Genomic DNA, 57,671 nt, shown 5'->3' with positions numbered 1-57,671 from the left:
AAGTCGTGGGCAATCAAAAGGTACGGCCGACATGAGATATTAGGAGGCTTACACTATATCAAAGCCTAAAGGCCTGCTCGCTGATGCTATCCCGAAAAAATTCTTGGTGTAGGGCACAGGCAAGGAAGTTGAACGCGCTAGCAGGGAATAACACGGCGGGCGGCTAAGAAAAGCTAACCCCGAGGCAGCTGCTATAAGTACACGGACGAGCGTATGGACGTTTTCTGAAGGCTATAAGCCTCAAGCCGATACTGCTTGCCGGGCATGGAGACTGCACTAGCCATGCCGGCATTCACCAAGCCTTACGGCCGGGGCGGCTCGGACTGAAGCAACAGCTCGAGTTGGATGTCGCTGCGCTCATAGGGCGAAGGAGGAGCCGAGGTAGTGGGGCGAAAGCCCAGCTGCTGGTACAGGTGCAGGGCAGGTACCAGCTTAGTATTGCTTTCCAGATATAGACGTCGAGCCCCCAAGGCCCGGGCTTTGGCAATGGCTGCCTCCGCCAATTTCCGCCCGATGCCGCGACCTTGCATCGTGGGAGCCACAGCCATCTTGCCCAGCTCATAAGTAAACTCATCCATCTTGTAGAGGGCACATGTCCCTACAATCTGCCCGCTACAGTCGGCCAGCAGAATATGCCCCCCACGCTGTAGAACGTACTCCTCAGGGTGGTCAAGTACGCGAAAGTCAGCATCTTCGAGGCGGAAATACTGCTCAATCCATTCCGTGTTGAGGCGCTTGAAATCAGCTTGATACCGTGGTTCAAAATCCAACAACTGTATCTCCACTGCTCCTGCCTGTTCTTGGCTCTGCATAGCCAGAAGGTACGCATATATAGATAATTATAGGACTGATTCTGTCAATTAACCTTGGAAGTTATAGCTCTTAAGCAGTTCTTCAGCTCCACGCCGGGCAGCAATAATGTTGTTGCGTTCAAATTCAATCTGGATATTAATGAGTTCCTAGCTGCTAATCAAAGCCCTATCACGGATGAAACACGGCGAGCGGTGCGTCTGACGACCAATAAAGCTACACAAACCCAACTTCTGCTTAAAATAAGGCAATAGCCGAGACGAATGTATGCAGCAACGAAAAGGCTGGCGACCAGAATTGTTGGCTTTTTGGTGCTGCTAGCCTGCCGCTTTGAGTCCGGCTAAGATTGCTCCAGCCTTACTTTAGGTCGAGAGCCGGTGCCAACCTTTGAAAACGAATGGTATTCAGGCGTGGTAACTGTTTAGCTCCATGGGTGATGGTTGATCAAAGAAAGATGCTACCTTATAGACATTACTCACTCCTAACCTAGCGCAACCATGCTATTCAAACCCTTACAAAATGGTGCAGATTTGCCCATCACCATAAACTTGGATCAGGTCGTTGCGTTCCGCCAAACAGAGTCCACACCGGGCCTGATTGACGTAGCCATCATCATGACGCGCCCCGAAGCAGATATTACCCTGAAAGGCATTCCGCAGGAAAAGGTGGAAGATCTGATCAGAGACATTCTAACCCGCGAGGGAGAAATCATACCCAAGCATAAGCACTTAAATTCTACTTTCTATAAAACCGACGAGCGTTGGGAGCCGGGCGAACAATATAACTAAGCGCTGGCCTAAGCCTCTTACTGAAATCAACTAAAAAAGCCCCCCAGGTATCCTCTGGGGGGCTTTTTTAGTGGGCTATGCAACACCTTAGCTTACCTCGCCACGTAGCACTTCCAGCGGCGGGCGCGTCAGCACGTCGCGGCTATTGAGCAGACCGATAAGCGCGGTGAGAGCGGTGGTGAGTAAAGCCAGCAAGAGCAACGGACCGATTTGGGGCGCGAAAGGCACCTCAAATACAAACGCGCCCAAGGCCCAGGCCGCCATTACCGCCAGCCCCAGCCCCGCTACCGCCGCGAGCAGGCCCAGCAGCGAGTATTCGACCAGAGTGATGCGCAGAATCTGGGCCCGGCTGGCACCTAAAGTGCGCAGCAGCACACTTTCGCGCACCCGTTGGTAGCGGCTTACTACCACCGAGCTCACCAGCACCAGCAGGCCCGTGGCCATACTAAATAAGGCCATAAAGCGGATGACAAAGGAGATCTTAGTGAGAATTTCGTCCAGCGTTTGCAGAATCAATCCCAGATCAATGGCCGATACGTTGGGGTAAGTGGCGACTAGCTCACGCTGCACGGTGGCCAGAGTGGCATTGTCGGGCACGCGGGTGAGTAGTACGTGAAACTGCGGGGCCGGCTCCAGCACGCCTTTAGGAAATACCACCAGAAAGTTGGTTTGCACCCGGCTCCAATCGACGGTGCGGGTGCCGCCTACGATGGTGATGAGCGGGGCACCCTGCACATTGAAGGTTAGCGTATCGCCAATTTTGATTTTTAACCGCTCCGTAAATCCATCATCAAAGGACACGCGCGGAATGCCGTCGGAGCCGAGAAAAGGAGCCTTGCCAGCGGCCAGGGTTTCGGAACTGATGAGGGAATCGCGGTAGGTGACGCGGTATTCCCGGCCCAAAGCACCTTTGGAAACGCCGCTGGCCGTGTCTTTTTTCAGTTCCGTCGCCGAGCGCCCGTTGATAGCGGACAAGCGCATCGTCACGACGGGAACCTGCTGCAACACAGGTAGTTTATTACGCTTTACGAGTTGGGTGACGCCTTCCCGCTGGGCCGACTGGATATCAAACAACACTAAGTTCGGCTGGCCATTGGTAGACGATATTTCTACCTGGCTCAGGAGCAGACCTTGCAACAAATACAGCGTGGCCAATAGAAATACGCCCAAGCCAATAGAAACGGTTAGCAGCAATGTCTGATTATTAGGCCGATACAAGTTAGCCAAGCCCTGTCGCCACACATAGCTCCAGGAGCTAGGAAAGTACCGCCGGACTAGCCGGCGCAGGCCTTCGCCCAACCCTGCCAGCACGCCGAACGTGAGCAATAAGCCCCCCGCGAAGCCCAAAGCCAGCTTCCAGTCGCGGGTTTGGAGGTAGGCGAAGCCGGTAATGAACAGGATAATCAGCCCGTACACCAGGCCCCGCAGCGGATCAGGGCCCGCAGTGTCTTCTTCCAGCGAAGCCCGCAACGTGCGCAGCGGCGACACCCGCCGAATGCTCAACAGAGGTAATAAGGCAAACAACACGGCTACGAAAACGCCCGTCAGAATACCTTCTGCCACCGCCGACCAAGAAATGCCCACGCTCACCGTGACGGGCAGAAAACCCTCCACCACTTTAGGAAGCAGCAACTGCACGCCTGTACCCAGGGCAGCTCCCAAAATGGCCCCCAGCAAACCCATAAGCGCCGTTTGGAGCAAATAAATCAAGACGGCCTGCCAGCCGCTGGCGCCCAGGCAGCGCAGCACGGCCACGGCGGCCACCTTCTCGCGCACGTACAAACTCACGGCGCTGGCCACGCCCACGCAGCCCAGCAACAGCGCCACGAAGGCCACCAGATTTAGAAAACGGGTGACGTTAGTAAAGGAACTGCCCGTTTGGCGCTTGCGCTCGGCCACGGTGTCGCTGTCGATATTGGCCTGGTCGAGGCGGGCTTCCAGGGGCTTGATAATCTGGTCGACATTAGTGCCGGGCGCAAACTGGTAGTAGGTGCGGTACTGCACCCGGCTGCCGCGCTGTAACAAACCCGTTTGCTCCACCAATTCGCGGGGAATAAATACCGTGGGCGCCACGGAGGCGCTAAATCCAGATTGGCCCGGTGTCTTGCGCACCCGCCCCGCAATGCGGAAAATCAACTCGCCCACTTTGATAGAGTCGCCGGGCCGCGCAGCAAATTGGGCCAGCAGCGCATCATCGACCAAGGCCACGCGCTGGCCAGTGGCACCAGCTTCGCGGAACGCAGCTACCGCAGCGGCTGGCTCCGTGAGCCATTCGCCGTAGTAAGGAAAGCCCCCGTGAGGGCCCGAACCTGGGCCAGGCGCACGCCCTGACCCTTGGGAAACTGTACCAGCGACGCAAACGCTACTTCGTCGCTGCGGCGACGGCCGAGTTGGCGTAGGGTAGTTTGGAGCGTGGAATCAAAGGGCTGACTGGCGGAGAGCACCAAATCGGCCCCCACCAGCTCGCGCGCCTGCTCGTCGATGCTGCGGGCCAGGTTGTCGCCGAAGCCGTTGATGCCCACCAGCGCCGCAATGCCCAGCACGATAGCCGAGGTAAACAGCAGCAAGCGGGAGCGGCTGCGGCGGCTGTCGCGCCACGCCATGCGCCAGAGCCAGGGAAGATTAGACATGAGATAAAAAGCTCAGATTAGCATTAAAAGTGAAATAGACGCTCTCATAGTAGACCGTCATGCAGAGCGCAGCGAAGCATCTCGCTCGCGGTAGTGGGATTACTACTTCATCATCAGCACGCGAGATGCTTCGCTGCGCTCTGCATGACAACCTTGAGGGATTGGTCTTTGTGTACTCCCTACAATCCTACCTGTATGCTTTCCTGATTAACCGTATCCGACACCACCGCTCCACCTTTGAGGCGCACGATGCGCTGGGTGCGGGCGGCCAGCTCCAGGTCGTGGGTGACGAGCACGAGCGTGGTGCCGGCTTCGCGGTTTAGCTCAAACAGCAGCTCTACTACCGTGGCGCTGGTATCGGCGTCGAGGTTGCCGGTGGGCTCGTCGGCAAAGAGGATTTTGGGACGATTAGCGAAGGCGCGGGCCAGGGATACGCGTTGCTGCTCGCCGCCCGAAAGCTGGGTGGGGTAGTGGTGGCCACGCCCGCCCAGGCCCACGCGCTCCAGCAGTTCCTGGGCGGTTTTGGTGCCACCACGCACGCCGCGCAGTTCCAACGGCACCAGCACGTTTTCGAGGGCGGTGAGCGAAGGCAGCAGCTGGAAATTTTGGAAAATGAAGCCTACATGCTCGTTGCGCACAGCGGCGCGCTGGTCTTCGCTGAGGTTGTCCAGCTGAATGCCATTCAGCCAGACGCTGCCCGCGCTGGCCCGGTCGAGGCCGGCGCACAAACCCAGCAAAGTGGTCTTGCCGCTACCCGACGGACCTACAATAGCAAATGTGTCTTGAGCCTGTAATTCAAAACTAACGGCTTCCAGCACCGTAAGGTCGCGGCCACCGCTGGCGTATGATTTGGTGAGATTTTCTACTTTAAGCACGAAGAAAGGTCGTATAGATTGTTAAAAGGGACAGTAAAATAGGCGGTCATGCAGAGCAACGCGAAGCATCTCGCGTGCTGATGCTAGGTTACTAATCCTAGCTACCGCGAGCGAGATGCTTTGCTGCCGCTCTGCATGACGTTCCATTACTATCTAACATTCTAAACGACGGTTTAACCTTTATAATACTTTCTGTCGTTACGCATATACTTCAAAAAGGCCCCCACGCATGAAAACCTTATTGTCTGCATTTAGTTGCTGCTTGCTGCTCACGCTGGCCAGTTGCGGCTCCGATTCGCAAACTTCCACGTCCGCCGTCCGCCCGCCCACCCCCGATACAAAGGCTTCTACATCGCAGTCCCAAACCATTCTTTTCTTTGGTAATAGCCTAACGGCAGGCCTGGGCGTAGAGCCGGAAGAAGCCTTTCCAGCGCTTGTCGGTCAGAAAATTGACTCGGCGGGCCTAGGCTATACCATAGTGAATGCCGGTCTGAGTGGCGAAACAACGGCCGGCGGACGCAGCCGCGTGGGTTGGGTATTGCGCCAGCCCGTCGATGTGTTTGTATTGGAGCTGGGGGGCAATGATGGCCTGCGCGGCCTGCCTATCGCCGACACGCGCCGCAACCTGCAAGCCATTATTGACACCGTGCGTCGCATTAGTCCCCAAGCTCAAATCGTGCTGGCGGGCATGCAGATTCCGCCCAACTTAGGCGCAGACTACGCCACCCAGTTCAAGCAAACCTACATCGATCTGGCCCGCGAGAACAAGCTGGTGCTCATTCCTTTCCTACTCGAAGGCGTGGGCGGAGTAGCTAAGCTCAACCAGCCCGACGGCATTCATCCTACGCCCGCTGGCCACCGCCTTATTGCTCGCACCGTATGGGATATTCTGCAGCCACTGCTACGGCAGCCTGTGGCAGCTGAGGCGGCAGCGGGCTAACCAGAATTAGGTGTTAAACAAATTCAGCAGCACGCTAAGATTCATTGCCGGAAACGGCTTGAGCCTGCACCAATTTTTCGGCTCTAAATAAGTCGTCGCTGGCCTGTAGAATCTTAGCCCGTAGTTTCGGATTATACTTTGGGTGCTCCGTTATGAATGCGCGAACCGTGCGGGCCGCCGTTGGGGTTTGATAAGCGCCGAATGTGGCCTGTAGCCAAGAATAAGGAAAGAAAATATCACCCGTCTGCTGAATTTCGGCCAACAGATTCAAACTTTCTGGCAAGTATTTTTCGGATGATTCGGCGCGTAGCGGATGGTGCAAACAGGCCAGCGCTGCTACTACCCAAGCTTCTTTGCTACGGTTCTTTTCTTCCTTTAAAGAAGCAAAAAATGCGTCTCTGGTTTTTACGTTAGACGACAGCGCCGGCATCATAAATTCCATGCGCTTTTTGCGGTCGTCGTTCTTAATTCTGACCAGTTGCTTCTGCAAAATTTCGCCGGCGGCGGCATAGTCGCGGACCGCTAGCGCTAATGCCAAAGCGGTATAGTCATCTTCCGTTAACTTGACCCCAGCCGGGGCTTTTTCTGTTGCCCAAACCTCGTGTAATTTCGCTTGTGCCGCTGGGGTTAGTGCTACCGATTGGTACGCTTTAAATAGTTGCTTTTTAGCATTGCTATTTGGGTTCTGCTGCATGGCCTGCCAGATCTCATTTTCCAGGGCAGGAGCCAGTTCAGGACGTTTTGCGGGGGGCAAAAATTTCCAAAAAATATCGCTTAGCTGACTAGTCAGCAGCTTTAAATTCAGCTCCTCTTTTTCCTGAGTAAGACCCTGCCGATTTAGCGCTAATAGCTCCAACGGCGTTACTACGCGGCCATCGAGCATATTCTCGTACAAGTTCACGCAAGCCGCTGCCCGCGCCACCGGATTCTTGAGTGCAAACACATTGGGGGGCATTTTCTTATCCACCGGAAACAGGCCGTAGCCCAAGCCTGTCGAATTGAAAAGAATATACGTGGGCGCTGGTTCACCTTCCACGGCTTTTAGCGCCACTTCGCGCTGGTCCATCGTCACTGTAAACTCCTTTGTAGTAGTTGGGTATACCAGCGTTATTTCAAATAGCTGCGGCCAGATACGGTCCGACTTGTCTTCTGCATTTTGCGTCAGGGTTAGCTTCGATATTTTGCCCCCCAGCGTCTGCAAATCATACTCAAATACGGGGCGGCCTGGTTCATTTACCCACACCTGATTCCATGCCTGCAAATCGGCTGGCGTACGAGCATCAAGTAAGCTGATTAGGTCGGGCCAGGTGGCGTTGCTGAAAGCATATTTGCGCAAATATTCCTGCAAGCCTTGCTGAAATTGTTCAGGGCCCATCAGGCGCTCCAGTTGCCGCATCATAATGGGCGCTTTGTGGTAAATAATGTTGCCATAAAGTGAGCCCGCATCCTGTAAATTCTCCAGCGGCTGACGAATCGGGTTTGCGCCTTCGGTGCGGTCGATGCCGTACGCGGCGGGAAAATGATCCAGCACGAATTTGAGGTCGTAGTTGGAATTTTTGACGGCTATTTGGGTGATTTTATCGGCCATGAAGTTGGCAAATACCTCCTTCATCCACACGTCGTTAAACCACTGCATGGTCACCAAGTCGCCAAACCACATATGAGCGGTTTCGTGGGCAATAAGGCTGGAACGGGCTAATTTCTGATCTTGGGTAGCGCCTTCATCCAGAAACAAAGTAGACGCCTTATAATCAATAGCTCCTACGTGCTCCATACCGCCATATTGAAAATCGGGAATGGCCACGAAATCAAACTTTTGGAACGGGTAGGGGATGCCCGTATAAGTCTGCATAAAAGCCAATGCATCGCCATGAATCTGGAATATCGGGTCCAAACTTTGGCGCAGTTTGCTGGGGTCGGTTTCGCGGTGCAGAAACTGCATGGCATACCCTTTTTCTTTGCGCGAAATTCGCTTGAAATCGCCGGCCGCAAACGAAAATAAATAGGTGCTTATCGTATCGGAGGGCGCGAAACGATACGTCTTATTTGTCGCGGTTATTGTCGAATCCTGCAGCGGCCCATTGGCCATAGCCTGCCACCATTTTGGTAAGGTCAGTGTGAGTTGAAAATTAGCCTTCAAGCTAGGCTGATCGAAAACCGGAAATACTGTGCGGGCGCGGTCAGGCACGAGCAGCGTATAGAGGAAATCGTCACTCCTATTAAGCGATAAATTACCAGCGATAAACTCAATCTCAACCTGGTTTTTACCGCTTTTTAAATTCGCCGTTGGGATGATGATGTGCTCATTGCGGTGGTCAATGGCAACCGGCTTTTTATTGACAACAAGACGCTTCAGTTGGTCGGTATTTTCCTTAAAATCGAGTTGTAGGGGGCTTTTATTTTCACTCAGAACAAAAGACACGGATTCGGTAGCTAGAATAGGTTGTTCCTTAGTCGCCGGAATAATAAAGTGCAGCGTGTACGCCAACTCCGACACTACTTGGCTGCGGTAGGCAGCGAGTTGTTGCGAAACGCCTTTTTCTACGGCTATATCTTTTGTTTCCATAGCTTGGCTGCAACAAACCAGCACGGCCACAATGAAGGGAAATAAACCGAACCGGATGTACTTACTGAACCTGTTTTTCATAAAAGGAAAGCAGCAGAAGGAAGCCACAAGATCAAACTAAATCGCGGATCAATGACCAAAATACTTCGTTCATCCATCGCCCACTTAGCTGGTGGTTGACAAAACAAAAGGTCCTATTGGAATGACAACGCGTGCCATTCCAATAGGACCTTAAATTATACTTGCTTGCGCCTAGCTTTGCTTTTCAACCAGTCGCTTCAGCTTGTCGTACGTTTGCTGCGACTGCGTGTGCTGACGCTCTACTTCCTGGCGTAAAGTACCAGTCAGAGTACGGTCGCTGAGGGCTTCTTTGTAGGCTTTCAACGCCCACATTTCACCATGAATGTTGGTAGCCAAAATCGTTTTTTCGCTGTGGCCGGTTACGGCAGCCGACGCTTCCATGAAGCGACGATAGATCTTGCCTTTAATTGTGGTGCCTTCTTCGCGCTCACCGCCCAGCAGACGCAGGTGGTTGTTTAGCTCGCTCGCAAAGCGCTGGCTCTGACTAACTAGCTGCTTGTAGTAGCCAGTAAGCTCCGTGTCCTGGCTTTCCTCTACGGCCTTTTTGTAGCCCTCGATCCGGTCATTGACGAAAAGCAGCAGTTCGTGTAGGGTGTCGGCTTTTTTGTCGGTGCTCTTGCTTTTACCTTTGCCTTTGGTTAGCAGAAGGCCTACACCCAGAGCTAGAGCAGCCCCGCCCACTACTTTCTGAGTGGTGCTGAGCTTGTTGTAGCTGGTGGTAGCTTTAGTACCCAAATCCTTTACCGACTTGGGCAGCTGGCCGAGCAAATCGGGTACGCTACCTTGATTAAGCCAGTTCTTGGCCTGGTCGAGCAGCTGGTCGGAGCCTTGCGACTGCTTTGACTTGTTATTTTGCTGAGATGATTGCTGTGATTGGTCCATGATGCAATTAGTGATATAGTAATGACAGGGCTTACGTCAGTTTGGGAAAACTGGTTAAGTTGAGCTTGCTTAATTAGCGAGTTGCTTTGACAACGAGCCCACTATTTTTGTCGATTTTCATCAGCAATTCCTGGGTTTTAAAACTCCAATAGACGCTTGCCAGCCAGTAAAGACTACTATGCGACAAGCCAGACGAAATTTTGAAATTGCCAGGAAAAGAACCTAAACCACTCAATTTAGCAGATGCAAAACCGGCGTGGGGGGCAAATTCAAAGGCCACAGCCCCAAATTTATCCTTTGGGCGACTCGGGTATCGTGCTGCAATTCAGCCGCCTTTACGACACCGTGGCTCAGCAACATATTCGGGCCTGCTGCGCCTACCTCGACCAGCTGAACGTGGCGGGCTTGCTGGAGTACGTGCCGGCCTACACTACGCTCACGCTCTATTATAACCCGTGGCTGGTGAGTGAGGAAGGCCGCTTCGACCCTTACGCCCGCATGACGGAAACGGTGCAGCAAATGCTGGCGCAAGCGCAAACTCTTCAACTGGAAGCCGTCCCTGCCTTAGTTGAAGTACCGGTGTGCTACGGCGGTAAAGTGGGACCAGATATGGAGGAAGTGGTTCGCCACACGGGGTTGTCGGAAGCAGAAGTTATTCGGCTTCACTCCCAGGCCGAGTATGTGGTAGCAATGGTCGGGTTCGCCCCCGGATTTCCGTATTTAGCGGGCATGCACGAGCAAATAGCAACTCCACGTAAGGCGCAGCCCCGAGCCCTGGTGCCGGCCGGCTCGGTGGGCATTGCCGGCCAGCAAACCGGGGTGTACTCTATCCCCACGCCGGGCGGATGGCAGCTAATCGGGCGCACACCCAGGCGGCTTTTTCGCCCTCGCCACGAGAATCCTAGTTTGCTGCGGGCGGGCAATCAGGTGCGCTTCGTGCCCATTACGGCCGCGGAATTTGAGCAGCAGAACAAGCATGAGTCTTAGCATTCTCAGCCCCGGCCTCCTGACCACCATTCAGGATTTAGGTAGAATCGGCTACCAGAAAGAGGGAATTATCGTGAGCGGGGCCATGGATGCGCTGGCCCTGCGCGTAGCCAACTTACTGGTAGGCAACCAGGAGGATGAGGCCGGCCTGGAAGTCACGCTGCTCGGCCCTAGAATCCGGTTTGATGAAGATCAGCTCATTGCGCTTACCGGCGCCAGTCTGGCTCCCACCATCAACGGGCAGCCTGTAAAAATGAACCGGCCCATCTTCGTGCGCCAGGGCAGCGTGCTACAATTTGCCCCCCAGGGCTCTGGCTGCCGTAGTTATATAGCGGTGGCGGGAGGCTTAACTGTGCCGCTAGTACTAGGGTCTCGCTCTACGTACCTGCAAGCCGGTATTGGCGGTCGGCAGGGGCGGGCCTTAAAAACCGGCGACGTAATAGCCTGCCCAGGACCACTAGGTTCTGTACGGCAGTTTTGGTATGAAAAGCTGGCTGCTACACCTGGTAAGGCGTGGGTGCAAGCCGCCTGGACGCCCAGCCCCGAATTGTATCAGGGGCCGCAGACCAACCCCAGCATCCGGGCCGTGCCGGGGCCGGAGTATAGCTTGTTCTCAACCACTTGTCAGCAGGATTTCTGGAATCAAGAGTACATTGTAACATTGGCCTCCAACCGCATGGGTTACCGCCTACGTAGCGACGGCGCGGCCCTGGCCCTGATGCAGCCCGAGGAAATGCTCTCCAGCGCCGTACCCTTCGGCACCGTACAAGTACCCACCGATGGCCACCCGATTGTCTTGCTGGCCGACCACCAAACCACGGGCGGCTATCCGCGCATCGCTCAAGTAGTCACGGCAGACTTTTCGCTGCTGGCGCAAGCGCCGCCGGGGGGCAAAATTCGCTTTCAGGAGGTGTCGCTGGCCGAAGCCCAGCGCTTGTATTGCCAGCAAGAGTTGAACGTACAGCAGTTTCGGCGGGCTTTAGCCCTCAAAAATATGCAAAGTAAATAGCCAAAAGAGGCGCTCAGCATGACCGCCTCTTTATTAGTAGTTAGTACCACAACGACCGCGCGCAAGATGCTTCGCTACCGCTCTGCATGACGTTTTAGAGTCATAATCATAAAGAAATATACATGAAACAACCGTTTACTGTTGACTTAAATTGTGACATGGGGGAGAGCTTCGGGGCCTATCAGTTGGGCAACGACGCGGCCATTTTGCCTTATGTCTCCTCCGCCAATATTGCCTGCGGCTTTCACGCCGGCGACCCGGCGGTGATGCGCAAAACCGTGCGCCTCGCCCTCCAGCACCATGTCGCCATCGGTGCTCACCCCGGCCTGCCCGATCTGGTAGGCTTTGGCCGTCGCGAAATGGCTGTTTCCCCCGAAGAAGCCTTTGACATGGTTGTATATCAAATAGGCGCGCTGGGGGGCTTTTTGGCGGCTGAAGGGGGTAAGCTGCACCACGTAAAGCCGCATGGCGCCTTATACAATATGGCCGCCAGTAGCGCCCCACTGGCCGAAGCCATTGCCGAAGCCGTGTACCGCATCAATCCGGAGCTGGTGCTCTACGGCCTGGCGGGCAGCGAGCTAACCAAAGCCGGCGCCAAGCTCGGCCTGCAAGTGGCCCACGAGGTATTCGCCGACCGCACCTACCAGCCCGACGGCACCCTTACCTCGCGCCGCCTGCCCAACGCCCTGCTCACCACGCCCCAAGAGGCTGCCCGGCAAGTAGTTCGCATGGTAAAAGAAGGCAAAGTCCGCGCCCAGGATGGCACTAATGTCGCCATCAGGGCCGACACCATCTGCATTCACGGCGACGGCGCCCACGCCCTGGAATTTGCCCGCCACATCAACCAAACACTGCAGGAAGAAAGCGTCAGTCTGCAAGCCGACTTCAGAAAGCCAACCCAATGAAGCAGCCCAAAAACTGGAGTGTGCTGCTGGGCGCCGCTTTTTTGATGGCGACTTCGGCCGTTGGGCCGGGCTTTCTCACCCAAACCACTGTCTTTACCCAAACGCTGGGGGCCAATTTTGGCTTTGTCATTCTGACCTCTATCCTCATTGATCTGGGGGTGCAGCTTACTATCTGGCGGGTGATTGCGGTGTCCGAAATGCGGGCGCCGGATATTGCCAATACTGTGCTGCCGGGCCTGGGAACGTTCATTTCCGCCCTTATCGTGCTGGGCGGACTGGCCTTCAACATTGGCAACGTGGGCGGCGCCGGACTGGGCTTACAGGTCTTATTCGGAATCCCCGTAGAGGTCGGGGCCGCAATAGCGGCTGCCCTCACCATCGGTATTTTCCTGGTGAAAGAAGCCGGCAAGGCCATGGACCGTTTTGCCCAGCTTATGGGCCTGGTGCTGATCTTAATTGTTGTGTACGTGGCCTTTACCTCCGCGCCGCCGGTAGGTGAGGCCCTGGCCCGCACCATTATGCCCGAGAAGTTGGACGTTATGGCCATCGTCACGCTGGTGGGCGGCACGGTGGGCGGCTACATCACCTTCGCCGGCGGCCACCGTCTGCTCGATGCCGGCATAAAAGGGCACGCCGCCTTGCCCCAGGTCATGTCGAGCGCCGTATCGGGTATCACGGTGGCGTCGGTTATTCGGGTGTTTCTGTTTCTGGCGGCCCTGGGCGTGGTTAGCCAGGGCCTGACGCTTGATGCCGAAAATCCGCCGGCTTCGGTGTTCCGGCTGGCGGCTGGAAACTTCGGCTACAAGCTGTTTGGCGTGGTGATGTTCGCGGCGGCCGTCACCTCCATTATTGGGTCGGCTTATACGTCGGTTTCGTTTATCAAATCCCTGCATCCCAGCATCAGCCGCCACGAAAACCGCCTGATTATCGGCTTCATCTTCGTTTCTACGCTCATTTTTATCACCATCGGCAAGCCCGTCAGTCTGCTCATCCTGGCTGGCGCCTTGAACGGGTTTATTCTGCCCATCACGCTGAGCACGATGCTGGTAGCCGCCTACCGCAAAAAGATAGTAGGCGACTACCGCCACCCACTGTGGCTGGCCGTGGTGGGGGTGCTGGTAGTGTTGGTAATGACGTGGCTGAGCGCGCAGGTATTTGCCCAGCAGATTGGGAGTTTGGTGGGCTAATACCAGTTGCAGACCAACAAACCAAAGCTAGAACGAAGTTCCCCTCCTCAGATGAGGAGGGGATGTCGAAGCGAAGCTGAGACGGGGGTGGTTGAGGTCGTTGTTAAGTTGTTTAATGTGTCATGCTGACGACAGGAAGCATCTCGCGTGTTTAGTAAGATTAGTAACCCATCGTCAGCATGCGAGATGCTTCGCTGCGCTCTGCATGACGTTCTTTAGGATCGTTCTCCCAAACAACATCAGCAACGCCCTCAACCACCCCAGCGTCGGCTGCGCCGCCGCGTCCCCTCCTCATCTGAGGAGGGGAGCTTCGTTCTGGCTGCTTCTAACTCTAGTTTCGTAATCCACAGCCTGAATCAGCTAAAGCATGGGGCTACCAGAATTCAATCGGTGCTGAAAAGCCTCCAGAAACAGCCCCACATGGTAGCCATCGGCTAAGCCGTGGTGTACGTGTACCGATACGGGCAGCAGGCGGGTGGCGCCTTCGAGGTACATCTGACCATACGAAATCTTGGGGCAGCTGTCGGCGTGGCGGAAGCTGCGGGCGTGCGACAGCGCCGTGAAGCGCACCCACGGCAGGGCCGAGCAGTGCAGCACGTCGGGGCGGGCGGTGGTGTCGGAGAGGCGCAGGCCGGTGCTTTGCTGTACTGCTTCTATTTCGCGGTTCGCGGCAGCCACGAAATCGGGTAGCGAGTCGTGCAGCTCAATGAAGGAAAAGCCGAACGTATGATCGGGGCGGCCGATGGTGGCCGAGGCGTGCACCCGGTCGTAGCAGTACACCTGGCCGTCCTCAATGCGGTAGCGAAATTCTTCTACTTCCTGCACGGCTTGTAGGGCGTGGTAGAGGTAATACAGAAAGAACGACACGCCCTGGCGCTTGGCTTCGGCGTAGGCATGGGTACAGTCGAGGTGGGTGGTCAGGCCGAAAAAGGGCTCATCGAAGGAGGAAAAAAACGCGAAATGCTCCCGACGGGGCCACTGGGCGAGGTCTAACAACTGCTTCATACGCCGCAAGTTCGGTAACTTCGCCCAACTCGGTGCAGGCGTTCCTATGCATTATACCACGCTTTCTTGTTACCAGCAAGTACCTGCCGAGCAGTTGGCAGCCTCGCGTTTCATGAAGCGGCGCCGATAGTTGACGTCCTAACTAATTCGATTAGAAGAAAACCTCATTCATTTACCTTGAACGAAAGCTTACCTTGCTACTTGTTCTCTAAAGCTTATTCATGCTTCCTGCAACGTGGTACGATTTGATCGGCGTGCGCGCGACCGAGGTCAAAACGGTATGGCTATTCTTTCTGCATAACTTTCTGTTGGGCATCGGCACCGTTCTGGTGTACGTGTCGGCCAACGTTATCCTGCTCGAAAACAACCCCGAGCGCAACCTGCCGCTGGCCTACGGCCTGGCCGCGCTGGCCATGATGGCGGCGGGGAAGGCCTACACTTATTTCGAGCATCATTTGCCTTTGCAGCGACTGACCGTGCGGGCATTGCTGGCCGTAGTGGCGTTTACGGGCGTGATAAGCGTGCTGGTAGCCGTGGGCAACTCGGTAGCGGCGGCCGTAGCCATCATGGCGGGTTACCGGGTTATTTACCTGCTTACCAATCTGGAGTTTTGGGGCGTGTCAGCGGTGGTGTTCGATGTGCGCCAGAGCAAGCGCCTGTTTGGCCTCATTGGCTCCGGCGACATGCCCGCCAAGGCGCTGGGGGCCATTTTGGCTTTGCTGGTACACGCTCATACCGAGTTGCTGTTTCTGCTGTTGCTGGCTTTTGGCTCTTATTTAGGCGCTTTATACACCTTGCGCGCCACGCTTAGCTCGCACGCCGTGGAGACCCGACCAGCACCCCGGCCCCAGCGCCTCATCGGCCTGGCGCCCGGACTGCAACGCTGGTTCGGCGACAGTCAGCTAGTGCTATCTACGTGCCTGAGTATCACGGCTATTGCGGCGGTTACGGCGGGCGTGGAGTACTCGTTCTTCGTTAACGTCAAGCATAAGTTTCACGATCAGGCCACGGTGATGCGCTATGTAAGTAGCGTGCTGGTAATCACGTATTTGCTGGCGATGATTTTCAAAATGCTGCTCACCCAAAAGGCCCTGGAGCGGGTAGGCATTCGTCGGATGCTGGTGGCGCTGCCTGCGGCTTTGCTGGCGGGGCTGCTGGTGTTTGGGGGCTTATGGCAGCTTGGGGTTAATGATTCGGTGCTGCTGCTCTACTTCTGCGGCTTGTATCTGGGGCTGGAAGTATTGCGCCGCGCCGTGTTCGATCCGGTGTTTCTGGTGCTGTTCCAGCCGCTTTCGCCGCCTGAGCGCCTGCGGGCGCATACGCGGGCCAAAGGCTTTTACGAACCGCTGGGAATGGCGCTGGGGGGCTTTTTATTGTTCGCTCTTCACGATTTGCCGGGCCTGAATGAGTGGGCGCCGTTCGTCTGGATGGGTATGTTTGCCGCTGGTGCTTTATTCTTCCTGCACCGCACTTACGGCCATTATATGGCTGAGCTGCAACACGCCCTCGGACGCCGTTTTGGTGGCTCAGCGGAAGCTGCAGCTATAGCGAGCGAATTCCTCGCGGAAGATCAGCTGCCCGCCAGTCCGGCCGAGGTGCAGGCATTGATTGAAGCGCTTGAGGATAAAAATCAACGCCGGGCGGCTACGGCGCAGCTGCTACTGCTCGGCGCTACGGCCTTGCCTGAGCTGATCCAAACGCTGGAATCACCCGGGGCCAGCACTGTGCTGGTGCGACGGGTGGCACAGCTGTGCGCCCGCTTACCTGTGCCCGTCAGCCGGGAAGCACTGGTAGCGCTGGCCCAACGACCCAATCTGCACCAGCGCGAAGCAGCGCTACGGGCGTTGCGCCACATGGAGCAAGTGGAGACCGAGGCGCCTATGTTCCAGGCGTTGGTGCAGGATGAAATGCGGCTGGCACATCAGCTTTTGCACGGCATAGCTGCCTTTAGCCACGACGAGTTGCGCCGCTGCCTTCATTACGAGCTGGCTAAAGTTCAGCAACGGATTTTTGGCCTGTTGTTGCGGCTTTATCCACCCCAACTCATTGCCGATGCGCAACGCGGCGTAGCCCATGCGGCCCGCGAGCGACAGGCTAACGCGCTGGAAATTCTGGACAACATCATTCCGCGCGCCCTCTACCAGGGCTTGCAAGCCTTGCTCGACGTGGCGCCGGTGGCGGAAAAGGTGCGCATATTTGATCAGTTGCTGGGGCCGCTGAGGCAGCCCGCGCGCGTGGTGCCGTTACTTATTGAGCAGGGCGAAGCGGCTTTTTCCGACTGGACTATCAGCGTAGCTCTGCGCCACTGGCATGCCGAACCCCGCACACTCAAGCAGGTGTTGCCGTATATACATAGCTCCAGCTTATTTATTCAGGAAAGCGCCTTCTTTGTACTAAGAAAGCTAGCGGAGCGCCAACCTGAACTCTATGAACAGCTTACGGATGCCGAGCCTGCCTTACCTGCCTTGCTTATGAGCCACACCCACGCTATCACCGCCACCATCTCGGCCCGCGACCGGGTGCACATTCTTCAGCAAACGGCCTTGTTTGCCGAAACGCCCGAAAACGTGCTGAGTAGCATCGTGCCCATTATGCGGGAAGTGAGCTTTCACGATGGGCAGCAGATTTTTGCCAAAGGCGACCTGGGCACTTCGCTCTTTATCGTGTATGGGGGCGAAGTAGGGATTTTCAACGGTGCTCAGCACCTCACTACATTCCGCAAAGGTGACTTCTTTGGCGAATTAGCCCTGCTCGATGCCGAGCCCCGCTCAGCCTCCGCCGTGGCTCAGGGCGAAGTAGTTGCCTTCCGCCTCGACCAGGAAGATTTCTACGATGTGATGGAGGAGCGCGGCGAGGTGCTGCGCAACATTATGAAAGTGCTATGCCAGCGCCTGCGCCGGCAGAACGAGAAGATGCAAACCCAGGCACCGCTCAGCAATCCAGCCTAGCGCTGGGGGGCAAATCTTTTTGAATGCGAAGCTATATTGTGATTAGTCCGTCATGCTGAGCCTGTCGAAGCATCTCTACTGCTTCGTTGCTGCATCATTGATTACTAACCAGTAGAGATGCTTCGACAGGCTCAGCATGACGTTCAGTAGGGTTTCGAACGACTTTCTGAACAGCTTCTGTTCCCATTCGAATGCCTTCAGATCTTTACTGAAGGCATTTGTATTTCTGAAGAAGCAGTCGTGCGCACTCGACGATCAAACCGCTCGAGCACAATGGGGAAGATAACCAGCTCGCCGTAGAGGGCCCCGACAATGGAAATAGCCGTGAGCATGCCGAAAAGCTGCACGGTTTTCAGCGAGGCCAGTAGCATCACCGAATAGCCCAAAAACAGGATAACGCTGGTCAGGACGATGGTGGGGCCGATGTGGGCGACGGTGGCCAGCCGGGCCTGAGCCGGCGCGAAGCCGCGTTGGCGGTTTTGCTGGTAAGCATGAATAAAGTGAATGCTGTCATCGGTGCAGAAGCTGAGCACGATGGCGGCAATGCTGGCCGTGGCCGTGTCGAGGGGAATGCCCCACCAGCCCATCAGGCCGAGCAGCACGAGCACCGGAAACAGATTGGGAACCACAGCAATAAGGGCCAGGCGGAAGCTGCGAATAAAGCCCCAGGTAAGCAAAAACACGAGCCCGAAGGACGTAAGCAAACTATTGGTTTGCGAGGTGGTAACGTAGTCCGTGATGCGAGCATACATGGGCTGGTAGCCGGCCGGCGTTACCGTGGCTACCGCCCCCAGCGTAGCCTTCGCGATGCGCATGACCGTGTCCATCTTGGCCGTAAGCTGCTGGGCCGACAGCATGCGCCCCGATACCGTGATACGCCCGGTGCGGCTGGCCTCGTGCACAAACTGTTGAGTGAGAGCCGGATAATCGGTGTGCAGCTGCTCATGCACCGCTCGCAGCGCCCCCTGACTGCCGAGCGCCCGCCGGGCGTTGCCCCGAAACTGCGCTTCCAGTCCCGCCTGGTAAAGCGACTGAAACCCAAACACCCGCCCCACTCCCGGTACCGTTTGCACCGAGTCGGCAAACGCGGCGGCCGCCCGTAGTACCCGGCCGCTGTCCAGCCCCAGGCCTGGTTTGGGCACAACCAAAAGCTCCAGGGGCATGTACGGTCCCCAGGCAGCTTCCATCGCCCGGTGGTCGGTGACAGTTGCGTAGTTATCAGGCAGGTAACCCAGCGTGTAGGTGTCGTTGCGGAGCTGGGGCGTGCCGGCCAGCAGCCCCAGCGTGAGCACCAGCGAGCCAGTAGCAAAGAGCCGGCGCTTGGCCAGAACAAACGAATAGAAGCGAAACAAGCCTTGGCTCGTAGTGCGCGTGGGGCGGGGCACAGGGCGGGTGAGGGGCAAAATCAGCACGCCCAGCACGAAGGTGAACACAAAGCACAGCGCAATGCCCAGGGCCGCGAACAAGCCGAAGTTTTTCAGAATGGCCATGGGGCTGGTGAGCAGCGCCAGGAAGCCGGCAATGGTGATAAACATCGTGAACAGGCAGGGCTGCAGCACGTTGCGCAGAGCTTGCAAAGCACTTTCACGGGGCGAAGTGGTGGCGGCCGTGGGCAGCAGGTTGCGCTCATTCACCACGTGCATGGAATCCATGAAGCCCAGCAGAATGATAATGATGGGCAGCAGCACGGTCAGCAGATTGATGCGGTGGCCGAGCGCCCCATAGATGCCAAACGTGAGATAAGTAGCCAGCCCGACGATGCCCAGAGTGTAGAGCAGCAGGTAGAAATTGCGATAAATGACCAGGAAAATGGTAAACATCAGCAAGTAGCCCAGCCCCAGAAACAAGCCGAAATCGTGCTGGGACAAGGCATTCAGGCCGGCATAAATAACGCCCACGCCGCCCAGAAAGGCCTGCTCATGCGTGAAATGCCGGTACACTACCGCCTGCACCTTCTCCAGAATTGCCCCCCGCCGATTGTCAAAATCGGGGAGCTGGCGCAGCACCACCAGAAAGCGGGCCGCGCGGTAATCGTTGCTGAACAGCTGCTGGCGCAGCGTCGGTAGTTGCTGCAGCGACTCCTGCACGAGGCTGGCAGTTGCCTCCGGGGGCAGCACCGGGCGCGGGGCCGTGCCCAGCAAGCTGGCGCGGGCGGGCAGCGTAGCGTTGCCCGCGCCCACGACGCTGGCTACTTCCGGCAGTTTTTCCAGTTCCGCCGTAAGCGCCCGAAACTTCTGGAAGTAGGGCGGCGCCAGCACAGAATGGGCATCTTTCACCACCAGAATCACTACTTCGTCGTTGCCGAAGCGGTCCTGAAAGTCGTGGTACGCTACCAGCGCCGGGTCTTTTTCCAGAAACCAGGCCGACAGGTCGTTGTCTACTACCGCGGCGGCTTTTGCTCCCGGCCACAGGGCCACGCAGGCTACCGCAGTTAAGAGAAGCAACAGGTAGCGAATCTTGTGGAGGAAGCTCATCTTTACACCGGAAGAGGTGCCTAAAATAGCGCTTCCCGCGTCATGAACCTGAAAAACCTGGCCGCCTACCTGCACGAGCGTTTTCCCCTCGTCAACATGGCGTTGTTTGCTATCCTGTTTGCCACGGTATTCACGGTAGCGGGCCGGGCCGCTGCTGGCTCAACCGGCCCGCTGCCGGGCTTCGGGCTAAGTGAGCTGGGGGGCATTTTGGTTTCTATATCGTTCTTTTTCCGGCTGCGGGTATTCGATGAAATCAAGGATTTTGCCTCCGATGCTGTGCTATATCCGCAGCGGGTGCTGCAATCAGGGCGGGTGAGCCTGAAGCAGCTGCAAGTGCTGGCCTGGGCGGGGGCCGCGCTGGAGCTGGCTTGGTCGGTGCACCGCGGCTGGCCCGCCACGCTGGGCTGGGGGGCATTGCTCAGCTACAGCCTGCTGATGCGCTACGAGTTTGGCGTGGCCGAGTGGCTGCGCGCCCGACTCCTGCTCTACGCCATTTCCCACATGGTCATTATGCCGCTGGTTATCAGCTGGCTGTGGCTGGCGTACGCCCCGCTGGCTTTATTCTGGCAAGAAGGCGGACTTCTGCTGGCGCTGCTCAGCTTGCTGGGCGGCTTTGCCTTCGAGCTGGCCCGCAAAATCCGGACGAGCGCCGCCGAGCGGGAAGGCGTCGATTCTTACTCTAAAACCCTGGGCTACGGCGGCGCTATCGGGGCGGTGGTGCTGGTGGTGCTGGGTAGCGCCGGGGTACAAGCCCGCCTGTTTTGGCAGCTGAGCGCCGGCTGGGGGGCTTTTTTGCTCCTGGGCGGGCTGCTGGTGCTGACCGTAGCAGTGTACGGCACGGCCCTCGTCCGCCCCCGCGAAAAGCTGGTGCGGCTAGCGGAGCTGCTGGTGTCGCTGGCTATGCTGGTGAGCTATGTAGCGGTAATCGTGAGCTTGCGGTGGTAAGCTTATCAAAAGTAATTTTCAAACAAGAACGTCATGCAGAGCGCAGCGAAGCATCTCGCGTGTTTGGTTGCCACAGTAACTCACCTCATCAGGCGGTCATGCTGAGCTTGTCGAAGCATCTTTACCGCTTTGTTGCAATGCTGTTGATTAGTAGCCAGTGGAGATGCTTCCTGTCGTCAGCATGACAGTTAGCTTGGCAACGACCGCGAGCGAGATGCTTCGCTTCGCTCTGCATGACGTTCTCTTGGAGTTAGTAACCAGTTATTGAACCATCGCTAAGCAAGCTGCTTCGTCGTGGCTGAGGGCGCAGAATGCTCGGATTGACAAACGATCTTTATTTCGAATAGACGCATACTACTTCCCTCTCTTATGATTTTATTCGGCTCTCAGCTTACCGCTGACCGGGCGCTGGGCGGCAAGGCGCACGGCCTGCGCCGCCTGCGGGCAGCCGGCGTGCCCGTCCCCGATTTTCTGGTTATTCCGGCTGATACGTTTGATGCGGAGCTGCAAGGGCTACCAACCGACTCCGACGGCCTCGTGCAGCGGCGCGAGCGGCTGTTACAGTTTTCGCTTGCCGCCGCTGATCACCAACAGCTTGTGCGCCTGCTCGCTAGCTGGGGCTTTCCGCAGCAACCCGTCGTTGTGCGCTCCTCCGTAACCGATGAAGATGGGGCGCATACGGCCTTCGCCGGCCTCATGGATTCCTTCGTAAACCTAACCACGCCCGATCAGGTAGCAGCCGCGGTAGCCCGTTGCGCGGCCAGCGCCTACTCCGAACGGGCCACCAGCTACCGGCAACTCAAGGGCTTGGCGGCGGCTCGGCCGGCCGTTATTGTGCAGCGGCAGGTGACGCCCGTGGCCAGTGGCGTGCTTTTTACCACGCTGCCCGAATATCCGCAGGAGCTGGCCGTGCATGCCGTTTGGGGCTTCGGTGAGGGACTGGTGGGGGGCGTTTTTGAGCCCGATGAATTCTATTTCGTCAAAAAAACGGGTCAGCTGCACCGCCACAAAATTGCCCATAAGCCCCAGCAGCTACTCGCCCATCCCGACCCCAGTCAACCCGGCCTCCGGCAGGCCGACGTTCCCACTCCCGACCAAGACCAGCCTTGCCTGACACCCGCTCAGCTCACCGAGCTTTTCGCTATCGGTAGCCGGCTGGAGCGCGAACTGGGCGGCCCCCAGGACGTGGAGTTTGTCGCCACCGCCACCGACTTATGGATTGTGCAGGCGCGGCCCATCACCCAGCCCATTCCGGAGGTGGTGGTGTATGATAACTCCAACATCCAGGAAAGCTACTGCGGGGTCACGACGCCGCTCACGTTCAGCTTTGCCCAGCGCGCTTATGCCACCGTGTACACGCAAACCATGCGGGTGCTCGGGTTGCCACCGGCCCGAATTGCAGCGCAAAGCGAGGTGGTTGCGCAGCTACTTGGACTGGTGAAGGGCCGGATTTACTACAACATCAACAACTGGTACCGCGGCCTGCAACTGCTGCCTTCCTTCCGGCAAAACAAAGCCGACATGGAGCGCATGATGGGCCTGGAGGAGCCCGTAGACTTTGTGCAGGATCAGGAAAAAACCTGGGGCGACAAGCTCTGGCTCCTGCCCGGCCTGGCCATAAATATGCTGCGGCTAGTGCGGGCCTTCTCACGGCTGAAAACCGCAATTCCGGCTTTCCATGCCCACTTCCAGCAGCACTACCAACACTTCTACGCCCAACCCCTGACGACGCTCGATGGCGCGGCGCTGCTGCGCGTAAAAGCAGAGCTGGATACGCAGCTGCTCGGCAACTGGACCACGCCCATCATCAACGATTTCTATGTAATGATGAATAACGGCAAAGTGGCCCGCGGCCTGAAAAAGGCGGGCATCACGGCCCCGGATGAGTTTTTGAGCCGCTACCTGTCCGGCGACGACCAGATTGCCAGCACCCAGCCCACGCACCAGATGCAGGCTCTGGCCCGCCAGGCCTGGCCCCAGGAAACCCTGCGCCAGCTGATCCTGGATTTGCCCCCCAGTGTGCACGAGCAAGTCCGGCAGACGGCGCCCGAGTTTCACCGCGCCGTGGAAGACTTCATCGGGCAGTACGGCGACCGCACCGTAGGCGAGCTGAAGCTGGAAACCACAACGATGCGGGTGGAGCCGGCCGTTTTTTACAAGTACCTGCGCAACTTCCTGCTGACGGAGCCCGCCCCGCTGCCCGCCACCACACCCGTGGCCCACCTCCACGAGCAGGCCCGCGAGGAGCTGCTTGCGCTACTGAGTAAGCGCTCCATCTGGTTTCGAAAACGCCTGTGGGAGAACCTGGGCAAGCTGCAACACGCCATCCGCTACCGCGAGTCGTTGCGGCTGGAGCGCACGCGCCTGTTTGGCATGTACCGGGCGTTGTATCTGGCCATGGGCGATAAGCTGCTGGCTGCAAATAAATTGGAGGACGCCCGCGACATCTTCTGGCTGACTGAGCAAGAAATCACCGTCGCATTTGCCCCCCAGCCGAGCCCGGAGCTGCAACCGCTGGTGCAGCAGCGGCGCGAGCAATTTGCGCAGTACGCCCGCGAAGACGTGCCCTCCCGCTTCACCATTCCCAGTCCGCCCACCGGCCCCGATTTGCCCCCCAGCCGGCCCGATACGCTGGTGGGCACGGGCTGCTTTCCCGGCATCGCCGAGGGCGAGGTCATCGTCATAACCGACCCTGGCGGCGACCTGAACGTGACGGGCAAAATCGTGTGTGCCCTACGCACCGACCCCGGCTGGGCGGCCCTGTTTCCGATGTGCCGAGGCGTTATTATTGAAAAAGGCTCCTCGCTTTCGCACTCAGTTATTCTGCTGCGGGAGCTAGGTATTCCAACCATTATCAACGTGTCGGCCGTGACCAAGCATCTGCAAACCGGGCAGCGCATCCGCGTGAGCGGCGAAACCGGCGAAATTGAGTTGGTGCCGACACCGGAAATAGCTAGCGCTTCTGAGTGCTGAGTGGTACCACTCAGTTTACCTTGATCAATAACGCAAGGTGTGGACTATAAATTAGAATTAGAAAACTAGCTCCCCTCCTCAGATGAGGAGGGGTTGGGGGTGGTTGACCGCGCGTTGAACAACCTCTAGAAGCTAGTTCTAGTCTTTCAACCACCCCCAGCCCCTCCTCATCTGAGGAGGGGAGCTAGCTCTAGTAGCGCTCCGCAACTTGGGCTAAATTATTACTAAACAATGCCTTCTCTTAGTCAACTGCCTTTCGCTGATACGCTCAGCGTTTCCTTTTTTGAGATTCCATCTCGTATCTACAAAAATGCCCCCCACCAGCCTTACGAAGACAGAAACGCCCTGACGCAGCTGTTTCGGGCCGAGGCGGAGCGCAACGACATCGTGGTGTTCTCGGACCACCAAAACCTCCGGCTGGTGGGCATTTACCCGCACGTCAGCGCCGAGGCTTACTTCGGCTTCTGGGAAACCACCGATGATCTGGCCCTGAACCAGGCTGCGTTCGAGCTGCTCGGCGCGGAGGCCCGCCGCCGGGGGCACACCCAGCTCATCGGACCGCTGAATTTCAACACGTTTTACGCGTACCGGCTGCGGTTGACGCCCGCGCCATCCTGGGGGCATTTGACCGGGAGCCTGCCAACCCGGCCTACTATCCAACCTTGCTGGCCCAGCTCGGCTTCGCCCCAACGCTCACGTTTGAGAGCCGCCTTATTCGCCCCGATGCGGTGCCTGCGGTGTATCTGGATAAAGCCAGTTTGCTGGCGGCCCTGGAGCAGATTCCCTACGAATTTATTCCACTAAACCTCGATACCTGGCAGGAGCACGAAACGGAGCTGTTTGAGCTGGTAAATCAAGTGTTTAGCGCCAATCCGGCTTACCGGAGCATTCCGTTGGCGCAGTTTCGGCGGCTGTACAATGCGACGTATGCGGCCAAGCTCTGCCCGCATACGTCCGTGCTGTTTCGGGCGAAAGCCTTGGGCCAGCTGGTGGCCCTGAGCTTTTGTCATCCCAATTATGCCCCTTTACGCCTCGGTGCGAAAGCTCCCGTCTTTGTCCGCGACTACCCGCTATTGCCGGAGAAAACTCTGTTAGCCAAAACGGTCGGCGTGCACCCCGATTTTCGTAATCAGCAGCTAATGAACTATATGGGCGCCTACGGCATGATGGGATTTCGGGAGCTGTACGACCAGGTGATTTTCTGCCTGATGCGCTCCGACAACTTTTCCCGGCACTTCACCGATGGTTTGCCCGCCGAAGTCGCTCAGTATGCTTTATTCGGTAAGCACCTGCTGGGATAGAGGCTGAAGCTGCGCCAGCGTGTCGAAATAGCTGTCCACCACCCGCGGCAGGAAAGGGTAGGGGCTGACCGTGTGCGCCATCATGTACATGCCCAAGCGGTGCAGCCCAAAGTCCAGGGCAGCGTAGCCCGCGCCTTCCCGAAATTCGGCGGCATCGGCGTAGCGGCCCGTGAGGCGGTGCAGAGCTTGGCGGTAATGCTCAAAGTAGGTGCTGCGCAGGTGGTAGCGGTCCTCGTCCAGCACGAAGCAGAGGAGTTCCACCACGTCGTATTGGGGCACGTGGTAGGTGGCCAGCTCCCAGTCGTACGCGCACAGGCGCAGCTCGTGATCTACCAGCTTAAAGCAGGTGTTGCGCGGATTTAAATCATTATGAATAAGCGTCTTATCCATAGTATTTAATGCCCCCCAGTAGGCCGGAATCAGCTCGATGGCCGTGCGCAGCTCCCGTACCCGGCTCTCGGGGTACAGCTCGGGGAAGCGGCTGGCCGCGTTCAGCAGCAATGCTTCCCAGAGCGGCGTAAGCTGGTGCATGTAGGCGGGCGAGTGCAGATCATCCCAGAGGCCAACGGGCTGGGGCGGCTGCGCTACCAGATGGCGGGCATGCCACTCGGCCAGCTGCTCCAGCGCCGCGCGAACATGCGCGTCGGTCCAGGCCTCGGGCGTCAGGGCGGAGTTCAGCAGGGTCACGTCTTCCAGGTATTCCAGCAGGACGCAGTAGGCTTCCTGCTCATCGTTGGCATAGAGCCCCCACACTTTAGGCATGAGGCTGGAGGCGTGTTGTTGGTACATTTCTACCTCGCGGCAATGGGTATGCTCGAAGCCAGTCAGGGCGGCAAAATCGGGGTAAATTTCGGCCAAAGGACCCCAGCAGGCTTGAGCCAGATGGGTGAGCATGGTCGAGATTTCGCGACCGGGGGGCTTTACTTTCAGCACCATGCGCTGCACCTGCACCTCGCCATCGATTTCAAGGGTAACGGCCAGGCCAAAATGCCCAATCGTCTTGTCCGTCAGCCCGGCCGTGAGCGTGACCAGAATGCTGGCCGAGTTATCGATGGGCAGAGGCTCCACTGCCCGCACTCGGATTGCTTTATCGGGGGCGTGGGCCTGAATTATTTGCTCCAAAAACGCAACGCTGAAATAGTCGGGCGCAGTCGTCTGCCTGATGGCCGGATAAGCGAGGGAAGTAGAGGCGAAATTAGCCGGCGCCAGGCCCGAGTCCAGCACCCGCACGTTGCGGAAATAAAAGCAGGCATCCTGCGCCGACAACTGCTCCGACAACGCGGCATTCAGCGGCAGCCAGGCCGAGGCCAGGTCGCCCTGATTTTGCAGCAGGTTCCAGTAGACCAGGCGCAGGGGGCGGTCGGCGGTCGGAAACAGGCTTTGGCTTACCTGCTGAAACTCTTCCGGGCTGGTGTACTCAAAAATGTTGGACAAGCTGGCCTTCGTGACGGTGCGGCCCGCCGCCGTATGCAGGTAGCTCACGGCCTCGTCCGTCACGACGGTCAGCTTGCCCAGCTGCTGCCGCAGCCGCTGATGATTGCCGCGCTGGTAGCAGGGGGCAAAATAGCTTCCGGCAAGCCTTCCGGCCCGAAGAAGAAAAACCGGAAAAAGAAGTTGTCCCGCACCAGCTTGGTGCTGATTGTTTCTTTCAGGCGAGCGTAAAAAGCCTGCCCACCCGATTCCAGGGCGTATTTAAACAAAGCCGCGTCGCGGCCTTTGCTGAGGTTGGCCTCGTCGAAATAAGCGGTGAAACGCGTTTGAAAGGAAGTGCCGTCCAGCTCGGCCGCGAAAAAATCGCGCTGCTTTTCTACCGAGTTGAAGGTAATGAGCTGGCGCACTTTCGCTTGCTCTGCCTCGTCGAGGCTCGGCAGGAAGCCGGTAATGTAGCTTTCCAGCTTGCCCGCTGTCAGAATGCCCCCCGGATGGCTCTCGAAAAAGCTGGCCCAGTACTGCCGCAGCTCTGCCGGGAGCGTGTCGGCAATCTTTGCCCAGGTTTGGGCTACGCTCGGGACGCCGTCGAAGCCCATGAGGGCGCGCAGCACCCGCGGCTCGTGGCGCAGAATCAGGTGGCACTTGAGCAGCAACAGCTTATTCTGCACCGGGTTCAAGTCGATGGCCGTCACGTAGCGCGGGTTTTGCAGCAGCGCGTTCAGCACGTTGCACCCCGCTGAGGTGATGACCAGCACATGGTCGGTGGGCGCGATGGCCAGCGCCTGGCAGAGCGTGCGGCTGTCTTCCCACACCAGGGAGTAGCGAATCTGATCCAGGGCGACACTGTAGAATTCTGAGTTCATAGCTAGGTAAGTTGGGCGTACAGAATTTTGGAATGGTGGCGAGAATCTACGGGCAACGTTGAGCGAAAATGAATAGTACAGTGGAGGGCTCCGTGAAAGGTTTTGGTCAATAGCTCTTCCACATCTTGCCGGCTTACTGCGGGGCCTTGAATGAATATTGTAAATCCCGCCGCGTCGGCGCGGGCGGCCACGCGTTCTACGCCCGGCAGGTGGTAGAGCAGGTGCTCCAGCTGATAATGCTGCACGCCGCCATGCAGGCGCTCATTGCCCTGGCGGCCAGTTAGAAATAGTTGACCGTCAGCAAGGTAGCCATAGTCGCCGGTAGCTAGCCACTGTCCGGGCCGGGCGGTGGCTACGTGCGGTCCTCTCACCTGAATCTCGCCCACTATTAGGCCGGCCTCCTGTCCGCTATTTAGCTGCCCCAGGGGGCAAATCTGCACTTCCAAAGCCGGATGAACGGTGCCCACGCAGTAGCCCGCCAACGGATTAGCTACCGGCGCGCTGACCTGGCGAACGGCAATAGGCTCGGCCTCGGAAGAGCCATAAATAATGTGAACAGCGGCGTTAGGAAAGAACTGCCGCAGCTCCTGCACCAGCGGCTCGGGCACCGGCGACCCCCCGATGCCGATGCCCACTACTGCCGGCAGCTGCCTGGGATGCTGGCGCAGGTAGCTTAGCAGCGCCTGGAAATAAAAAACATTGCCCGTCATCGTCTCGACCCGCTCCCGCACCAGCTGGTCCAGCACGCGAGCCGGCGCTAGCTGCTGGGTAGCGCACCAGGGCACATCAGGCAGAATACTGACCACGCCCGCTGCCATGTTGTGCAGCAGAATATTCGGAAACAGCGGAAAATCGCGCTGCCCGGCCCAGGGCGGAAACACGGCCTTAATGGCCTCATGCTGAGCCAGCAACACCCGATGACTACGCCGAACTGCTTTGGGCAATCCCGTGGAGCCAGAGCTGTGCGAAACAAGCGCCAGCTGCTCATCACCTACCGGTTCGGCGGGCGCTGGCTTCCCGGCCACTGACAGGTGAGCCACGGCCGTCACCTTTAGCCGGAAAAGCCAGGCCAGCAGGCGCGACGTCGGGCGGAGGGGCCGCTGGGTGAGGACCGCGCGAATATTGGCTTGACGCAGGAGCCGCAGAATAGCGCTGGGCGAGGCGGCAGCCGACGGCAGCACCGGAATGCCCCCCAGCGCCATTACGGCCAATAGCCCGCAAATAAGATCGAAGCTAACGGGCATGACGAGCAGCACCGGCTCGCCCGCCCGTACGGGCGTAGCTTGCAGGGCCTCCCGAATAGCCTGGGTGCGGCTGAGAATGGCCCGACCAGTGTAAGAAATCGGTGCATGGTGCTCACCGGCGGGCCACACCAGAAAGACCTGCTCAGGGTGTTGGAGAAGCGTGCGGCGAATGGTCTCAAAGAAGTTGCTATTCACGGCTCGCTTGCTATAAGTTGTTGGATTGTAGGATTCTAGTTGAGTTTCTGCGGAACCGTGCGCAAAAGTCATGTCAGCTTTTTGCCGAGTAAAGGCTGAGCCCGACTAGGCTCTGGCGTATATCAATATCTAAAGGTGCTAATAAACCAGAGTTTACAACAACGAAAAGTGAGCTTAATCAGACCTTTTTTTGGCTTGTTTAATGGGTGTAACTTTATGATAATAAGTACTTTGTGCGTGCTTGTTTTAGACTTTTGAGAACGGGTTCAGAAGGTCGCCACGGTTTGTTAAAGTGCATCTGCGTGCTGGTGGCGCGTAGTAAGGAACTTAAGGGAAACCCCATTCAACACGTCAGCCGGATGCTGGGGGGCAAATTTGCCCCCAGCATCCGGCTGACGTGTACTAATTCAGTCTAAAATGATTATTCCAGCTTAAACGCGGCTTCCTGCACATCCCGGGAGTTGCCACCAACAAACACCTGAAAGTCGCCGGGCTCTGAGACGAACTTCAGGTCGTTGTTGTAGAACTTCAAATCGTCGGGAGTAAGGCGGAAGGTGAGCGTTTTGCTTTCGCCCTTTTTCAGCGCGACTTTCTGGAAGCCTTTCAATTCCTTCACGGGCCGGGAGATGGAGCCGACCATGTCGCGGATGTAGAGCTGGGCAGTTTCCTCACCGTCGTAGTTACCGGTGTTGCGAACGGTTACGCGCACTTCCAGCGGCTCGTTTTGCTTGATGGTGGTCTTGCTTAACTCAGGTTTGCTGTAGCTGAACGTGGTGTAGCTCAGGCCGTAGCCAAATGGGTAAAGCGGATCGTTGCTCACGTCCAGGTAGCGCGACTTATACTTATCCAGCTTGTCGGTGCCGTTGAAGGGCCGGCCGGTACTTTTGTGGTTGTAGTAGATAGGCACCTGGCCTACTACCTGCGGAAAAGTAGCCGTGATTTTGCCTGATGGGTTGTAGTCGCCAAACAGCACATCAGCAATAGCGTTGCCGCCCTGCGTACCCGAAAACCAGGTTTCCAGGATAGCATCGGCGTTCTGGTTTTCCCAGCTCAGCGCCATGGGCCGGCCGTTCATGAGTACCAGTACCAGCGGCTTGCCGGTCTTTTTTAGAGCTTTCAGCAACTCCAGCTGTTGGCCGGGCAAGGTAATATCGGCGCGGCTGGCCGCTTCGCCCGTCATGCCCTGCGACTCGCCTATGGCGGCCACAATTACGTCGGCGCTTTGGGCGGCTTGCACTGCCTCCTGAATCAGGGCTTCGGGAGTGCGTTTGTCAATGTTCAGGTCGCCGCCGTGGGCGTTCAGGCGCTCAATCATCTGCGCATCATTGGTGACGTTAGCACCTTGGGCGTACACTATTTTGACGCCGTTGCCCGCCACGTTTTTGATGCCCTGCTCCAGCGAAACGGCCTGTTTCCAGTCGCCGGCGCCGCTCCAGCTGCCTATCATGTCCCGCTGCCGGTTGGCCAGCGGGCCTATGAGCGCAATCGTACCGGTCTTTTTGAGCGGAAGTGTGTTTTTGTCGTTTTTGAGCAACACCAGACTTTTGCGGCTGATGCTGCGGGCGTCGGCAATGAACTCTTTCTTCATCATCGTCGCCTTGGCGCGCTTTTCCGTTACGCCGCGGTACGGGTCCTGAAACAGGCCGAGCTTGTATTTGGCTTCCAGCACGCGGCGGCAGGCCAGGTCAATCTGCTCCTGCTTCACGGTGCCGGCTTTCAGATTTTGCGCCAGGTTTTTCAGGAAAATCTCGCCCACCATATCCTGATCTGTACCCGCGTTCAGCGCCAGCGCCGACACTTGCGCGTCGTTGCCCATGCCGTGCGCTACCATCTCGTTGATGGCGGTGTAGTCGGTGGCTACAAAGCCGTTGAAGCCCCACTGCGTGCGCAGCAAGTCCGTCATTAGCCACTTGTTGCCGGTGGCCGGTATGCCGTTGATGTCGTTGAAAGACGTCATGACGGAGCCTACGCCGGCCTCGATGGCAGCTTTGTAGGGGGGCAGATACTCGTTGTACATGCGCACCAGGCTCATGTCGGTGGTATTGTAGTCGCGGCCGGCTTCGGCGGCACCGTAGAGGGCAAAGTGCTTGAGGCAAGCCATGACGTTGGTGGGCTTGCTCATGTCGTTGTCGGGGCCCTGGTAGCCGCGCACCATGGCGCGGGCAATCTGAGAACCCAAATACGGATCTTCGCCGGCACCTTCGGCAATGCGGCCCCAGCGCGGGTCGCGGGCAATATCGACCATGGGCGAGTATACCCAGTTGATACCGTCGGCAGCCGCCTCTTCGGCCGCGATACGGGCGCTGCGCTCCATAGCGGGCAAATCCCAGGAGGCGGCCATACCTAGCGGAATCGGGAAGATGGTGCGGTGCCCGTGAATAACGTCGTAGCCTAGAATCAGGGGGATCTTCAGGCGCGAGTCCTTCACGGCCAGCTCCTGCAGCTTACGCGCCGCCACGGGCGTGTAGGTGTTGAGCACCGCGCCCACATTGCCTCTGCGAATGTTGGCGTCCACGTCCTTGCTGACCACGGGCCCGGTCACGTCGAAGCCCACCGACACCAGATTCAACTGGCCGATTTTCTCGTCCAGGGTCATCTTTTTCATCAGCGCCTCCACAAACTGATTCATCTTCTGGGTATTGACACTGGAAGGTGGAGCAACAGCTGTCTGGGCGTGCAGCGCCGGGCTCAGCGAGATGCCCAACGAGAGGAGCAAGGAAGTGCGGAATGTGCTTTTCATGGGGGAGAGGATAGGATGGGGTGGTAGCACCAGAGAGGAGGTAAAAAGCCCCCTAGAAGTATTAACTCAAAAAGAACGTCATGCAGAGCGGAGCGAAGCATCTCGCGTGCTGACGTTGTGGTGCTGGTGCTGGTTATCAAACAACAAGGCGGTCATGCTGAGCTTGTCGAAGCATCTCTACCGCTTCGTTTGATTAGTAGTCAGTAGAGATGCTTCGACAAGCTCAGCATGACCCCCTTTTAATTAGCAACATCAGCACGCGAGATGCTTCACTGCGTTCTGCATGACGTTCTTTTTGAGTTAGATACTGTTAATTTTTTACTTTGCCGCTACGACTGGTATTCGGGCGGAAATGCCGTTTTCGTTGATGGCTTCGATGGTGAAATAATAAGGTAAGTTTTTGTCCATGCCTTTGAAGTAGAACTCGGGGGTGCCGTGCACCATGATGCAATTGTAGAGCTTATCGGGGCTGATGCCAACGTGAATATTGTACGCGTAGGCGTTATCGATGGCCTTCCATTTCAGCCAGGCGCTGCGCTTGTCCTTCTCAGTGCGGAGCACGATAAAGTTCTGCACTGTCGCAGGCGCGGCTCCATTTCCTTTGCCAAATACCCGCAGGCCGCTGATGGCAAAATTACCGGTGGGCATGTGGATGTTTTCGAGCTTGAGGTAGCGCGTTTTTACCGGCCCGGCCAGCTCGATGTAATCGTGCGGGACGTCGGTTTTGTTCTCGCTTTTATCCACCAGCATCCGCCATTTTTTGCCGTCCTGGGAGTGCCAGAGCTTGTATTGATGGTAGGTGCCCCGCTGCTTACCCAGAAATTCCGCATCCTGGTCGGCGTAGTTTAGCTGAATGGCGTGCACGGTGCTTAGGTTGCCTAAATCCGTCTGGATGTATTCGCCCTTGTTGCCCGTGGCGGCACTCCAGTAGGTTTTGATGCTTTCATCAACGGCGAAGTTGGGCAAAAAGCCCCCCAGCGTGCTGGACACTTGCACCGGCTTCTGGTAGTTGAGCAGCATCCAACCCGCAAAGCGACTTTTGAGGTGGTCGGCGGGGCCGGTGGGCAGGTAGTGCGGGTAGTCGCCAAAGGTGGTGTTGCTGTATAATACGCCGTCTTTATCGAAGCCCGCAGGCCAAAGGCCCAGCCGCCGCTCGAAGTTGTTTTTTACGGATACCACCATCGTGGAAAGGTGCCACCAGTTGCCGTAGGTGTCCTGAAAGGTGTTGCCGTGGCCGGCCCCGCGGGCAAAGCCACCGGGCTTATACGCAAACGGGTTGTGAGGCTGGGGCGTGAACGGGCCCAGCGGCTTGTCGCTCACCTGCACACCGTCGGCGTAGCCGCTGAATTCGGTGCCGGGCGCGCCGTATTGGAGGTAGTATTTGCCCTGGTATTTATTCATCCAGGCACCTTCCATAAACGGGTCGAGGAAGGTGTTGTCGAGGTATTCGCCAAACCGCTGCCAGCCAAACCGCTCGTCATTCAGCCCAAACATCTCCTTCGGCTGACCGATGGGCTGGAAAGTCTTGCGGTTGATTTGCTGACCATAAAGCGGAAACTCGTTGCTGCTGCCCCAGTACAGGTATAGCTTGCCATCGTCATCCAGGAAAAAGCGGGGTCCCAGGCGCCAATCTGGAAGGGCTCCACGGCTTCTTTCCACTCGTTGGCTTTGGGGTTGGTGCTCATCCAGATGGGGAAGTTCTTCTCGTGCGTCGAGCCGAATACCAGCAGCGTATCGCCCATTACAAACACGGCCGGCGCGCACAGGTCATCATACACTTTGTGCTGAGGCTTGAGGAAAGAGCGCGAAACGAACTTCCAGCTGTACAGGTCCTTGCTGTGCCAATAACCCCACTGGTTAGTCGAGAACAGGTAATAATCACCTTTAAACAAGGTAATGACCGGGTCAGCCGTAGCGCGGTGCTTGCCCGAAACCGCAAAGTCAGGGATGGGCGTATAGCCGTAGTCCAGGTTCAGGGGATTGCAATACGTCCGCTGGCCAGGACTGGCGGTTGGCTGGGCCTGAGTAAATAAACTCAGCAACGCAGCAAAGCAAAAGAGCAGGGTTCTGAGCATAAGTAAGCTGAAAATCGTCTGTCATGCAGAGGCGGAGCCGAAGCATCTCGCGTGCTGTCGTCGCTAAGCTAACTCACCTAAACAGGCGGTCATGCTGAGCGGAGTCGAAGCATCTCTACCGAAGTGGTAATCTCAACGAAGCGGTAGAGATGCTTCGACTCCGCTCAGCATGACCGCCTTTTAATCAATAATGACCGCGAGCGAGATGCTTCGTCGCCGCTTCACGCGCGGAATGCTCTGCATGACGTTCAAGAGGATTATTTCTTAATCTGTGGACTTTCAAACCCGAGCTTGGTAAGGCCGCGCTGAACATCCGGGCTGCTCATGAATAGCTTCCAGAGCAGGCCGGTGCGGTAATTTTCGATCATGACCACGATGGGGCCCTGGTCGATGGCGAGGTGGGATTTAGCGTACCAGTCGTGATGCTCGCTGAAGCCATCCACGAAGCCGTATTCGCTCCATATTTTGTCCCCCAGGTCGTTGTAGAAGTGCTTCAAAGCCGCCATCGATTCGGCCGGCGCGTAGGGCATGGCCGATAGGGCGGCAGTGGGCGAAATCACGCCTAAGTCTTCGGTGGGCGAGTGGGCCGCGTAGCCCTTGTAGCTATCCGAAGCGGTGAGGCCCCAGCTATTGGGTCCGTAGCCTTTGTACTTCTTTGGGTTATCGACGCAGTAGGCGTAGTTGATGCGGGTGTGGGCCTGGTTTTGCTGCATATAATCGGCGTACTGGTCCTTGAGGCCGCGCGGATCAATGCCCAGGAAAGAGTAGTGCGAGAAGAACAGCGGCCCGCCGTAGTCGAAGCCCAGCGGGAGCTTGGTTTTGTAGAACTCCTTGCCATTCTTGAAGTAGTCGCCGGTGGCCCAGCCCTGGTCGTACACCTTCTTGTCAACGCCGTACTTGGGCGAGGCGGCGGCCAGCACGTAGGTAACCAGGCACTCGTTCCAGCCGTGAATCTGGTGGTTCATGCTCCAGCCATTGTTGGGGCTCCAGTGCCAATACAGCACATTTTGCCCCCCTGGGTGTGCCAGCTCCACTCCACGCCTTCCCACATCCACAGAATGCGGTTGCGCAGTTCCTGCTCGGTTTTGTTTTCCTGAGTGAAGTACTGGCGGGCGCAAATCAGGCCCTCAAATAGAAATGAAGTCTCCACTAAGTCACCCCCGTCGTCCTTTTGACTGAAGCGGATAACCTTGCCCGTCGCCCCATTCAGCCAGTGCGGAAACACGCCGTGAAACGAATCGGACTTCTCCAGAAACTTAACGATTTTGAGGATGCGCGCCGCCGCTTCTTCCCGCGTTATCCACTTTCTGTCGGCGGCCACGATGATGGCCATAATGCCGAAGCCGGTGCCGCCGGTGGTTACTACCTCGTCGCCGTACTCGTAGGCCACGTTGCTGCGCTCGCGCGCCATGCCCGACACAGGGTGCCCAAAGTCCCAGAAGTAGCGGAAGGTCTGGCGCTGCACTAGGTCCAGGAGCTGCTCATCGGTGAGGTTGCGGGGCCGTTGGCGCGGATCGAATTTGGTGGTTTGGGGGGCTTTTTTTGGCGCTGGCTTTTGCTGGGCCGGTAGCAAGCCCGGTAAGAGTAGACACAGGAGAAGGAGGAATTTTGCTTTCATAGCTTACGATTGGCCTCACCCCTAACCCCCTCTCCTAGGGGAGAGGGGGGACTAGCTCTAAAAAACCAGGCTAGTTATTAACGAGATGTAGGCTGTAGATTGAAAAACTAGAGGCTAGTTTCCCCTCTCCCCTAGGAGAGGGGTTAGGGGTGAGGCTGCTAATACCCAGGGTTCTGCGTGAGCTGCCCACCACTCAAATCAATCTGCGCCTGCGGAATGGGGAATAGCTCGTGTTTGCCTTTCACGAAGGTTTTGCCCTGGGCTGCGAAAATCGGGACGATGCGGCCGGGCTGTACGCCTTCCTGACGCACCAGGTCAAAGAACCGGTCGTGTTCGAGGGCTAGCTCCACGCGGCGCTCCTGCCAGATCTGCTGGAGCGTGGGGGCCGTTCTGGCTCCCAGACCAGCACGGGTACGGACGGCGTTCAGGCTGGTAGCGGCCGCGGCGGCATTGCCGATTTGCAGCGCGGCCTCAGCGTTGATGAGCAATATTTCCCCGTAGCGCAGCACCCGAATGTTCTTGGGCAGGTAGTCGTTGTTGCCGCAGTTGGCTTCGCGGGTGCGGCTGTGGTAGGCTTTGTAGCTGTAGCGGAAGCCTTCCACGGAATCTTTGCTGGGAATGCGGAAACCGTCCCAGAGCACGGTGCCGGTGGAGCGCTGCCCAGCGGGGGCCGTGGGCTGAATGAAGATAATGGTGCCAGCGCGGCGCACGTCGCCTGGCTCGTAGGCATTGGCCAGGGATACGGTGGGCGTGTTGAAGCCGAAACCTAAGTCGGCCCAGCCGCCCCGGCCGCCAGCGCGCGGACCCTGCGATACGGTGTAGAGCTCCACGGCCGAGTTGTTGCAGGCCGCATTGACGCCCGCCTGCACCTCAAATAGGGACTCCGGACCATTGGCGCCCGCCGTACGCCAGATTTCGGCGTAGTTGGGTTGCAAGGCATACGCGCCCGACCGGCCCTGAATAATCTCGTTGGTCAGCGTAAAGGCCTGCTGATAATTGCGGCGGTACAGATACACTTTGGCCAGCATGCCCTGCGCGGCGGCTTTGGTGGCACGGCCGGTTTGGGTAGCGCCTTTCAGGGGTAGGTTATCGGCGGCGAACTGTAAGTCGCTGATAACAAAATCGTAAATCTGCTCAGCGGTGGCGCGCTGCTGAAACTCCGGGCTGTTGATTTCCGAGGTTAGCGGCACCCGGTCGAGCAGGGGCACGCCCCCGAACAAGCGAACCAGGTTGAAGTAGAAGTAGCCGCGCAGGAAGCGCACTTCCCCAATAAGGCGGTTTTTCGTGTCCTCGGGAGCGGGGCTCAGCGGAATTTTGTCGAGGGCCTGGTTGGCGCGGGCTATGGCCTGGAAGTAGCCATTCCACGCGTTGTTGGGCGTGCCATTGGCGGCCGTGAGGGTGAAGTTGTCGATGGTGAGGGCGTCACCGTAGTCGGCGGGAGTACTGCCTTTATCGGAGTCGTCGGAGGCAATATCCGTCATGATAACGTGCTGCAAGCCATGGACGTCGGGGCCAAAACCGCCCAGGTACATAACGTTGTACACGCCATCAACCAGCTTTTGGGCGGCGGCTGGGTCAGTCCGGATGGCGTCTTCGCTGAGCTGGCCCTGGGGGGCTACGTCGAGGAAATCTTTGCAGCCGCTAACGAGCGCCAGAGTCAGGGCCAAGGCGGCCGTGCCGGCGCGGCGCGGGAAGGAGGTGGGAAGTGAGAAATACATCGGCGTAGCTTATTTGAAGTTGATGTTCAGCCCCAGCGTGATGGTGCGGCTAATGGGGTACGAACTAGTAGTGCTGGTAAAGCTGTCAATGCCCGAATCCAGAGGACCACCGGCCAGTTCGGGCGAGAAGCCGGTGTAGTCGGTGATGGTGAATACGTTTTGCGCCGAGGCAAACACCCGGAATGCCGTCATGCGGAAACGCTCCAGGGAAGCGCCAGGCACGGTGTATCCCAGAACGACGTTCGTGAGGCGTATAAATGACCCCGACTCCAGGAAGTAAGTCGAGTTGGGCATACTGCTCATCAAGGAGCGCGGGTCGGTGTTGGAAGGGTTGGCCGCTGTCCACCGGTCGTTGGCGAAGCTGGCTTCCACATTGTCGTTGGTGGAGTTGCGCTGCTGCTTTTTGGCGTTGTAGACTTTGTTGTTCAGATTGCCCGAAAACACGAAGGAGAAGTCCACGTTGCGGAAATTTAGCCCCCCATTGATGCCGAAGTAGATGGGTGGCTGATAGGAGCCAAAGTAAGAGCGGTCCTGTAAGTCAACCACGCCGTCGTCGTTGGTGTCGGCGTACTTGAGGTCGCCTACCTGGGGGTTGAACGTGGAGCGGGGGCCGCTGGCAATTTCATCGGCCGTTTGATATACGCCAATGGCATCGAGCAGGAAGAAGCTGCCGGCGGCCACGCCGTTATCGGAGCGCGTTACGTTGTTAGTGCCAGCAAACAAGGCCTGCCCACCGTTCAGGTTGGCAATACGGTTCTTATTGAAGGTGGCATTTACCCCAATGTTGTAGCTCCAGTCAGGGCTTTCGCCAATACTCGTGCGCCAGTTCAGGCCGGCTTCGATGCCCTTGTTGGTGATGTCGGCGGCGTTGGTGATAAACTGGTTGTTTGGGTCGCCGAGGATACCGGGAATGTTGATCGGAATCAGCGCGTCGGAGGTGGTCTTGTCGTAATAGGTTACTTCGCCGGTCAGGCGGTTATCGAGCAAGCCAAACTCCACGGCAACGTCGTACTCCGTGGTGGTTTCCCAGCGCACATTCTGGTCTTTGATTTCCGTGATGGTAGCGCCCAGCACCGGCTGGCCATTGAACACGTACGGAATATTCGTGTTGGCCGTCACGATATAGGTGTTGGCCGGAATCTGGTCGTTGCCGAGCTGGCCGAAGCTGGCCCGCAGCTTCAGGAAGTTCAGCAGGCTGTTATCCTTCAGAAAGGCCTCGTCCGACACTACCCAGCCCAAACCCACCGAGGGAAAAAAACCGTTGCGCTCATCACGGTTAAAGCGCGAAGTAGCATCGTGGCGCAGGTTGGTCGTGAACAGGTAGCGGTCGAGGAAGGCGTAGTTGATACGGCCCAAATAAGAGATGCGCCGATCCTTGGAAGCGTTCGAGCCGTTCACCGACGAGTTGGGGTCGCCGGCCACAATGTACCACTGGTCGCGGTCGACGGGCACATCGCGGCGGCCAGCCGTGAACTCATTATCAAGGCCTTCTTCTACCACGTTGCCCACCAGCACGGTCAGGTTGTGCTTGTCATTGAAGCGCTGCTGGAACGTGGCCGTGTTCTCCCACAAATAGCGGTAGTTGTTGTTGTTGGTCACGTTCAGGTCGCTGCGGTCCCGCCTCTGGTTGCCGCCGGCGGTCAGGAAAGTATTCTCGTCGTTGAGGTAGCGGAAGTCATACACGCGGCGGTTGTTGTAGTTCAGGTCCACGTTGATGGCCGAGCGCAGCGTCAGCCAGGTGACAGGCTTTACATCAATGCCCACGTTGCCCTGCAAACGGTTTTCCGCGGACCGATTATCGTTTTGCTCGATGTCGATCAGTGGGTTGCCCACGTTGCCAAAGGCCGAGGTATTGCCGTAGCGGTCGTTTTGCTTGGCCGGAATGATGGGCGCCGCCCGGTAAGCGTTGCCGTAGGCGGCGCCAATGTTCACGTCGCGGGTATTGGCGTGGCTAAAGGAGGCCTGGGAGCTAATCGTGACCTTGTCGGAAATATCGAAAGCCGTATTGGAGCGCACCGTCAGGCGCTGAAACTTGTTATTGATGACAATACCATCATCCTGCAGCAGGTTGCCGGAGAAGTAGTAACGCACGTTTTCACTGGCGCCCGACACGGCCAGGTTATGGTTCTGGAAGGTGCTGCGGCGCAGAAGTTCGTCGTACCAGTTCGTAGTACCCGAGAAGGTAGGAATGGTAGTGTTGGGCGAAATGTCGCGGAGGTAGCTTACGTACTGCTCCGAGCTGGCCATATCCACGAGGCGCGCGGCCTGCTTGAAGCCGCCGGTGGCGCTGTAGCTCAGCACCGGCTTGCCCAGCTTGCCTTGCTTGGTGGTGATAATAATGACGCCATTTGCCCCTCGGACGCCATAAATGGCCGCCGCCGAGGCGTCTTTCAGCACGTCGATGGTTTCAATATCGGCGTTGCTCAGGTTACGAATATCGGTGGTCTGCACCCCGTCTACCACGTACAGCGGGTTGGCGCCGGCCAGCAGCGTACCCGTACCCCGAATGCGCACCACGGGCTGGGAGTTAGGCGAGCCGTTATTGGTAATTTGTACTCCGGCAATCTTGCCCTGCAAGGCCTGGGTAGCAGTTTGCACCGGCTGATTCACAATTTCAGTGCCTTCTACCCGCGCTATCGCCCCGGTCAGGTCGCGCTTGGCCTGGGTGCCGTAGCCGGTTACCACTACCTCGCCGAGAGCCTGCGTATTGGGCGCCAGATTGATGTCGATAGTGGTGCGCCCGCCGATGACTACTTCCTGCGGGTTGTAGCCCACAAAAGAGAATACCAGCGTCGCATTGTCCGGGGCGGTGATGGTGTAACGGCCTTCGGGGTCGGTGCTGGTGCCATTGGTGGTGCCTTTTACCACCACGTTCACGCCGGGCAGGCCGCCGCCGGTTTCGTCAATCACGCGGCCGGTTACGGTGACGTCGGCCGGCGTTTGGGCCAGACTGGCACTCGTTGCGGGCGCTGCGGTGGCTGCCGCGCTATTGGTGCACAATACAACGCCTAACCCAACCAGGGCCGCGAATTGCTGCACACGCCTGGGAAGCCCAGGAAACTGTAAAATAGGGGCCATATAAGCTAGTGGTTTGGGGTGGGAAAGAAGATGCAGAAGGATGTTCCGGGTTCGTAAGTGCCCCTGATGAAGGGCTCGTCAATTGTAACTACAATCAGGTCAGGGGAAGCACAATCGTTTGCAGAGCTAGCCAGTCCTGATTCGACCAAGGACCACGTAGTATTAAAAGCGATGAATCAAATTTCTCTCTGCTCCTCGCCGGTGGTGACAGCGGTTAGGATTCTACCTTTGGCCCTCGGAAATCAGTCAAACGATAGGCAGCAAAACGAGAAAGGACGCAACTATTTGCTCAGCAATAGGAGGGTTGCGTTGGGCTGGTTGGGGGGCTTTTTGAATAGCCTGGGCACTGCATTTCCCCTGTCCAGCAGATCGGTTGCGGCTTGATTTTATGCGGCACTGAGGCTCCGAATAAACACAGCCGTAGAAGCAGTACTGATCTATACTTCGTAAGGTTGTGCGAACGAAGTATTAATTGATTCAGAAGATAAGATACAAAAAAAGGTTGGCGAAAACTCGCCAACCTAATTGCTCTTTGCGTTGCGTACTTTTTGAAGTGAGAATCAGGGGGTAACGTTAAAAATGCCCCCCAGCCGGGCTGATGCTAGCGTTCCAGCTTAAAGTCTTTGTCCAGGGCCGGGCGCTCCGGCTGGTTGGCTACCGCCCAGCCCGTCAGGTAGATCCAGCGCGTAACAGCAGTTAGCTTCTGAATATTGATGCGCTCGGGCTCGTCCTTGGGCGTGTGATAGTCCTTGTGCAGCAGCGTAGTATAGCAGATAGCCGGAATATTCAGGCGGGCATAAGAAAGGTGGTCGGAGCGGAAATACCAGCCTTCCGGGTGCGTAGGCTTATCCCAGAGCGTGTCCAGCTTAAACCGAGCGCTGGCCTGGTTGGCAGCCAGGGCAGTATTAACCAAGCTGAGCGAGTTGCGGTGGGGCGGCTGCGAGCCGAGCAAGGCTGCGCTGTCCGGCGCGTTGCGACCCAGCATCTCCGCATTGAGCACCGCCACAATCGACTCGCGCGGCACCGTAGGGTTGGCGGCATAGTAGCGCGAGCCCAGCAAGCCGCGCTCCTCGGCCCCGTGAAATACGAACAGGGCCGTGCGCTTGGCCGGCTTCTGCTTGAAAGCGCGCATGGTAGCGAGCAAGGCCGCGCAACCCGTAGCATTATCGTCGGCACCGTTCCAGATAGAGTCGCCAGCCACGGTCTTGCGCACGCCGTCGTGGTCTTGGTGGGTGCTGAACAAGACGTTTTCCTTCTTTAGCTGCGCATCGGTGCCGGGCACGGTGGCCACAATGTTCACCGACGGATAAGCGAAGCTTTCCACCTTGAGCATGGCGGTGAGCTGCTGACCCGGCTGGCGTACCCAGGTCAGCGCCTCGGCGGGCAGCCAGATGGTGGGCGCTTGGTCTACTACGCGCGTGCTGGCATCGCCGGGCAAGCCATAGCGCCCACGCTCGTAGCTGGTGGTCCAGTTTTCGTAGAGATTCTGGGCCCGCGCATCCGACACAAATACCACGGCCACGGCGCCCGCTTTCACCAGCTCCACCGACTTATCGCGCATAGTTTGGCCCACAAACCGGCGGTAACTCAACTCAGCTGCTGGCGTACCCGAAAAGAGGATGGCTACCGCCTTGCCCTTCACGTCCACATTGGCCATTTCGGTGGCCGTACCGGTGCCCACAAATACCAGGGGGGCATTTATGGTCGCCACGCCAGGGGCCAGAATCATGGCGTCCTTGCCGTGGGTGAGCTGGTGAGTGCCGATGCTCAGGCGGCTGTCTTTGGTGAGACGGGTGCGCTGAATATGGAAAAACTGGAAGTAGGTGCCATCGTCGCCGGCGGGTTGCAAACCAATGGCGCGGGCCTGCTCGGCTATCCATACCGATGCTTTCAGCTCATCCAGCGTACCGCCCTCCCGGCCCCGAAAATGGTCCCCGCCGATGGCAAACAAGTCGCGCTTTAAATCTTCTTCCTTAATAGCCGAGCGCTTGTCGCCGGCAAAAGGGCTACGCTGCGCAGTGGCTGAGCCGCTGTTTAGGAGTAACAGTGCCAGCAAACTTCCGGGCAGAAGACGACGAGAAAGTATAGTCTGCTTCATAGAGGGGGAGGGAGAAATTCCAACTAAGTTTTCACTGAAGAACGTCATGCTTCGACAAGCGGACGCCAGATGCAGCATGACGTTCTATTGTTTGATGAGTGTCTTAATTTCTATGCTAGGACTTCATACGTCATGATGGGCTTGGCTTTGTTCTTCAGGCTGACCTCGCCCACCTGCCGGCACTGAAACGACTCCTTGATCTTGTTATACGTCGCTTCGGTTACGATAATCTGGCCGGGCTGGGCCGCGCCCTGGAGGCGCTGACTTACGTTTACGGTGTCGCCTATTACGGTGTAATCCAGGCGCTTAAGCGAGGCGGAGCCAATGTTGCCGGATACCATTTCGCCGGTGTTGATGCCAATAGATACCTGGGGCTGATAGGCTGAGCCATCGGGCAAGGTGCCGGGGCTGGCAGCCAATAAGCTGCGCACCGACAGCGCCGCGTCGATGGCGCGGTCGAGGTGGTACTCGCCCCGGAACACGGCCATCACGGCGTCGCCCATAAACTTGTCGATGTAGCCGCTGTGGGCGATAATCTCGCGCACCATCTGGTCGAAGTAGGTATTGAGCATGTTCACTACATCGCCGGGGGGCAAAACTTCCGACAACGACGTAAAGCCGCAGATATCAATGAAAACCACCGTGGCTTCGATGGTTTCGCTGGCCAGCAGCTTGTTTTCGAAGTCGGGGCGGGCCATGAAATTGAGCACCGTCTCGTCCACGTACATTTTCAGGATGTTATTTTCCTGAATGGCCTGGAGCGTTTCGCGCAGCTGCTTTACCTGCACGATGGTTTTCTCGATGGTCAGCTCTAAATCATTGAAATCGACGGGTTTGCACACGAAGTCGAAGGCGCCGCGGTTCATGGCCGTGCGGATGTTCTGCATGTCGCCGTAGGCCGAAACCATTACCGTTTTAATCGCGGTATGCGCATCGTGCAGCTTGGTAAGCATGGTCAGCCCATCCATCACGGGCATGTTGATATCGGACAGAATGATGTCCGTATCGGGGTTTTCCGCTACGCGGTTAAGTGCTTCCTGCCCATTGCTGGCAAACAGAAACTCGTAGTGATTTTCCCGGATTTTACGCCTGAATTTCTGCTTAATCAGCAGCTCCAAATCGGCTTCGTCATCTACAACTAAAATCTTTGTTCTCATGCCTTTTCCATGGAAATCAACTTTTCCTTTAGGGCTGCGAAGTCTACTGGTTTGGTTAGAAAGGCATTGGCGCCCAGCTGCATAGCTTGCCGGTGGCTTTCCTGATCCGCGTAGGCCGTAATCATCATGACCGTAGGCGGGGGTGGCATAGGATGCTCCTGCTTGATGCGCCGCAGCAGCTCCAGGCCGCTCATGCCGGGCATGTTGATGTCCGACAAGATCAGAACAACCTCGGAGTAGTGGTCATGCAGGTACTCCAGGGCTTCCTCACCCGAATAAGCAAAGGTGAAGGAGAATACGCCACTGCGGATTTCTCGCCGAAAACGCTGCTCAAATAGCTGGCGCACGTCTGTCTCATCATCAACTACTAGTATTTTCATCATGGCGAAGGTAGTACTACTGGAAGAGGAAGTTATCCTTAAACGGGGCCGATTAACAATCTGTCAAAAGTAAGCTTCTGGCATTACTAAATAACTGATGTTACGCACGGAGTAGGCCAAGTTGGTGGTACATGGCTTTGAGGCCCACGGCGTAGAGCTGGGCTTTGAGGCGAAAATGGCCCATCCCACACTTGAGTTTGAGTATCTCGAGCTTGGTGTAGGCCAGCACGGCCGCGAAGAAATGATTGGCCTGCGTGGTCAGGGTTTTGGTGGGCGATTTGCCCATGGAGGCATTCTGTTTGAGCGATTTATGATATTCTTCCACTTTCCACCGTCTCTGGTAAATCGCAGTCAACTGGGCCTGGTTCAAGTCGGTGTCGCTGCTGACCAGATATAACACGCCCTGGCTGCCGTCTTGGTTTGTCAAGACGTGCCTGCTCACCAGCACCGCCTCTTGGACGGCCCGCAAATAGACCCGCAGGGGCTGCGTATCGGGAAACACCAGCGTTTGCACGGCCTGAAACTGGCCTTGCGCCCGTGCCGCTTCGCTCAGGGCCACGGTGCGGGAGGATTCGAGGGCAAAGACGAAATGGTGGCCCAGGGCTCGCACCAAGCTCATGTTCTCGGCCGAGGCATACCAAGTATCGGCCAGCAGGTAGCGGTAAGCCACTTGTTGCTGGGCCACGCGCAGCATCTGCTGCAGGTACTCGTTCTTGGTAAAGGCACTTTGATAGCTGGTTTGCTGGGTCTTGGCATGGTAGACCGGGACCGTTTTGCGCACCAGCTCGACGGCCAGCGGCAGGGCCAACTCGCCGGCCTGGTAGAGCAGGCTGACGAAATTCAAGCCCTTCACGTAGCGCTGCTGGCTGTGGTCCCAGTGGGTGCAAATCAGCTCGTTGGCAGCGGTATGGGCCTTTTCCAGAATCGAATCGTCGACGATAAGCACCGCAAATTCCTCGGCTCCACGCTGGGCTTCGGCCTGGCGAATCAGCGGCTTGGCCGCTCGCCAAATAGCGGCCGAGCCCCACGCGGTGCTGCTCAGCCAGCGCGTGATCTGGTCGTGGCTCAAGGCCCCGTCTACCAGGCGCGACAAGCCCGTGGCCGTTGTCGGACCCGTCGAACTCAACAAATAATCCGTGTACAAGTCCAGCGTGCAAGTCGTCATAAGCGTAGTAAACGGGCAGAAGCCGACTCTGACTGCGTAACAGCAGTAAATAAGACACCTTTTGACCAAATCGCCTCAAATGATTTGAGGCGGCGGCATCAGGAAGCAGTTTTAAGCAACATCAGGACAGAACAGAGCGCATCCTAGTGTATACTTATAGTGGTGGAACAACAAACAAGAACGTCATGCAGAGCATTCCGCGCATGAAGCGGCAACGAAGCATCTGGCGTGCTGATGTTGGAGTGGTAATCAGCCCTAAACAGACGGTCATGCTCCAACTAGAACATCATGCTTGATCTGGCGTCCGCGGAGTCGAAGCATCTCTACTGGTTAGTAATCCCAACCGTTGCTCAACGAAGCGGTAAAGATGCTTCGACTCCGCGAACGCCAGATCAAGCATGACCGCCTTCTTAGGTTGAGTTAGCACAGCAACATCAGCACGCCAGATGCTTCACTTCATTCTGCATGACCGCCTTTTTGGTTGTACTTCGGGAAAACTTCGCAAACGAAACCTAACCAACTGCTGGCGCCGGATTCTGATTGTTGGGCGGGGTGAAAGGCTGGGCGTCCACGGAGGCAGTGAGGGCGGGGGGAGCGCTGGTTACTTCGGGGTGCATGGGACACACGTAGGTAGCGGCGGCCGTAGCGCCGGCAGCTGGGGCCACGTTCACGGTGAAGTCGGCGGTGTGAATTTGCCCCCCATGATTAAACTGGAGGAACACGCGGTATGAGCCAGCCTGCTCGAAGCCCGTCTGGAAGCCGATGCTGGGGCCGCGGTTGGCGCCGGCGTCGCCGGGGTGCACGTGCAGATACTTCTCCGTATCCTCGCTGATAACGACCATGTGGCCCAGGGCCCCGAGGTAGTTATCGGGATTGGTAACGGGCTGGCCGTTGCGGCTCACATTTACTTGCAGGGCCAGGGGCTGCCCCACCTGTGCCGGCTTATCGAACGACAAGACCGCCTCATAGCCGTTTTTCTACCACTGCATCTGGTCTTTGGTAACCTTCACCGGGGCTTTCTTGGCGCCACTTACGGTTACCACCTGGCGGCCCAACTGCTGGGCGCCGCCCTCGGGCTGGTAGTCTGGGTAGAGCACGTAGTCGCCGCCGGTTTTGAAGGTAAAGGGTGCGTTATACTGGCCCGCCGCCGTAAACTCGGGGTGCTCGTGGAAGAACTCTGATAAGTCCTTGCTCACGATAATGAGGTGGATTTTCTTCTCGTGCACCACGGCCAGCGGCACGGGCGACTTCTCCTGGCCTTCGATCTGGGGCAGGAAAGACAGCGTAACTGGTTTGCCCGCGGCGAGCTGAGCCGGCTCCGAGGTGAAAGCCATGCGGTAGGTTTTGCCGTCGTTGTTGGCGCCGTCGGTGTGCTCCAGGTTCATGCCGCACTTAGGGCATTCACCGGGCTCGTTGCTCACCACTTCGGGGTGCATGGGTAAGTGTAGATATGCTCACCGGCGTGGGTAGCGCTGGCCTCCGCGCCATGCTCGTGGCCGTGGCCGTCAGTAGCATTTGTAACTATTTGGGTGCCAGTGGAGGCGTTGCCGGAGCAACTGGTAGTTGAAAAGGCGAGGCCGGTCAGAAGCAGGCCTACGGGCAATAGGGTTTTCATAAAAAGTGAAAGTGAGTAAGAGGGAAGAATGCCGTGGGGGGCATTTTGGGGATTACAATAGGGAGGAAAAAAGGCGCTGGCACTGATAAAGAGGCGCGCTGAAAGGCACGCAAAAAGGTCCGCGCCCACCCACGGCCAAGCCGGGGCAGCGCGGACCTTTACAGACGCGGAGCCTTAAATCGTTATAGTAAAAGGCGGCTACTCGCCCAATGTCATTGAGGTGGAAAAAGACAAGCCCGTGCAGCTCAACTTCTACCGCGACGAGGACAACGGCTGCTCCGAGGAACTGTTGTTACCCGACTTTCAGATTCGGCGCGAGCTGGCTCCTTTCCAAACGACGGCCGTGGAGTTGCTGCCCCGGCAGGCAGGCCTATTTGAGTTTACCTGTGGTATGCATATGCTGCGCGGCCAACTGGTTGTTAAATAACCGCTTATAGATCGGAGCTGCTTGGCTGCTGTTTCGGGTGGCGTCTATTCAAGGTTATTTGCGAAGCTGGGGGGCTTTTTCTCGTACTTAGGGTCAAGAAATAGGTAACTACGCCGGAGCTATCCTGCGTATGCTGCTGTTACAACGCCATGACCGAAACCGACCCCTTCCGCCGCCCCGATCTGCTGCGCCTGCCCTACGATGATTACCGCGCTCTGCCGGCCATTGCCAACTCCGACCTCTCACGGCTGCGCGACGCCCTGAACGGCCGCTATCAGAAGCCGGCTTCCATGTCGGGCGCGCTGGGGTTAGGAACAGCGTTCCACACGGCCTTATTAGAGCCTGCTCTGTACGAGCCCGGTTTGCCCGGCATCAATGATACGCTGGTGTGGTGGATGGTGGAAGGCGTACAGCTCAACCCCGAGATAAAGCAACTGCTGGCCACCGGCGTGCCCGAGCCCAGCTGCATCTTCACCGAGCCTACCACCCAAACTGTCTGTAAGCTCCGCGCCGACTTAGTGGTGCCCGAAACCGACCGTGGCTATACCATTATCGACTTTAAAACCACCAACGCCCGCGACTACGACCACTTCCTGTGGCAGTGCTCCGGCTACGACTACGACCGCCAGGCTGCCTTTTACCTCGATGCCCTCCACGCCGACCGCTTCCTGCTGGTAGGTGTGCAGAAAGTGGAGCCCTTCAAGCTCTTCACAGTAGAAGTGTCGCGGACTATGCTGGGGGAAGGCCGGGCCAAATACCTGCACCTGCTGCATTTGCTTCAGCCCAAAGCCGAAGTGCCCGCTTATCTGTCGGAAGCGGTGCGCGATATTACCGAAGGCTTGAACGGGGAGTAACGCGGAAATCCGTTCCGCGTTGAGAAGAGCGATAAGCCACGCGGTAGCAGTCGTATGCTAGCCGGTTTGGGCCGTTATGTTCTGCACTTCAAAGCCCGCCGCCCGCAATGCTTTTCGGAGGTCGTCCTGGCTGGGCGCATCGGGGTGGGTAACGGCTACCTCGACTTCGCCGGGCTCTATCCGGTCTACGAGCAGCTTTAGCCCGGTGAGCAGCTGGCGCACCTGCCCGATGCTCTCGGTATCCCGCATAGCATCAATTTGCAGGATATAGCGGACCAGCTGGGTTGGGTTGACGTTGGGAGCAGGAGTGTCCATGGTATGGATTAAAAAAGGAGAAGATAAATTCATAAGCTTACTGCATCTACAAGCTACTTGTTACGCTGAGCTTAGGCACAGACTCAGACTCAGGTATCGTAGCTAATAGCCGCTACCTCTACTAGTTCCTCTTGCGGCCCCAAGCGCAGCGCGACGCGTTGGCCCAGTTTTGCCCCCTGCACGGCCTTCGCGATGGGCGCCACAAAGGCTACTTTGCCTTCCGCCACCGAGGCCTCATCTACGCCTACCAGCGTAAACTTTCGCTCGAAGCCGGGCTTGCCGCCGCTCACGGTATGCAGCGTGACCGTTGCACCAAAGCGAACTTCATTGGCCGGCTGCTGGCGCGGATCAACCACTTTGGCGCTGGCAATGCGGGCGGTAAGGTCGCTGAGGCGGCCGTTGAACAGGCTAAGCAGGCGGGTGCGGTCGGCGTCGTTGTCGCGGTTGGCTTCGGCCTGGGCGCGTTCTGCTTCCAGGACGGTTAGCTCGGCGCGGAGCAGCTCCAGGCCGTGGGGCGTTACGTAGTTGGGCGTGCCGGGTGGCAATGCGGCCCTGGGCGGAATAAGGGGAGGCTGCTGGGCGTCATCCTCCTTGGTAAATGCTCGGCTCATGTTGCTTGCTAACGCAGCACCGAAACGGGAGTTGCGAACTATGGTCTGGGGGGCAAATAGTGGGCTTCGCAGCTCGTCATTAGCTGTTTAACCCAAGCCCGACGTTAGCGAAATCTTTAAACCAACGCTGCAACCCGCCGTAACTTCTGGCACAGCATTCAACAGTATACTAATACTAGCGCAACTATCATGACAAATACTAGCGCAACTATCATGACAAACAAGCAAAACTTCGCCCTTATCACGGGTGCAACCCAAGGCATCGGTCACGAACTGGCCAAATGCTTCGCCCAAGACGGTTACAACCTGGTTATTGTGGCCCGCCACTTCGATGAGCTGGACCGCATGGCTACCGAGTTCAGCCAGAAATATGATATTGATGTATGCTTCATTGCTAAAGACCTGTTCCGGCCAGAGGCTCCGTTTGAAGTATATGAGGAGGTGAAAAAGCGTGGCATTCAGGTGAATGCTTTAGTAAACAATGCCGGCCAGGGTCAATACGGCGAGTTCATTGACACCGACATCAACCGCGAGCTGGATATTATTCAGCTCAACATTGGCGCTTACGTCACGCTCACCAAGTGCTTCTTGCAAGACATGGTAGCCCGCGGCGAAGGTAAAATCTTGATGGTATCCAGCATTGGCGGTGAGCTGCCCGGCCCACTTCAGGCCGTATATCACGGCACCAAAGCCTTCATCACGTCTTTCACTGAGGCCATCCGCGCCGAAAACAAAGACCGCAACATTACCATCACTGCGCTGCTGCCCGGCGTCACCGACACCGACTTCTTCAACAAAGCCGACATGACCGAGTCGAAGCTGGTGAAGGAAGGCAGCAAAGCCGACCCCGCCAAAGTGGCCCAGGATGGCTACGAAGCCCTGAGAGCCGGTAAAGACAAAATTGTGTCTGGTTTCAAGAACAAAGTCATGGTAGCCACCAGCCACCTCATGCCCGATGATATGGTAGCGGAAAATATGCTCCAGCAGGGCAAGCCCGTGGGCTCCGACAAGTAGAGCAACTTAATCGCACAAAAATGCCCCCCAGCAACTACCATATAGTCGCTGGGGGGCTTTTCTGTGTGATTAAGCCAGCACCAGCTAGCGGCTCGGCTCGTCGGCCGAAGGACCGTAGATAGAAGGCACGGGCACATCCAGCAGGCGCAGATACACGCTAAGCTGGCCCCGATGGTGAATAAGATGGCTCAGAAAATACGTCCGCACAACCTCGGTCCGGGGCTGGCTGAACACAATGTGGTTGCCGTTGCGGAAAGTCCAGACGTACTCGAAGTCCTCGGCGTGGGCGTGTGCTAAGGCCGTGCGGGCCGCGGCGCCGTTGGTTTCGAGGCGTTGGAGCAGCGCGGCGCGGCTGGTGGCCGGCGCGTCTTCTTCGTCGGCCTCGCTGGCCATGTCGTATTCGGGCGTATCGAAGGTAGGAGCTACCCAGGCCAGCACATTGGCCGTGTGCGAAGCCAGCTGAATCAATGTCATGGACTTGACGTGCGGCTGCCAGCCAAAGTGCTCCTCCGGCAGGCGTTCGAGCAAGCGGCGCGTCAGCTCTAGTTCGTGGTCGAGTTCGGGCAACAAAGTTTGGGCCAGGGGCGTGGGGCTGGCAGTGGCAGTTAGCATAGCTGAGTGGGGTTAAATGAACGATACCCAAACCTAGCGGCCCCTAGTGACAGTCCTATGTCAGCACCCAAATGCTACTCACAAAAATGTTGGTGTGCCTCCTCCGCCAGCTCCTGCATCCGCTGCTTCAGCTCCGGCGGCGACACCACCGTTACTTGGTTTGTAAACATGAGCAGCCAGCGGGCCAAATATTCGAGGCAGCCCACCAGAAAGGTCATTTCGCGCCAGCCATTGGGTAATAGCTGTTCGTGGGTCCAGCCAAAGTAGTGCTTGTTTTCTTCCACGTGCGCCATGGCCTCAGGCGCAAAGCGCACGACTACCGCCTGGGCCTGCCGCCCCTGCGCCTGCTCCTGCCAGTACGACTGCAAGGTGTCGGGGCGGGGGGCAAAATGCTCGTCGCACAGGTGGAGGGCAGCAATGCGGTCCAAGCGAAAATCCCGGAACTCTTGGCGCAGCCGGCAAAACGCTACCACGTGCCAGTATTGCCCAAAGTACACGCCAATGGGCTCCACATCGCGCTGAGTAGCCACGCCGTGGTAACCGGCGCGGTAATCCAGGCGCACAACCTGCTGTTGGGCAATGCTGGTAAGCAAAAGCTGATGCGTATTCGTTGTGGGGGGCAAAATCGGGGTACGCGCCACGCGGGGCTGGAGCACCGTAATGCGCGGACTAAGCGCCTCCAGGTAGTCACGGTCGGGGCGGCGCAGCACGGCGCGTAGCTTGTCCATAGCCGCGTGGCTGAGCTGGGCGGTGTGCGCGTCGGTAAGCTGAGATACTAGTTTTTCAGCCGTGCTCAGGGCCGTGGCTTCTTCCCGCGTGAACATGACTGGGGGCAGCCGGTAGCCCTCGGCCAAGGAATAGCCCACGCCCGGCTCCCCGCATAGCGGTACGCCCGCTTCTTCCAGGGTGCGCAAGTCGCGGTACACGGTGCGCAAACTCACGCCAAATCGCTCAGCCAGGTCTTGGCCTTTCACGCTGCGCTTGGCTTGCAGCTGAATCAGAATGGCGGTGATGCGGTCGAAGCGGTTCATAGGACGAAAAGCAAAGCAGTCAGGCCTGAAATTTCACCACGCAGGGGCAGTTGCATATGTGTAGCTATGCCCGCTCACAAATCCTTTACAATAACTAAAATATTTAGCTAAAAGTAAAGAAATAAGTGAATATCCCGATGCCTACTGACATAGGGCTGTCACTTGCTCCGGCGTTCTTTACAGCATCAAAACAGAGGATTATTACTCTAGAAACTCGCTTTTTCACTGTTAACGCTACGCCAATGCAAAAAATGTTAGCATGCTCCGTTCGCCGGCTCTTTGTCGCCCCTTTTCCGCTGTCAGCAGTGGAAGTTTTCCAAACCAACGTAAGCTCCCCGCTACTGGCTACCACTATCATTCGGGCGCTGCAAAATCAATTTACAAGCCTCAAAGCCACCTTCGACCTAGACGATTGCGACCGGGTGCTACGGGTGCAAAGCCCGTATGGCGAGCCGGCGTTGTGGGCGCAAGTCGCCGCGCTAGTGCGCGGGTTTGGAGTACAGATTGAAGTGCTGCCGGACTGAGTGTATTGAGTGGGAAGTGCCAGCAGTAAGCGGCTCAACAAGCTGGCATGACCGAATCGAAGCTGGTAAAATATCCTGCTCTCCTCAGTAGCTTTACCGTTGTGCTTTTGTTTGCAGTCAAACCATCTGTTATGTTCGTTTCAGACCACTACTTAGCTCAGCAATTAGAACGGATGGGTTGTGCACCGTTTCTGGCTGAGTTAGATGGAGAGCCGATAGCTGCCGGGGGCTTATTTATCTACGACAGCGTGGTCCTGCTGGCGGGCGCTAGCACCGTACCCGAAGGCCGCCGGAGCCCAGCAAGCCTTATTAAACGCCCGCTTACACTACGCAGCGGAGCAAGGCTGCACCCTTGCCATGATGGGCGCTTCGCCCGGTAGCCAATCGCAGCGCAACGCCGAAAAACAGGGCTTCCGGATTGCTTATACGCGCATTAAGTGGAAGCTGTAAACCACAGTAACAAACCCGGTAAGCAGCTCGGAGTACGCATAGGAATGCAAAGTAGCTACATCTACTACCCTCAGAGTCAGGAGCTTTTTAATGATCAAAAACCCGTTGCCCACCTTAATCCCACAGTCGGCGTTTTTTTAAAACTTGGCTTGAGTTCCCGGGTCGCCCTTGTGCCGGAGCTGCTGTATGGCCGCAGTAGCAGCACGCAGAGCGTTACTATCCGCCCCGATGCCTCCAACGATTACTACATCATTCAAAAAAGTATAGAGGCCTCTTACGTGCGGCTGCCCATTACATTGCGCTACACCTTTGGTCGGCCGGGGCGCCGGGTTCGGCCTTATCTGGAGGGAGGCTATATTGTGGGAGCCTCTTTCGGTACTAAGTCGCGCTACTCACAGGTACCGGCCGGAACAGTGAATATCAATCAAACCCGGACAGAAGACTACCCTATTGACCGGCTGATGCTCGGGTCCTATGCAGGTGCTGGCATCGATTTTTACTCACCTTTCGGCATTTGGGGAGTGTCAGCCCGAGTAGAGGGGCTTTCCCTCAACGGCTCCTACGTAACCAATTATATCTACGTCGACACTCGTTGCCTAACGCTTACTTACACTTTGCGTTAGCTCAGATGCTTGGTTGTAGGTGATCCGTGCTTTTGCGCCGCGTTGCCGCCAGGCATAAAAGCCAGCTGCAACTCCTGCTACCAGTGCCGCACCCAGCCACGCTTTACTACCAGCAGAACTTGAGTAGTAACGGTGGCCGCCGGAAATATCGGTGCCGTGCGGGGCGGGCTGGGGGGCAAATATGCTGCCTTCGCTAACCGGCGCCGGATCGGCCCGGCGCTGGGCAAGGTTGATAAAGCGCAGCATCGACCACTGCGTAACGCCCGGTGCAACGGCGCGAAATACCCGCATCACCCTACCCGACCAGCCCACCATTACGCTGGGGCGGGGCCGTTGGGCCAAAGCTACCAACGTATCGGCGACCTGCTGGGGGGCAAATATGGGCGGCGCGGGCTTCACGACCTTGCCCGAATAATTGGCGCCGTGCTGAAAGCCGGGTGTATCCACAAAAGCCGGATACACGCTGCACACGTGGATGTCGGGTGAGTCGAGCAGCTCGGTACGCAGGGCTTCGGCCATGCCGCGCAGCCCAAACTTACTGGTGCTGTAAGCTACCGTATAAGGCATTGGCACCCAGGCGCCCAGAGAGTTCATAAAGATAAGTACCCCATGCTGCTGACGCCGAAAGTAGGGCAGCACGGCATAGGCGCCATACAGACTTCCCAGAATGTTAACGCGCAACACCTGCTCGTGGGCGGCCAGCGGGGTTTTGTCAAAATCACCGACTGCTCCCGTTCCGACGTTATTTATCCAAACATCAATTTGCCCCCCAAAGGCCGCGGCAGCTTCCGCTAAGTGGGCTACGGCCTGAGCATCGGTTACGTCGGTGGGTACTGGCAGAGCGGCACCGCCGAGTCGCTCACATTCGGCGGCTACTTCGGCCAGCACTTCGGCCCGGCGGGCGGCCAACACCAGGGTAGCACCGTGGCGGGCGAAGGTGAGGGCCGCGGCCCGGCCGATACCACTGGTAGCGCCTGTGATGACTACCGTAGCGCCGCGGAGGTTACGTCTGTTCATAGCTGTGGAAAGTAGGAGAGAAGGACTCTACAGTCTAACGACCACCCGGAGGCGAGGTTATGGCTCAGGTTAATTTCTGCCTCGGCAAAGCATAGATGCTGCTTCTTCACTGGGTCTCTGCCATACGATGCCGGTTTGGGTATTTCTTCTGAATGCAACAAGTTGCTTTTCTACTACTGCGCCCGATGCGTCCTGGAGCCGTAAAAACGCGTCAATGGCTTTCTCGTTACCTTCGCTTTGTTCGTTTTCCTTTCTCATTCCACCCCTCGCATGCCTTCATTCTTTCGCGCCGCCACCCTGGCAGCCTTGCTGACCACTACTGCCCCCGCTCTACAAGCTCAGACCGTCAAGGAACTCACCTACACCGTCACGATGGACCCGGCGGCCAACAGCAACGCGTTTCAGGTGAAGCTGCAGCTGCCTAAGCTCAAGAAAAGCCAGGATATCTACCAGTTTGCGGCCACCGCGCCCGGCACCTACCAGGTCATGGACATGGGCCGCTTTGTGAGCAACTTTGAAGCGTATGATGCCAAAGGTAAGCCGCTTGGTGCTAAGCAGCTGTCCACCAACCAGTGGCAGCTGACTAACCCCAAGAAAACCCGCGAAATCCGCTACACCATCGCCGAAACCTGGGATACGAAGGTGGAGGAGCACCCGATTTATCTGATGTGCGGCTCGTCATTGGAAGCTGACCACGCCCTGCTCAATGGCCAAACTATCTTGGGCTACCCCGAGGATATGCAGGGCAAACCGTTGCGCCTGAAGCTGGAGCACCCCAAGGACTGGAAAGTAGGCACCGTGCTCGTGCCCGACGCCCAGGGCTACTACCGCCTCGACGACTACGACCACGCCGTTGATTCGCCTATTCTGCTGGGCCGCCTCACCGAAGCCAGCACCAAGCTCGGCGACGCCGATGTGGCCCTGTACTGCTACTCCGCCACCGACCAGGTACTGGCCGGGCCGCTGCTGGGCCACATGCAGAAGATGCTCAATGCGGCCCAGGCCTTTCTGGGGGGCACTTTGCCGGTGAAGCGCTACGCTTTCCTGTATCATTTCGCCGATAAGTCGGCCGGGGCCTGGGAGCATTCCTACAGCTCGGAGTACGTGCTGCGCGAAACACCCATGACGCCCGAAGCGGCTCAGAACGTGGTGGATATTGCGGCCCACGAGTTCTTCCACATCGTGACGCCGCTGAACATTCACTCCGAAATCATCGAGCAGTTCAACTTCGTGAACCCGACCGGCTCGGAGCACCTGTGGCTCTATGAGGGCGTGACGGAATGGGCGTCGCACACCATGCAGCTCCGTGGCGGCCTCGTCTCGCTCGATGACTACCTCGAAACCCTGCACGATAAAGTCGTCTATGACCGTACCCGCGCCGATAGCACCTACAGCCTCAGTAAGCTGGGCCTGAACTCATTCAGCGACGAAGGCCAGAAGCAGTACGGCAACATTTACCAGCGCGGTGCCCTCACCGCCACTCTCCTCGATTTACGCCTGTTGGAGCTGAGCGGCGGCAAGCGCGGCCTGCGCGACGTGTTGCTGGAGCTGGCCAAGAAATACGGCCCCAATAAGCCCATCAGCGAGAAGAATTTCTTCCAGGATTTCACCCAACTTACCTACCCCGAAATCGGCGACTTCTTCGCCCGCTACATTCAAAAGCCGAGCCGCTGCCTTTGCAGGAGTACTTTGCCAAAGTGGGCATCCGCTACGACCGCAGCTTGCGCACCGGCCGCCAGATAGCCACCATCGGCCAGGCATCCTACCAGGTGCGGGGTGATGAAGTGTATATAACGGAGCTAAGTGCGCCAATAAAAGCGGCCGGCATCCGGGAAGGCGACCAAATTTCGGGTGTAAACGGCACTTTCGTAGATCGCCGCAATTTCGCTTCTGTATTCAGTAAGGTGCGGGAGCGGACCCCCAACACCGAATTGCCCATCACTATCCGTCGGGATGGCAAAGAGCAGATCGTGCGCGTGCGCCTCGCTTCTACGGATGAAGTGAAGAGCTACGCCTTCGTGCCTAATCCTGCTGCTACGCCGGCGCAGTTGGCGCTGCGTGAGGCCTGGATGAAGAATTTGTAGGGGCCTCACCCCCCGGCCCCCTCTCCCAAAAGAGGGGAGTCAGCCGCTCGGCCTGCGCCGCCCTGTCGGCTTCCGCCTCCAGCACGGCTACCGCGTTCTAGTGTTTAGAAAGTAAAAAAGCCCCCCGAGAACAAGTCGGGGGCTTTTATGTGTTGTTAAATTCACCTTCAAGCCATATCAGAAAAGCGGTTACGGAGGCGAAAGCCGACGTAGCAGCGTAGAACTAGTCGTTTGGCTCCCCCTTCGCCGCTTAATACGCAGAATCTTTGGAGAGGGGGTCGGGGGGTGAGGCCAACGTTGAACGACCAACATTACTACTTGACCGGAACCAACGCAGCTAGGAAACGTTGGCCAAAAACGCGCCCATTCTTACCACTGGCGCCCCAATACTATGTCTATATCCACCCAATCACTAGAGCAGGCACCCTTCCAAAACTCCTTTGTAGAGGAGTTGCGCGGTGAAGCCTCTCGCAATAAAAACCCGCGCCAGGTACCTGGCTACCACTACTCCCGCATCGAGCCCACGCCCGTGCGCGATCCGCACCTGCTGGCCTGGTCCGATGACCTGGGGGGCTTTTTGGGCATTGCCCGCCCCGAAGAGCGCGGCGCGGCCGTTGACGCATTGGCCGGTAACCTCGTGACAGACAGCATGAAGCCATTTGCGGCCCGTTATGGCGGACACCAGTTTGGTCATTGGGCGGGGCAGCTTGGCGACGGGCGCGCTATTTCTCTGGGCGAGCTAACGGCTGTTGATGGCTCTACCTGGGAAATCCAGTTGAAAGGCGCCGGCCCCACGCCATACTCGCGTCGCGCCGATGGCCGTGCTGTACTGCGCTCCTCTCTGCGGGAGTTCTTGTGCAGTGAAGCCATGCACTACCTCGGCGTACCGACTACGCGGGCGCTGAGCCTAGTTGGTACCGGCGATAAGGTGGTGCGAGACATGTTTTATAATGGCAACGCCCAGGAAGAGCCGGGCGCCGTAGTAGCGCGGGTGGCACCCACCTTCATCCGCTTCGGTAACTTTCAGATGATGGCCGTGGCCGGCGAAAAGGACAACCTGCGCGCCCTGGCCGACTACGTAATTCAGCACCACTACCCCGAGCTGGGCACGCCGTCGCCGGAGGTATATATGCGCTGGTTTGAGGAAGTGTGTCGGCGTACGGCCATCATGATAGCGCACTGGATGTCGGTGGGGTTTGTGCACGGCGTAATGAATACCGATAACATGTCCATCCTGGGCCTCACCATCGACTACGGGCCTTACGGCTGGCTGGAGCCTTATGAGCTTGACTGGACGCCCAACACCACCGACTTCAGCAGCCGGCGCTATGCCTTTGGTCAGCAGCCGCAGGTGGCGCTCTGGAATCTGTATCAATTGGCCAGAGCCGTTGCACACCTGGTAGAAGAGCCGGAAAAGCTGCGCGAA

49 protein-coding genes and 1 pseudogene (1 of these 50 running past the window's edge) are annotated in these 57,671 nt (G+C 57.5%); 19 read left to right on the top strand and 31 right to left on the bottom strand.

Features of this window, described 5'->3' with window-relative positions:
• Positions 1 to 302: 302 nt before the first annotated feature.
• Positions 303 to 812, bottom strand: coding sequence for a GNAT family N-acetyltransferase (locus MKZ35_RS08565; protein WP_482512807.1), 510 nt, complete (start codon positions 810 to 812; stop codon positions 303 to 305).
• Between the two features lie 54 nt (positions 813 to 866).
• Between MKZ35_RS08565 and MKZ35_RS08560 the strand changes: the two genes are divergently transcribed.
• Positions 867 to 1,064 (top strand): hypothetical protein, encoded by a 198-nt coding sequence (locus tag MKZ35_RS08560; RefSeq protein WP_482512806.1) that lies wholly within the window; start codon positions 867 to 869, stop codon positions 1,062 to 1,064.
• Positions 1,065 to 1,307: 243 nt separating this feature from the next.
• Positions 1,308 to 1,598, top strand: coding sequence for a hypothetical protein (locus MKZ35_RS08555; protein ID WP_482512805.1), 291 nt, complete (start codon positions 1,308 to 1,310; stop codon positions 1,596 to 1,598).
• An 87-nt stretch (positions 1,599 to 1,685) separates the two neighbouring features.
• Here MKZ35_RS08555 and MKZ35_RS08550 read toward each other — a convergent pair whose 3' ends face one another.
• The 4 genes and pseudogenes from MKZ35_RS08550 to MKZ35_RS08535 all read right to left on the bottom strand — a co-directional run bounded on the left by MKZ35_RS08550 (position 1,686) and on the right by MKZ35_RS08535 (position 5,103).
• Positions 1,686 to 3,161 carry an ABC transporter permease gene (locus tag MKZ35_RS08550; RefSeq protein ID WP_482512846.1) on the bottom strand — a complete coding sequence of 492 codons (1,476 nt, stop codon included), beginning with the start codon at positions 3,159 to 3,161 and terminating at the stop codon, positions 1,686 to 1,688.
• Positions 3,138 to 3,815: pseudogene (locus tag MKZ35_RS08545) on the bottom strand (ABC transporter permease); the annotation flags it as partial. The pseudogene MKZ35_RS08545 and the gene MKZ35_RS08550, both read right to left, overlap by 24 nt.
• A 26-nt stretch (positions 3,816 to 3,841) precedes the next feature.
• Entirely contained in the window at positions 3,842 to 4,228 is a 387-nt protein-coding gene (locus tag MKZ35_RS08540; protein WP_482512804.1) for a hypothetical protein, read from the bottom strand.
• Between the two features lie 179 nt (positions 4,229 to 4,407).
• Positions 4,408 to 5,103 (bottom strand): ABC transporter ATP-binding protein, encoded by a 696-nt coding sequence (locus MKZ35_RS08535; protein WP_482512803.1) that lies wholly within the window; start codon positions 5,101 to 5,103, stop codon positions 4,408 to 4,410.
• Positions 5,104 to 5,332: 229 nt separating this feature from the next.
• On the opposite strand from MKZ35_RS08535, the gene MKZ35_RS08530 reads away from it, so the two are divergent.
• A complete protein-coding gene (locus MKZ35_RS08530) occupies positions 5,333 to 6,043 on the top strand; it encodes an arylesterase (protein ID WP_482512802.1) in 711 nt (236 codons plus the stop codon).
• 34 nt (positions 6,044 to 6,077) lie between these two features.
• On the opposite strand, the gene MKZ35_RS08525 is transcribed toward MKZ35_RS08530, so the two are convergent.
• Both MKZ35_RS08525 and MKZ35_RS08520 read right to left on the bottom strand, forming a co-directional pair.
• Positions 6,078 to 8,609, bottom strand: coding sequence for a M1 family metallopeptidase (locus MKZ35_RS08525; RefSeq protein ID WP_482512801.1), 2,532 nt, complete (start codon positions 8,607 to 8,609; stop codon positions 6,078 to 6,080).
• A 252-nt stretch (positions 8,610 to 8,861) separates the two neighbouring features.
• Positions 8,862 to 9,572, bottom strand: a complete 711-nt coding sequence (locus tag MKZ35_RS08520; RefSeq protein ID WP_482512800.1) for a PA2169 family four-helix-bundle protein — start codon at positions 9,570 to 9,572, stop codon at positions 8,862 to 8,864.
• 243 nt (positions 9,573 to 9,815) lie between these two features.
• On the opposite strand from MKZ35_RS08520, the gene pxpB reads away from it, so the two are divergent.
• From pxpB to MKZ35_RS08500, 4 genes are all read left to right on the top strand, one after another.
• A complete protein-coding gene (gene pxpB / locus MKZ35_RS08515; protein ID WP_482512799.1) occupies positions 9,816 to 10,559 on the top strand; it encodes a 5-oxoprolinase subunit PxpB in 744 nt (247 codons plus the stop codon).
• The gene (locus tag MKZ35_RS08510) at positions 10,549 to 11,568 is read left to right on the top strand and encodes a 5-oxoprolinase subunit C family protein (protein WP_482512798.1); all 1,020 of its coding nucleotides are present in this window, start codon (positions 10,549 to 10,551) and stop codon (positions 11,566 to 11,568) included. Before pxpB ends, MKZ35_RS08510 begins: the two co-directional genes overlap by 11 nt.
• Before the next feature lie 122 nt (positions 11,569 to 11,690).
• The gene (locus MKZ35_RS08505; protein WP_482512797.1) at positions 11,691 to 12,473 is read left to right on the top strand and encodes a LamB/YcsF family protein; all 783 of its coding nucleotides are present in this window, start codon (positions 11,691 to 11,693) and stop codon (positions 12,471 to 12,473) included.
• Entirely contained in the window at positions 12,470 to 13,660 is a 1,191-nt protein-coding gene (locus MKZ35_RS08500) for an NRAMP family divalent metal transporter (protein WP_482512796.1), read from the top strand. Before MKZ35_RS08505 ends, MKZ35_RS08500 begins: the two co-directional genes overlap by 4 nt.
• A gap of 360 nt (positions 13,661 to 14,020) precedes the next feature.
• On the opposite strand, the gene MKZ35_RS08495 is transcribed toward MKZ35_RS08500, so the two are convergent.
• Positions 14,021 to 14,665, bottom strand: a complete 645-nt coding sequence (locus MKZ35_RS08495) for a CatA-like O-acetyltransferase (protein WP_482512795.1) — start codon at positions 14,663 to 14,665, stop codon at positions 14,021 to 14,023.
• 221 nt (positions 14,666 to 14,886) lie between these two features.
• Here MKZ35_RS08495 and MKZ35_RS08490 point away from each other — a divergent pair, with 221 nt between their 5' ends.
• On the top strand, positions 14,887 to 17,613 hold the full coding sequence (locus tag MKZ35_RS08490; RefSeq protein ID WP_482512794.1) for a cyclic nucleotide-binding domain-containing protein: 2,727 nt from the start codon (positions 14,887 to 14,889) through the stop codon (positions 17,611 to 17,613).
• A gap of 197 nt (positions 17,614 to 17,810) precedes the next feature.
• Here MKZ35_RS08490 and MKZ35_RS08485 read toward each other — a convergent pair whose 3' ends face one another.
• Positions 17,811 to 20,087: an efflux RND transporter permease subunit gene (locus tag MKZ35_RS08485; protein WP_482512793.1), complete on the bottom strand. Its 2,277-nt coding sequence runs from the start codon at positions 20,085 to 20,087 to the stop codon at positions 17,811 to 17,813.
• Between the two features lie 42 nt (positions 20,088 to 20,129).
• Between MKZ35_RS08485 and MKZ35_RS08480 the strand changes: the two genes are divergently transcribed.
• The 3 genes from MKZ35_RS08480 to MKZ35_RS08470 all read left to right on the top strand — a co-directional run bounded on the left by MKZ35_RS08480 (position 20,130) and on the right by MKZ35_RS08470 (position 25,306).
• Complete coding sequence (locus tag MKZ35_RS08480) at positions 20,130 to 21,032, top strand: UbiA prenyltransferase family protein (protein WP_482512792.1); 903 nt, start codon at positions 20,130 to 20,132, stop codon at positions 21,030 to 21,032.
• 369 nt (positions 21,033 to 21,401) lie between these two features.
• The gene (locus MKZ35_RS08475; RefSeq protein WP_482512791.1) at positions 21,402 to 24,005 is read left to right on the top strand and encodes a PEP/pyruvate-binding domain-containing protein; all 2,604 of its coding nucleotides are present in this window, start codon (positions 21,402 to 21,404) and stop codon (positions 24,003 to 24,005) included.
• Between the two features lie 662 nt (positions 24,006 to 24,667).
• A complete protein-coding gene (locus tag MKZ35_RS08470; protein ID WP_482512790.1) occupies positions 24,668 to 25,306 on the top strand; it encodes a hypothetical protein in 639 nt (212 codons plus the stop codon).
• On the opposite strand, the gene MKZ35_RS08465 is transcribed toward MKZ35_RS08470, so the two are convergent.
• The 17 genes from MKZ35_RS08465 to MKZ35_RS08385 all read right to left on the bottom strand — a co-directional run bounded on the left by MKZ35_RS08465 (position 25,280) and on the right by MKZ35_RS08385 (position 46,683).
• A complete protein-coding gene (locus MKZ35_RS08465) occupies positions 25,280 to 26,803 on the bottom strand; it encodes an aminoglycoside phosphotransferase family protein (protein ID WP_482512789.1) in 1,524 nt (507 codons plus the stop codon). The genes MKZ35_RS08470 and MKZ35_RS08465 overlap by 27 nt on opposite strands.
• A gap of 5 nt (positions 26,804 to 26,808) precedes the next feature.
• On the bottom strand, positions 26,809 to 27,600 hold the full coding sequence (locus MKZ35_RS08460; protein ID WP_482512788.1) for a DUF3419 family protein: 792 nt from the start codon (positions 27,598 to 27,600) through the stop codon (positions 26,809 to 26,811).
• A gap of 2 nt (positions 27,601 to 27,602) precedes the next feature.
• Positions 27,603 to 29,039, bottom strand: a complete 1,437-nt coding sequence (locus MKZ35_RS08455) for an AMP-binding protein (RefSeq protein WP_482512786.1) — start codon at positions 29,037 to 29,039, stop codon at positions 27,603 to 27,605.
• Between the two features lie 421 nt (positions 29,040 to 29,460).
• Positions 29,461 to 31,779 (bottom strand): beta-glucosidase BglX, encoded by a 2,319-nt coding sequence (gene bglX / locus MKZ35_RS08450; RefSeq protein ID WP_482512785.1) that lies wholly within the window; start codon positions 31,777 to 31,779, stop codon positions 29,461 to 29,463.
• A gap of 318 nt (positions 31,780 to 32,097) precedes the next feature.
• The gene (locus MKZ35_RS08445) at positions 32,098 to 33,360 is read right to left on the bottom strand and encodes a discoidin domain-containing protein (protein WP_482512845.1); all 1,263 of its coding nucleotides are present in this window, start codon (positions 33,358 to 33,360) and stop codon (positions 32,098 to 32,100) included.
• Complete coding sequence (locus MKZ35_RS08440; RefSeq protein ID WP_482512784.1) at positions 33,261 to 33,854, bottom strand: hypothetical protein; 594 nt, start codon at positions 33,852 to 33,854, stop codon at positions 33,261 to 33,263. Before MKZ35_RS08440 ends, MKZ35_RS08445 begins: the two co-directional genes overlap by 100 nt.
• Before the next feature lie 257 nt (positions 33,855 to 34,111).
• Entirely contained in the window at positions 34,112 to 34,819 is a 708-nt protein-coding gene (locus tag MKZ35_RS08435) for a glucoamylase family protein (protein ID WP_482512783.1), read from the bottom strand.
• The gene (locus MKZ35_RS08430) at positions 34,816 to 35,472 is read right to left on the bottom strand and encodes a DUF3131 domain-containing protein (protein WP_482512782.1); all 657 of its coding nucleotides are present in this window, start codon (positions 35,470 to 35,472) and stop codon (positions 34,816 to 34,818) included. Before MKZ35_RS08430 ends, MKZ35_RS08435 begins: the two co-directional genes overlap by 4 nt.
• Positions 35,473 to 35,630: 158 nt before the next feature.
• The gene (locus MKZ35_RS08425) at positions 35,631 to 37,190 is read right to left on the bottom strand and encodes a RagB/SusD family nutrient uptake outer membrane protein (protein WP_482512781.1); all 1,560 of its coding nucleotides are present in this window, start codon (positions 37,188 to 37,190) and stop codon (positions 35,631 to 35,633) included.
• A 9-nt stretch (positions 37,191 to 37,199) separates the two neighbouring features.
• Positions 37,200 to 40,268 (bottom strand): SusC/RagA family TonB-linked outer membrane protein, encoded by a 3,069-nt coding sequence (locus MKZ35_RS08420; protein ID WP_482512780.1) that lies wholly within the window; start codon positions 40,266 to 40,268, stop codon positions 37,200 to 37,202.
• A gap of 601 nt (positions 40,269 to 40,869) precedes the next feature.
• Positions 40,870 to 42,366 (bottom strand): M28 family peptidase, encoded by a 1,497-nt coding sequence (locus MKZ35_RS08415; protein ID WP_482512779.1) that lies wholly within the window; start codon positions 42,364 to 42,366, stop codon positions 40,870 to 40,872.
• A gap of 110 nt (positions 42,367 to 42,476) precedes the next feature.
• Entirely contained in the window at positions 42,477 to 43,523 is a 1,047-nt protein-coding gene (locus MKZ35_RS08410; protein WP_482512778.1) for an adenylate/guanylate cyclase domain-containing protein, read from the bottom strand.
• Positions 43,520 to 43,903 carry a response regulator gene (locus MKZ35_RS08405; protein WP_482512844.1) on the bottom strand — a complete coding sequence of 128 codons (384 nt, stop codon included), beginning with the start codon at positions 43,901 to 43,903 and terminating at the stop codon, positions 43,520 to 43,522. The genes MKZ35_RS08410 and MKZ35_RS08405 overlap by 4 nt, the downstream gene beginning before the upstream one ends.
• 100 nt (positions 43,904 to 44,003) lie before the next feature.
• Positions 44,004 to 45,068, bottom strand: a complete 1,065-nt coding sequence (locus tag MKZ35_RS08400) for an IS701 family transposase (protein ID WP_482511431.1) — start codon at positions 45,066 to 45,068, stop codon at positions 44,004 to 44,006.
• Between the two features lie 512 nt (positions 45,069 to 45,580).
• A complete protein-coding gene (locus MKZ35_RS08395) occupies positions 45,581 to 46,024 on the bottom strand; it encodes a hypothetical protein (RefSeq protein WP_482512777.1) in 444 nt (147 codons plus the stop codon).
• A 21-nt stretch (positions 46,025 to 46,045) separates the two neighbouring features.
• Positions 46,046 to 46,504 (bottom strand): heavy metal-binding domain-containing protein, encoded by a 459-nt coding sequence (locus tag MKZ35_RS08390; RefSeq protein WP_482512776.1) that lies wholly within the window; start codon positions 46,502 to 46,504, stop codon positions 46,046 to 46,048.
• The gene (locus MKZ35_RS08385) at positions 46,486 to 46,683 is read right to left on the bottom strand and encodes a hypothetical protein (protein ID WP_482512775.1); all 198 of its coding nucleotides are present in this window, start codon (positions 46,681 to 46,683) and stop codon (positions 46,486 to 46,488) included. The genes MKZ35_RS08390 and MKZ35_RS08385 overlap by 19 nt, the downstream gene beginning before the upstream one ends.
• 178 nt (positions 46,684 to 46,861) lie before the next feature.
• Here MKZ35_RS08385 and MKZ35_RS08380 point away from each other — a divergent pair, with 178 nt between their 5' ends.
• A complete protein-coding gene (locus MKZ35_RS08380; protein ID WP_482512843.1) occupies positions 46,862 to 47,110 on the top strand; it encodes a cupredoxin domain-containing protein in 249 nt (82 codons plus the stop codon).
• 149 nt (positions 47,111 to 47,259) lie between these two features.
• Entirely contained in the window at positions 47,260 to 47,964 is a 705-nt protein-coding gene (locus tag MKZ35_RS08375) for a PD-(D/E)XK nuclease-like domain-containing protein (protein WP_482512774.1), read from the top strand.
• Positions 47,965 to 48,021: 57 nt separating this feature from the next.
• Here MKZ35_RS08375 and MKZ35_RS08370 read toward each other — a convergent pair whose 3' ends face one another.
• Together MKZ35_RS08370 and MKZ35_RS08365 are read right to left on the bottom strand one after the other, a co-directional pair.
• Complete coding sequence (locus MKZ35_RS08370; protein WP_482512773.1) at positions 48,022 to 48,279, bottom strand: hypothetical protein; 258 nt, start codon at positions 48,277 to 48,279, stop codon at positions 48,022 to 48,024.
• A gap of 89 nt (positions 48,280 to 48,368) precedes the next feature.
• Positions 48,369 to 48,890, bottom strand: a complete 522-nt coding sequence (locus MKZ35_RS08365; RefSeq protein WP_482512772.1) for a GreA/GreB family elongation factor — start codon at positions 48,888 to 48,890, stop codon at positions 48,369 to 48,371.
• 213 nt (positions 48,891 to 49,103) lie between these two features.
• On the opposite strand from MKZ35_RS08365, the gene MKZ35_RS08360 reads away from it, so the two are divergent.
• A complete protein-coding gene (locus MKZ35_RS08360; RefSeq protein WP_482512771.1) occupies positions 49,104 to 49,904 on the top strand; it encodes an SDR family NAD(P)-dependent oxidoreductase in 801 nt (266 codons plus the stop codon).
• A gap of 84 nt (positions 49,905 to 49,988) precedes the next feature.
• On the opposite strand, the gene MKZ35_RS08355 is transcribed toward MKZ35_RS08360, so the two are convergent.
• Both MKZ35_RS08355 and MKZ35_RS08350 read right to left on the bottom strand, forming a co-directional pair.
• Entirely contained in the window at positions 49,989 to 50,516 is a 528-nt protein-coding gene (locus MKZ35_RS08355) for a DinB family protein (protein ID WP_482512770.1), read from the bottom strand.
• Between the two features lie 74 nt (positions 50,517 to 50,590).
• Positions 50,591 to 51,547 (bottom strand): helix-turn-helix transcriptional regulator, encoded by a 957-nt coding sequence (locus MKZ35_RS08350; RefSeq protein ID WP_482512769.1) that lies wholly within the window; start codon positions 51,545 to 51,547, stop codon positions 50,591 to 50,593.
• 305 nt (positions 51,548 to 51,852) lie between these two features.
• On the opposite strand from MKZ35_RS08350, the gene MKZ35_RS08345 reads away from it, so the two are divergent.
• Positions 51,853 to 52,071: a hypothetical protein gene (locus tag MKZ35_RS08345; RefSeq protein ID WP_482512768.1), complete on the top strand. Its 219-nt coding sequence runs from the start codon at positions 51,853 to 51,855 to the stop codon at positions 52,069 to 52,071.
• A gap of 494 nt (positions 52,072 to 52,565) precedes the next feature.
• The gene (locus MKZ35_RS08340; protein WP_482512842.1) at positions 52,566 to 53,144 is read left to right on the top strand and encodes an outer membrane beta-barrel protein; all 579 of its coding nucleotides are present in this window, start codon (positions 52,566 to 52,568) and stop codon (positions 53,142 to 53,144) included.
• On the opposite strand, the gene MKZ35_RS08335 is transcribed toward MKZ35_RS08340, so the two are convergent.
• On the bottom strand, positions 53,118 to 54,161 hold the full coding sequence (locus MKZ35_RS08335; RefSeq protein ID WP_482512767.1) for an SDR family oxidoreductase: 1,044 nt from the start codon (positions 54,159 to 54,161) through the stop codon (positions 53,118 to 53,120). The genes MKZ35_RS08340 and MKZ35_RS08335 overlap by 27 nt on opposite strands.
• Before the next feature lie 270 nt (positions 54,162 to 54,431).
• Between MKZ35_RS08335 and MKZ35_RS08330 the strand changes: the two genes are divergently transcribed.
• The 3 genes from MKZ35_RS08330 to MKZ35_RS08320 all read left to right on the top strand — a co-directional run.
• Positions 54,432 to 55,904: a M61 family metallopeptidase gene (locus MKZ35_RS08330; protein ID WP_482512766.1), complete on the top strand. Its 1,473-nt coding sequence runs from the start codon at positions 54,432 to 54,434 to the stop codon at positions 55,902 to 55,904.
• Positions 55,838 to 56,245: a PDZ domain-containing protein gene (locus tag MKZ35_RS08325; protein WP_482512765.1), complete on the top strand. Its 408-nt coding sequence runs from the start codon at positions 55,838 to 55,840 to the stop codon at positions 56,243 to 56,245. The genes MKZ35_RS08330 and MKZ35_RS08325 overlap by 67 nt, the downstream gene beginning before the upstream one ends.
• A gap of 391 nt (positions 56,246 to 56,636) precedes the next feature.
• Positions 56,637 to 57,671, top strand: partial view of a protein adenylyltransferase SelO gene (locus MKZ35_RS08320; protein WP_482512764.1) — the 5' portion only. Its footprint extends 567 nt past the window's final position; the window shows 1,035 of its 1,602 coding nt (coding positions 1-1,035); its start codon is at positions 56,637 to 56,639; its stop codon lies beyond the right edge, outside the window.

Source organism: Hymenobacter sp. R533113, from assembly GCF_056835965.1.
This window is presented reverse-complemented; position numbering and strand designations above follow the sequence as displayed.

Excerpts from the sequence above, each read along its gene's own strand:
- MKZ35_RS08415 (WP_482512779.1), bottom strand. The coding sequence starts at position 42,366 with ATGAAGCAGACTATACTTTCTCGTCGTCTTCTGCCCGGAAGTTTGCTG.
- MKZ35_RS08440 (WP_482512784.1), bottom strand. The coding sequence starts at position 33,854 with ATGCTCAGAACCCTGCTCTTTTGCTTTGCTGCGTTGCTGAGTTTATTT.
- MKZ35_RS08485 (WP_482512793.1), bottom strand. The coding sequence starts at position 20,087 with ATGAGCTTCCTCCACAAGATTCGCTACCTGTTGCTTCTCTTAACTGCG.
- MKZ35_RS08340 (WP_482512842.1), top strand. The coding sequence starts at position 52,566 with ATGCAAAGTAGCTACATCTACTACCCTCAGAGTCAGGAGCTTTTTAAT.
- MKZ35_RS08460 (WP_482512788.1), bottom strand. The coding sequence starts at position 27,600 with ATGAACTCAGAATTCTACAGTGTCGCCCTGGATCAGATTCGCTACTCC.
- MKZ35_RS08375 (WP_482512774.1), top strand. The coding sequence starts at position 47,260 with ATGACCGAAACCGACCCCTTCCGCCGCCCCGATCTGCTGCGCCTGCCC.
- MKZ35_RS08520 (WP_482512800.1), bottom strand. The coding sequence starts at position 9,572 with ATGGACCAATCACAGCAATCATCTCAGCAAAATAACAAGTCAAAGCAG.
- MKZ35_RS08540 (WP_482512804.1), bottom strand. The coding sequence starts at position 4,228 with ATGTCTAATCTTCCCTGGCTCTGGCGCATGGCGTGGCGCGACAGCCGC.
- MKZ35_RS08475 (WP_482512791.1), top strand. The coding sequence starts at position 21,402 with ATGATTTTATTCGGCTCTCAGCTTACCGCTGACCGGGCGCTGGGCGGC.
- bglX (WP_482512785.1), bottom strand. The coding sequence starts at position 31,779 with ATGAAAAGCACATTCCGCACTTCCTTGCTCCTCTCGTTGGGCATCTCG.
- MKZ35_RS08510 (WP_482512798.1), top strand. The coding sequence starts at position 10,549 with ATGAGTCTTAGCATTCTCAGCCCCGGCCTCCTGACCACCATTCAGGAT.
- MKZ35_RS08425 (WP_482512781.1), bottom strand. The coding sequence starts at position 37,190 with ATGTATTTCTCACTTCCCACCTCCTTCCCGCGCCGCGCCGGCACGGCC.
- MKZ35_RS08480 (WP_482512792.1), top strand. The coding sequence starts at position 20,130 with ATGAACCTGAAAAACCTGGCCGCCTACCTGCACGAGCGTTTTCCCCTC.
- MKZ35_RS08405 (WP_482512844.1), bottom strand. The coding sequence starts at position 43,903 with ATGAAAATACTAGTAGTTGATGATGAGACAGACGTGCGCCAGCTATTT.
- MKZ35_RS08530 (WP_482512802.1), top strand. The coding sequence starts at position 5,333 with ATGAAAACCTTATTGTCTGCATTTAGTTGCTGCTTGCTGCTCACGCTG.
- MKZ35_RS08330 (WP_482512766.1), top strand. The coding sequence starts at position 54,432 with ATGCCTTCATTCTTTCGCGCCGCCACCCTGGCAGCCTTGCTGACCACT.
- MKZ35_RS08435 (WP_482512783.1), bottom strand. The coding sequence starts at position 34,819 with ATGAACCACCAGATTCACGGCTGGAACGAGTGCCTGGTTACCTACGTG.
- MKZ35_RS08410 (WP_482512778.1), bottom strand. The coding sequence starts at position 43,523 with ATGAGAACAAAGATTTTAGTTGTAGATGACGAAGCCGATTTGGAGCTG.
- MKZ35_RS08555 (WP_482512805.1), top strand. The coding sequence starts at position 1,308 with ATGCTATTCAAACCCTTACAAAATGGTGCAGATTTGCCCATCACCATA.
- MKZ35_RS08565 (WP_482512807.1), bottom strand. The coding sequence starts at position 812 with ATGCAGAGCCAAGAACAGGCAGGAGCAGTGGAGATACAGTTGTTGGAT.
- MKZ35_RS08355 (WP_482512770.1), bottom strand. The coding sequence starts at position 50,516 with ATGCTAACTGCCACTGCCAGCCCCACGCCCCTGGCCCAAACTTTGTTG.
- MKZ35_RS08390 (WP_482512776.1), bottom strand. The coding sequence starts at position 46,504 with ATGCACCCCGAAGTGGTGAGCAACGAGCCCGGTGAATGCCCTAAGTGC.
- MKZ35_RS08525 (WP_482512801.1), bottom strand. The coding sequence starts at position 8,609 with ATGGAAACAAAAGATATAGCCGTAGAAAAAGGCGTTTCGCAACAACTC.
- MKZ35_RS08495 (WP_482512795.1), bottom strand. The coding sequence starts at position 14,665 with ATGAAGCAGTTGTTAGACCTCGCCCAGTGGCCCCGTCGGGAGCATTTC.
- MKZ35_RS08505 (WP_482512797.1), top strand. The coding sequence starts at position 11,691 with ATGAAACAACCGTTTACTGTTGACTTAAATTGTGACATGGGGGAGAGC.
- MKZ35_RS08335 (WP_482512767.1), bottom strand. The coding sequence starts at position 54,161 with ATGAACAGACGTAACCTCCGCGGCGCTACGGTAGTCATCACAGGCGCT.
- MKZ35_RS08350 (WP_482512769.1), bottom strand. The coding sequence starts at position 51,547 with ATGAACCGCTTCGACCGCATCACCGCCATTCTGATTCAGCTGCAAGCC.
- MKZ35_RS08430 (WP_482512782.1), bottom strand. The coding sequence starts at position 35,472 with ATGAAAGCAAAATTCCTCCTTCTCCTGTGTCTACTCTTACCGGGCTTG.
- MKZ35_RS08360 (WP_482512771.1), top strand. The coding sequence starts at position 49,104 with ATGACAAACAAGCAAAACTTCGCCCTTATCACGGGTGCAACCCAAGGC.
- MKZ35_RS08490 (WP_482512794.1), top strand. The coding sequence starts at position 14,887 with ATGCTTCCTGCAACGTGGTACGATTTGATCGGCGTGCGCGCGACCGAG.
- MKZ35_RS08400 (WP_482511431.1), bottom strand. The coding sequence starts at position 45,068 with ATGACGACTTGCACGCTGGACTTGTACACGGATTATTTGTTGAGTTCG.
- MKZ35_RS08365 (WP_482512772.1), bottom strand. The coding sequence starts at position 48,890 with ATGAGCCGAGCATTTACCAAGGAGGATGACGCCCAGCAGCCTCCCCTT.
- MKZ35_RS08500 (WP_482512796.1), top strand. The coding sequence starts at position 12,470 with ATGAAGCAGCCCAAAAACTGGAGTGTGCTGCTGGGCGCCGCTTTTTTG.
- MKZ35_RS08385 (WP_482512775.1), bottom strand. The coding sequence starts at position 46,683 with ATGAAAACCCTATTGCCCGTAGGCCTGCTTCTGACCGGCCTCGCCTTT.
- MKZ35_RS08420 (WP_482512780.1), bottom strand. The coding sequence starts at position 40,268 with ATGGCCCCTATTTTACAGTTTCCTGGGCTTCCCAGGCGTGTGCAGCAA.
- MKZ35_RS08370 (WP_482512773.1), bottom strand. The coding sequence starts at position 48,279 with ATGGACACTCCTGCTCCCAACGTCAACCCAACCCAGCTGGTCCGCTAT.
- pxpB (WP_482512799.1), top strand. The coding sequence starts at position 9,816 with ATGCAAAACCGGCGTGGGGGGCAAATTCAAAGGCCACAGCCCCAAATT.